Annotated in this window: 45 protein-coding genes (2 of these 45 cut by a window edge); 25 read left to right on the forward strand and 20 right to left on the reverse strand. The window is 70.1% G+C overall.

The annotated features are described in order from the left end of the window. A protein-coding gene (locus G7043_RS44115) for an FAD-binding dehydrogenase (protein WP_166055075.1) crosses the window boundary here: on the forward strand, positions 1 to 1,614 show its 3' portion. The gene continues 51 nt to the left of window position 1, outside the view; only the last 1,614 of its 1,665 coding nucleotides appear in the window; the start codon falls outside the window, past its left edge; its stop codon occupies positions 1,612 to 1,614. An 18-nt stretch (positions 1,615 to 1,632) separates the two neighbouring features. Here the strand turns inward: G7043_RS44115 and G7043_RS44120 are convergent, their stop codons facing one another. The 4 genes from G7043_RS44120 to G7043_RS44135 form a co-directional block, all read right to left on the reverse strand. After that, a complete protein-coding gene (locus G7043_RS44120) occupies positions 1,633 to 3,873 on the reverse strand; it encodes a molybdopterin-dependent oxidoreductase (protein WP_166055077.1) in 2,241 nt (746 codons plus the stop codon). Positions 3,874 to 3,884: 11 nt separating this feature from the next. Further along, entirely contained in the window at positions 3,885 to 4,463 is a 579-nt protein-coding gene (locus G7043_RS44125) for a TetR/AcrR family transcriptional regulator (protein ID WP_207312548.1), read from the reverse strand. A 77-nt stretch (positions 4,464 to 4,540) separates the two neighbouring features. After that, positions 4,541 to 5,185 carry a DedA family protein gene (locus tag G7043_RS44130; RefSeq protein ID WP_166055081.1) on the reverse strand — a complete coding sequence of 215 codons (645 nt, stop codon included), beginning with the start codon at positions 5,183 to 5,185 and terminating at the stop codon, positions 4,541 to 4,543. A gap of 205 nt (positions 5,186 to 5,390) precedes the next feature. Continuing rightward, on the reverse strand, positions 5,391 to 6,971 hold the full coding sequence (locus G7043_RS44135) for an elongation factor G (RefSeq protein ID WP_166055083.1): 1,581 nt from the start codon (positions 6,969 to 6,971) through the stop codon (positions 5,391 to 5,393). 404 nt (positions 6,972 to 7,375) lie between these two features. Between G7043_RS44135 and G7043_RS49695 the strand changes: the two genes are divergently transcribed. From G7043_RS49695 to G7043_RS44165, 5 genes are all read left to right on the forward strand, one after another. Continuing rightward, a complete protein-coding gene (locus tag G7043_RS49695; RefSeq protein ID WP_278186043.1) occupies positions 7,376 to 7,510 on the forward strand; it encodes a hypothetical protein in 135 nt (44 codons plus the stop codon). 156 nt (positions 7,511 to 7,666) lie between these two features. Beyond that, a complete protein-coding gene (locus tag G7043_RS44150) occupies positions 7,667 to 10,441 on the forward strand; it encodes an AfsR/SARP family transcriptional regulator (protein ID WP_166055085.1) in 2,775 nt (924 codons plus the stop codon). Positions 10,442 to 10,505: 64 nt separating this feature from the next. Further along, entirely contained in the window at positions 10,506 to 11,852 is a 1,347-nt protein-coding gene (locus tag G7043_RS44155; protein ID WP_313888395.1) for an alpha/beta fold hydrolase, read from the forward strand. A gap of 21 nt (positions 11,853 to 11,873) precedes the next feature. Next, positions 11,874 to 12,950: a sensor histidine kinase gene (locus tag G7043_RS44160; protein ID WP_166055087.1), complete on the forward strand. Its 1,077-nt coding sequence runs from the start codon at positions 11,874 to 11,876 to the stop codon at positions 12,948 to 12,950. Further along, positions 12,947 to 13,600: a response regulator gene (locus G7043_RS44165; RefSeq protein WP_166055089.1), complete on the forward strand. Its 654-nt coding sequence runs from the start codon at positions 12,947 to 12,949 to the stop codon at positions 13,598 to 13,600. Before G7043_RS44160 ends, G7043_RS44165 begins: the two co-directional genes overlap by 4 nt. On the opposite strand, the gene chvE is transcribed toward G7043_RS44165, so the two are convergent. Continuing rightward, positions 13,597 to 14,691, reverse strand: a complete 1,095-nt coding sequence (chvE, locus tag G7043_RS44170; protein WP_166055091.1) for a multiple monosaccharide ABC transporter substrate-binding protein — start codon at positions 14,689 to 14,691, stop codon at positions 13,597 to 13,599. The two genes, G7043_RS44165 and chvE, sit on opposite strands and share 4 nt — an antisense overlap. Positions 14,692 to 15,005: 314 nt before the next feature. Between chvE and G7043_RS44175 the strand changes: the two genes are divergently transcribed. The 4 genes from G7043_RS44175 (at position 15,006) to G7043_RS44190 (ending at position 20,619) form a co-directional block, all read left to right on the forward strand. Further along, positions 15,006 to 18,059, forward strand: a complete 3,054-nt coding sequence (locus G7043_RS44175) for an AfsR/SARP family transcriptional regulator (RefSeq protein ID WP_166055093.1) — start codon at positions 15,006 to 15,008, stop codon at positions 18,057 to 18,059. Positions 18,060 to 18,176: 117 nt separating this feature from the next. After that, a complete protein-coding gene (locus G7043_RS44180) occupies positions 18,177 to 19,055 on the forward strand; it encodes a hypothetical protein (RefSeq protein ID WP_166055095.1) in 879 nt (292 codons plus the stop codon). 103 nt (positions 19,056 to 19,158) lie between these two features. After that, the gene (locus tag G7043_RS44185; RefSeq protein ID WP_166055098.1) at positions 19,159 to 19,938 is read left to right on the forward strand and encodes a CHAP domain-containing protein; all 780 of its coding nucleotides are present in this window, start codon (positions 19,159 to 19,161) and stop codon (positions 19,936 to 19,938) included. Between the two features lie 27 nt (positions 19,939 to 19,965). Then, on the forward strand, positions 19,966 to 20,619 hold the full coding sequence (locus G7043_RS44190) for a CHAP domain-containing protein (protein WP_166055100.1): 654 nt from the start codon (positions 19,966 to 19,968) through the stop codon (positions 20,617 to 20,619). A 58-nt stretch (positions 20,620 to 20,677) separates the two neighbouring features. Here G7043_RS44190 and G7043_RS44195 read toward each other — a convergent pair whose 3' ends face one another. After that, positions 20,678 to 23,854: a S8 family peptidase gene (locus G7043_RS44195; protein ID WP_166055102.1), complete on the reverse strand. Its 3,177-nt coding sequence runs from the start codon at positions 23,852 to 23,854 to the stop codon at positions 20,678 to 20,680. Positions 23,855 to 23,965: 111 nt separating this feature from the next. On the opposite strand from G7043_RS44195, the gene G7043_RS44200 reads away from it, so the two are divergent. Beyond that, positions 23,966 to 24,484: a SigE family RNA polymerase sigma factor gene (locus G7043_RS44200; protein WP_166055104.1), complete on the forward strand. Its 519-nt coding sequence runs from the start codon at positions 23,966 to 23,968 to the stop codon at positions 24,482 to 24,484. 41 nt (positions 24,485 to 24,525) lie between these two features. Continuing rightward, positions 24,526 to 25,341, forward strand: coding sequence for a hypothetical protein (locus tag G7043_RS44205; protein ID WP_166055106.1), 816 nt, complete (start codon positions 24,526 to 24,528; stop codon positions 25,339 to 25,341). A gap of 55 nt (positions 25,342 to 25,396) precedes the next feature. On the opposite strand, the gene G7043_RS44210 is transcribed toward G7043_RS44205, so the two are convergent. The 6 genes from G7043_RS44210 to G7043_RS44235 all read right to left on the reverse strand — a co-directional run bounded on the left by G7043_RS44210 (position 25,397) and on the right by G7043_RS44235 (position 34,243). Continuing rightward, a complete protein-coding gene (locus tag G7043_RS44210; protein WP_166055108.1) occupies positions 25,397 to 27,919 on the reverse strand; it encodes a CBM35 domain-containing protein in 2,523 nt (840 codons plus the stop codon). Positions 27,920 to 27,936: 17 nt separating this feature from the next. Then, positions 27,937 to 28,758, reverse strand: coding sequence for a carbohydrate ABC transporter permease (locus G7043_RS44215; RefSeq protein ID WP_166055110.1), 822 nt, complete (start codon positions 28,756 to 28,758; stop codon positions 27,937 to 27,939). Beyond that, a complete protein-coding gene (locus G7043_RS44220; protein ID WP_166055112.1) occupies positions 28,755 to 29,684 on the reverse strand; it encodes a carbohydrate ABC transporter permease in 930 nt (309 codons plus the stop codon). The genes G7043_RS44215 and G7043_RS44220 overlap by 4 nt, the downstream gene beginning before the upstream one ends. Further along, complete coding sequence (locus G7043_RS44225) at positions 29,684 to 30,985, reverse strand: ABC transporter substrate-binding protein (protein ID WP_166055114.1); 1,302 nt, start codon at positions 30,983 to 30,985, stop codon at positions 29,684 to 29,686. Before G7043_RS44225 ends, G7043_RS44220 begins: the two co-directional genes overlap by 1 nt. Next, positions 30,982 to 33,126 (reverse strand): glycoside hydrolase family 36 protein, encoded by a 2,145-nt coding sequence (locus G7043_RS44230; RefSeq protein WP_207312549.1) that lies wholly within the window; start codon positions 33,124 to 33,126, stop codon positions 30,982 to 30,984. The genes G7043_RS44225 and G7043_RS44230 overlap by 4 nt, the downstream gene beginning before the upstream one ends. 100 nt (positions 33,127 to 33,226) lie before the next feature. Next, positions 33,227 to 34,243 (reverse strand): LacI family DNA-binding transcriptional regulator, encoded by a 1,017-nt coding sequence (locus G7043_RS44235; protein ID WP_166055116.1) that lies wholly within the window; start codon positions 34,241 to 34,243, stop codon positions 33,227 to 33,229. 256 nt (positions 34,244 to 34,499) lie between these two features. Between G7043_RS44235 and G7043_RS44240 the strand changes: the two genes are divergently transcribed. From G7043_RS44240 to G7043_RS44260, 5 genes are all read left to right on the forward strand, one after another. Then, positions 34,500 to 36,782: an ATP-binding protein gene (locus G7043_RS44240; protein WP_166055118.1), complete on the forward strand. Its 2,283-nt coding sequence runs from the start codon at positions 34,500 to 34,502 to the stop codon at positions 36,780 to 36,782. Between the two features lie 80 nt (positions 36,783 to 36,862). Beyond that, on the forward strand, positions 36,863 to 38,761 hold the full coding sequence (locus G7043_RS44245; protein WP_166055120.1) for a P-loop ATPase, Sll1717 family: 1,899 nt from the start codon (positions 36,863 to 36,865) through the stop codon (positions 38,759 to 38,761). Between the two features lie 50 nt (positions 38,762 to 38,811). Then, the gene (locus G7043_RS44250) at positions 38,812 to 39,864 is read left to right on the forward strand and encodes a helix-turn-helix domain-containing protein (protein WP_166055122.1); all 1,053 of its coding nucleotides are present in this window, start codon (positions 38,812 to 38,814) and stop codon (positions 39,862 to 39,864) included. Continuing rightward, positions 39,861 to 40,451 (forward strand): transcriptional regulator, encoded by a 591-nt coding sequence (locus G7043_RS44255; protein ID WP_166055124.1) that lies wholly within the window; start codon positions 39,861 to 39,863, stop codon positions 40,449 to 40,451. Before G7043_RS44250 ends, G7043_RS44255 begins: the two co-directional genes overlap by 4 nt. Then, a complete protein-coding gene (locus G7043_RS44260) occupies positions 40,448 to 41,770 on the forward strand; it encodes a PEP/pyruvate-binding domain-containing protein (protein ID WP_166055126.1) in 1,323 nt (440 codons plus the stop codon). Before G7043_RS44255 ends, G7043_RS44260 begins: the two co-directional genes overlap by 4 nt. 182 nt (positions 41,771 to 41,952) lie before the next feature. Here G7043_RS44260 and G7043_RS44265 read toward each other — a convergent pair whose 3' ends face one another. From G7043_RS44265 to G7043_RS44275, 3 genes are read right to left on the reverse strand one after another with little or no spacing between them, the layout of a single operon-like run. Continuing rightward, positions 41,953 to 42,540 (reverse strand): histidine phosphatase family protein, encoded by a 588-nt coding sequence (locus G7043_RS44265; RefSeq protein ID WP_166055129.1) that lies wholly within the window; start codon positions 42,538 to 42,540, stop codon positions 41,953 to 41,955. 30 nt (positions 42,541 to 42,570) lie between these two features. Further along, entirely contained in the window at positions 42,571 to 43,677 is a 1,107-nt protein-coding gene (locus G7043_RS44270; protein WP_313888396.1) for a glycosyltransferase family 4 protein, read from the reverse strand. Continuing rightward, a complete protein-coding gene (locus tag G7043_RS44275; protein ID WP_166055131.1) occupies positions 43,650 to 44,810 on the reverse strand; it encodes a lipopolysaccharide biosynthesis protein in 1,161 nt (386 codons plus the stop codon). The genes G7043_RS44270 and G7043_RS44275 overlap by 28 nt, the downstream gene beginning before the upstream one ends. A gap of 225 nt (positions 44,811 to 45,035) precedes the next feature. On the opposite strand from G7043_RS44275, the gene G7043_RS44280 reads away from it, so the two are divergent. Genes G7043_RS44280 through G7043_RS44290 form a run of 3 tightly spaced genes read left to right on the forward strand, consistent with a single transcriptional unit; the run spans position 45,036 to position 49,131 of the window. Beyond that, positions 45,036 to 47,744: an arabinosyltransferase domain-containing protein gene (locus tag G7043_RS44280; RefSeq protein WP_166055134.1), complete on the forward strand. Its 2,709-nt coding sequence runs from the start codon at positions 45,036 to 45,038 to the stop codon at positions 47,742 to 47,744. Next, a complete protein-coding gene (locus tag G7043_RS44285; RefSeq protein ID WP_166055136.1) occupies positions 47,741 to 48,244 on the forward strand; it encodes a phosphatase PAP2 family protein in 504 nt (167 codons plus the stop codon). Before G7043_RS44280 ends, G7043_RS44285 begins: the two co-directional genes overlap by 4 nt. Further along, positions 48,241 to 49,131, forward strand: coding sequence for a decaprenyl-phosphate phosphoribosyltransferase (locus G7043_RS44290; protein WP_166055138.1), 891 nt, complete (start codon positions 48,241 to 48,243; stop codon positions 49,129 to 49,131). The genes G7043_RS44285 and G7043_RS44290 overlap by 4 nt, the downstream gene beginning before the upstream one ends. 17 nt (positions 49,132 to 49,148) lie before the next feature. Here the strand turns inward: G7043_RS44290 and G7043_RS44295 are convergent, their stop codons facing one another. Continuing rightward, positions 49,149 to 49,613 (reverse strand): MarR family winged helix-turn-helix transcriptional regulator, encoded by a 465-nt coding sequence (locus G7043_RS44295; RefSeq protein ID WP_166055140.1) that lies wholly within the window; start codon positions 49,611 to 49,613, stop codon positions 49,149 to 49,151. 110 nt (positions 49,614 to 49,723) lie between these two features. Between G7043_RS44295 and G7043_RS44300 the strand changes: the two genes are divergently transcribed. The 4 genes from G7043_RS44300 to G7043_RS44315 all read left to right on the forward strand — a co-directional run bounded on the left by G7043_RS44300 (position 49,724) and on the right by G7043_RS44315 (position 54,262). Continuing rightward, complete coding sequence (locus G7043_RS44300; protein WP_166055142.1) at positions 49,724 to 50,872, forward strand: FAD-dependent monooxygenase; 1,149 nt, start codon at positions 49,724 to 49,726, stop codon at positions 50,870 to 50,872. A gap of 10 nt (positions 50,873 to 50,882) precedes the next feature. After that, a complete protein-coding gene (locus G7043_RS44305) occupies positions 50,883 to 51,713 on the forward strand; it encodes a PhzF family phenazine biosynthesis protein (protein WP_166055144.1) in 831 nt (276 codons plus the stop codon). A gap of 66 nt (positions 51,714 to 51,779) precedes the next feature. Then, on the forward strand, positions 51,780 to 53,234 hold the full coding sequence (locus G7043_RS44310) for a PP2C family protein-serine/threonine phosphatase (RefSeq protein ID WP_313888397.1): 1,455 nt from the start codon (positions 51,780 to 51,782) through the stop codon (positions 53,232 to 53,234). A gap of 2 nt (positions 53,235 to 53,236) precedes the next feature. Next, positions 53,237 to 54,262 (forward strand): cobalamin B12-binding domain-containing protein, encoded by a 1,026-nt coding sequence (locus G7043_RS44315; RefSeq protein WP_313888398.1) that lies wholly within the window; start codon positions 53,237 to 53,239, stop codon positions 54,260 to 54,262. Here the strand turns inward: G7043_RS44315 and G7043_RS44320 are convergent. The 4 genes from G7043_RS44320 to G7043_RS44335 all read right to left on the reverse strand — a co-directional run bounded on the left by G7043_RS44320 (position 54,240) and on the right by G7043_RS44335 (position 57,123). Next, positions 54,240 to 55,370 (reverse strand): BMP family lipoprotein, encoded by a 1,131-nt coding sequence (locus tag G7043_RS44320; RefSeq protein ID WP_166055245.1) that lies wholly within the window; start codon positions 55,368 to 55,370, stop codon positions 54,240 to 54,242. The two genes, G7043_RS44315 and G7043_RS44320, sit on opposite strands and share 23 nt — an antisense overlap. 86 nt (positions 55,371 to 55,456) lie before the next feature. Next, the gene (locus tag G7043_RS44325) at positions 55,457 to 56,128 is read right to left on the reverse strand and encodes a DUF1345 domain-containing protein (RefSeq protein ID WP_166055148.1); all 672 of its coding nucleotides are present in this window, start codon (positions 56,126 to 56,128) and stop codon (positions 55,457 to 55,459) included. A gap of 31 nt (positions 56,129 to 56,159) precedes the next feature. Further along, a complete protein-coding gene (locus G7043_RS44330) occupies positions 56,160 to 56,504 on the reverse strand; it encodes an STAS domain-containing protein (RefSeq protein WP_166055150.1) in 345 nt (114 codons plus the stop codon). 1 nt (position 56,505) lies between these two features. Beyond that, a complete protein-coding gene (locus G7043_RS44335) occupies positions 56,506 to 57,123 on the reverse strand; it encodes a DsbA family oxidoreductase (protein ID WP_166055152.1) in 618 nt (205 codons plus the stop codon). Positions 57,124 to 57,189: 66 nt separating this feature from the next. Here G7043_RS44335 and mrf point away from each other — a divergent pair, with 66 nt between their 5' ends. After that, on the forward strand, positions 57,190 to 57,671 hold the start of the coding sequence (gene mrf, locus G7043_RS44340; protein ID WP_166055154.1) for a ribosome hibernation factor-recruiting GTPase MRF. Its footprint extends 616 nt past the window's final position; 482 of the gene's 1,098 nt are visible here — the first part of the coding sequence; the start codon lies at positions 57,190 to 57,192; the stop codon falls past the right edge of the window.

The raw sequence follows: 57,671 nt of genomic DNA on the forward strand, positions 1-57,671 counted from the left end.
GTGGCGACCTACGAACTCACCAGGGCCGGGCGCCGGGTGGTGGTGGTCGACCAGGAGAACCGCGCCAACCTGGGCGGGCAGGCGTTCTGGTCACTCGGCGGGCTCTTCCTCGTCGACAGTCCCGAACAGCGCCGCAACGGCATCAAGGACTCCTACGCGCTGGCGCTGCAGGACTGGATGGGCTCGGCCGGGTTCGACCGCGACGACGAGGACCACTGGGCGCGGCAGTGGGCAGAGGCCTATGTCCGGTTCGCCGCCACGCGCAAGCGGCAGTACCTGCACGATCTCGGGCTGCGCTTCACCCCTCTGGTCGGCTGGGCCGAGCGCGGCGGCGGTGTCGCGGACGGCCACGGCAACTCGGTGCCCCGCTTTCACCTCACCTGGGGCACGGGTCCGGAGGTGGTGCGGGTGTTCGCCGAGCCGGTGCTCGACGCCGAACGCCGCGGGCTGGTGCGGTTCGCCTTCCGCCACCAGGTCGACGAGCTGATCGTCGAGAACGACGCCGCGGTGGGCGTGCGGGGCACCGTGCTGGAACCGTCCGATCTGGACCGCGGCAAGGCGTCGTCGCGAGTCGCCGTGGACAGCTTCGAGCTGCGCGCCAAGGCCGTGATCGTGACCTCGGGCGGAATCGGCCACAACCACGACCTCATCCGCGCCAACTGGCCGGTCGGCCGCCTCGGACCGTGCCCGGAGACGATGATCGCCGGGGTGCCGGCGCACGTGGACGGGCGCATGCTCGCGATCAGCGAGCAGGCGGGCGCCACGCTGGTCAACCGCGACCGCATGTGGCACTACACCGAGGGCCTGCACAACTGGGACCCGATCTGGCCCGACCACGCGATCAGGATCATCCCCGGCCCCTCCTCGATGTGGTTCGACGCCACCGGCAAGCGCCTGCCCGCGCCGAACTTCCCCGGCTTCGACACCAACACCTCGATGAAGGCCATCCTCTCGACCGGCCACGACTACTCCTGGTTCGTCCTCAACCAGACGATCCTCAACCGCGAGTTCGTGCTGTCGGGCTCCGAGCAGAACCCCGACGTCACCGGCAAGGACATCCGCAAGGTGCTGGCGAGCCGCGGCGGCAAGGGTGCTCCCGCCCCGATCGAGGCGTTCAAGAACCACGGTGTCGACTTCGTCGTCGCCCGCACCGTCGACGAGCTCGTCGCCGGCATGAACAAGATCGCCCGCGGCCCGGAGCTCGACGCCTCGCTGATCGAACGGCAGATCGTCGCCCGCGACCGCGAGGTGGCCAACGGGTTCTCCAAGGACCTCCAGCTCATGGCCATCGCCAACGCCCGCCGCAGCTTGGGCGACCGCCTGGTGCGCACCACGAAACCCCACCGGCTGCTGGACCCCGAGCACGGTCCGCTGATCGCCGTGCGGCTGAACATCCTCACCCGCAAGACGTTGGGCGGCATCCAGACCAACCTCGACTCCCAGGCACTGCACGCCGACGGCACCCCGTTCGCCGGCCTGTACGCCGCGGGCGAGGTCGCCGGATTCGGCGGGGGCGGTGTGCACGGCTACAACGCGCTCGAGGGCACGTTCCTGGGCGGCTGCATCTTCTCCGGGCTCACCGCGGGCCGTGCTCTCGCTCGCACGCTGAGCTGACCTCCCGCTGCCCCGTTCTCAGGCCGGCTGGGGTCCGAGCGGTTCGAGCCGGGCCGGCACGTTCTTGTGCCAGGGCGTGCCGGCCCACTCGTCGCGGTCCTCGGCGGCGGTGAGCTCGTTGGGAGCGACACCCGTGCGCTCCTGCACCGTGAGCCCGAGGCCGTTGGGCAGCGAGATGTGGCCGGAGCGCATGGTGTCCGTGGCGTCCACGGACACCTCCGCGGTGCCGCGCCGGGTGGTGAGCCTGACCCGGTCGCCTGTCGTGACGCCCAGCCGCGTCGCGTCGGTGACGCTGATGCGCAGGCGGCCGTCCGGATCGCGCCGCCGCCAGTTCGGGTCGCGCATGATCGTGTTCGCCGTGAACGCGCGACGCTCCCCCGCGGACAGCACGAACGGCCAGTCCGGGTCCTGCCGCGGGACCGGCCTGTCCCCCAGCGCGGCCACCGCGGCGAGCAGTTCCGGCACGGCGAGGTTGATCCGGGCGCCGGGCAGGCGCTGCCAGGACGCGTCGTACTCGTCCTCGGTGATGTGCACGCCGTGCGCGCCGTTGACGATCGCCTCGAAGAGCCGCTCCCCCGCGGCCAGTCCGGTGCCGTAACCGGCCTTCTCCACGCCGGCCGGGTTCTTGCGGGCGCACTCGTGCGCGGCCATCCACAGCACCGCGGCCGCTGAAGCGTCGTGCGGCAGTGTCGGGCCGAGCGTGCGGTACAGCAGGACGGACGCGAGCCGCCGTTTCGCCGGATCCGCGAGCACGGTGAGGAACGCCTGCGCGAACTCGGCGCGTCCGGTGGCGGCCGCCGCGCGCAGCGGTGCGTAGTCCTCTTCGGACAGTGCGCCGGTCGCCTCGACGAGCCGGGCGTGGATCTCGGGTTCGGGCAGCACGCCCTCCGGTGCGGGCACGACGGGATGGCGCAGGTGGAAGAGGTTGCGCGGGAAGTCGAAGTTGAAGAACGTGGCCTCGAACTTCTCGAACTGCGTCGGCGCGGGCAGCACGTAGTCGGCCAGGCGCGCGGTCTCGGTCATCGCGACGTCGATGACGACCACGACCTCCAGCGCGCCCAGGGCCTCCCGCATCCGCGCCGAGTCGGCCAGGGAGTGCGCGGGATTCGCGCTCTCGACCACCATCGCCCGGTAGCGGGCCGGGTGGTCGGTGAGGATCTCCTCGGCGATCACGTTGCACGGCACCAGACCGCTGATGATCCGGGCGCCCGCGACCGGGCTGCGCGGACCCTCGCCGTCGGCGTATCCGCGATCACGGCCGATCGGCACCAGGCTGGACGGCACGTACTGGGCGCCTCGTTTGCCGAAGTTGCCGGTGAGCAACCAGACCAGCTTCTCGACGTAGCTCACCAGCGTGGAGTCGCGGTTCATCTGGACGCCGAGGTCCTCGAACACGGCCACGGAGTCCGCGGCGGCGATCCGGGCGGCGACCGCCCGCACCAGCGTTTCCTCGACGTCGGCGATGGCGCAGTAGTCGCCGACGGGCACCTGCCGCAGAACGGCGGCGACGGCGTCGAGGCCGTCCGCGTGCCCGGCGAGCCAGTCCGCGGCGATCAGGTTCTCCTGCACGAGCACGGCGGCCAGCGCGGTCAGCAGGTAGAGGTCGGTACCGGGCCGCACCTGGAGGTGGAAGTCGGCCAGTTCCGCCGTCTCGGTCCGCACGGGGTCGATCACGATCATCGACCGGGCCGGGTCCTTGGCGATGTCCTTGAGCACCGACCGGGCGCGCGGGAAACCGTGCGACTGATAGGGGTTCTTGCCGACGAACAACGCGACCTCGCAGTGCTCGAAGTCGCCGCGGGTGATGTTGCCGAGCATGCGGGCGCTCACCCAGAACTCGCCGGTCTTCTCCTGCGCGAGCGCGGACGAGCGGTAGCGGGCGCCGAAGGCCGCCATGGTGGCGGGCGAGTACGCGCCACCGAGGTGGTTGCCCTGGCCGCCGCCACCGTAGTAGAAGATCGTCTCCCCGCCGAAGGTGTCGCGGACCTCGCCCAGGCGCGCCGCGATCTCGCTGATCGCGGTGTCCCAGTCGATCTCCTCGAAGGTGCCGTCAGCGCGCCGCCGCAACGGATGGGTGATCCGGCCGGTATCACCGTTCTGGTGCAGGTCCAGCCGCAGTGCCTTGTTGCAGGTGTACCCGGCCGACGCGGGGTGGAGCTTGTCCCCGCGGATCTTGTCGAACGACCTCCCGTCCTCGCCGACGAGGATCTCGATCCCGCAGTTGCACTCGCAGAGGATGCAGGCGCTGGGTTTCCACATCGGCAAGGCTCCTAGTCCGGTCGTTCGAGGAGGGGCGCGAGCTCGACGAGCACGTCGTCGAGCGGGCCCAGGTCGCGGTGCGCGCGGCAGAGGATGATCGCTCCCTCGATCGCGGACACGACCAGCGTCGCCAGCCGCTGCGCGCGTGGCGGCTCGAAACCGCTGCCGGACAACGCTTCGGCGAGACCGGCGTGCCACTGGGCGAAGATCTCCCGCACCATGTCGCCGGCGCCGGGAACGAGGTGGCGGCTGTCCATGGCCATCGCGGCGACGGGGCAGCCCGCCGCGTAGTCGGTCTTGGTCAGGGCCCGCTTCCAGAAGGCGACCAGACGGTGCACCATCTGCTGAACGTCACCTTCGGCCGCCGACTCGCTGACCACGGTGGCGATGTAGTCCCCTGCCTGGCGGACAGCGCCCAGGACCATCTCGTTCCGGCCGCCGGGAAAGTGGTGGTAGACGGAACCTCGCGGGGCACCGCTGTGCGCCAGCACCGCGTCGACCGTGACACCCGCGGCACCGCGTTCGCGCAGCAACAACACGGCACTGTCCAGCATCCGCTGCTTGGTGCCCCGCCTGCCCTGGTCGCCCATCGCACCTTTCCCCGACTCGGGAGTATGGCAGAGACCATAGTCGGCGTCGGTGGCCGCGGAGTCAACAGACAGCCGGCTCAGGCGACTTCTTCCAGCTCCTTGACCTCGGCCGCGGTGTCCCGCTTGCGGCGGCGCAGCACGACGACCACGCCGATCACCACCGCGACGGCCATCAGCACCCACATCGCTCCGTTGAAGACGGACTCGATGTACTTCGCGGAAGCGCCCGCGGCCGAGCCGATGCCGATGTGCAGCGCCGACCAGCACACCGCGCCCGCGATCGAGGCGAGAAGGAACCGGCGGTACTCCAGTTTCGACGCACCCGCCGACGCCGGGACCAGGGTCCGCACCACGGGCATGAACCGGGCGGCGAACACCGCCCACGCCCCGCGCCGCCGCAGCAACTCGCTCGCCTTGTCCCAGTGCTGCCGGCCCATCCTGCGCACCAGCTTGCTGTCGCGCAGCCGGTCGCCGAACCGGCGGCCGAGGTAGTAGCCGATGCTGTCGCCCGCCACCGCGCACACCGAGACCACGAGCCACATGACCAGGAACCTCGGCACGCTCGTCACCGTCGTCGAAGCCAGCAGCAGAGCGCTCTCACCAGGCGCGAGGAAGCCCACGCCGAGCGTGCACTCCGCCAGCGTCAACGCACCCGTCACCGCCAGCACGGCGGGCTGCGGCAGGCCGGCCAGCCCTTCGAGGGCATCGGTCAAGAAAGCCATGGACTCTTCTCCCCAGTGGAACATCAGGTCGGGGGCTCGACGGAGGACGGCGTCGGGGTGCCGTCACGATCACGTCTGCCTGCCGCACAGCTCACCGGAAAGGACACAGCTCGCACATCGGCCCGTGGTCTGACCCGGTGGTAGACCTTGGGACTACGGGCGATCCCTGACTGGCGGGGGCGCTCCAGCCAGGTGGCCGGATGCCTCAGGCGTAGTGGTCGAACTCGCTTTCCAGCACACCTTCCCCACGGGTCAGCGAGGGCAGTCTTCGTCGCAGCTCGTGCACCCGCGCCGCCGGAACGAATCCTTCGAGAACGGTAGCGGTCGTCGTCAGCGGAACGCCTCCGACCTTGCTCAAGGCGGCGAGCACCGCGGTGAGCACGTCGGCCGGAATCTCCAGCCGGAAGCGGTGCATCGGTTCGCACGTCGCAGTTCCCGCTCGCCGCAACGCTTCCCGCAGCACGATCGGCGCCAGGCCCCGGAAGTCGCCCGCCACGCTCACCGGTGACGAGTAACCGGAGTGCGTCATCGTGACCGTGCAGTCGTGAACCCGGTCCGCGCGCAACGTGCCACGCACCGCCTCCTCGGTGGCCGTGAAGAAGGCGCGGGGCAACGAGCCCAGCTCCACCTCCAGCCGGAACACCGCCGGCCCCGGTTCCACCCTGAGCCCGATGGTGGCCGCGTACGGGTTCTCACCGATGAACCGCACCGCCTCGCCCACACCCTGGGGACGTTCGACGCGGACCGTTCTCGTTTCGCGGAACGTGACGGCGACGCCGTACTCCAGGGCGAGGGTCGTCTCGAGGACCTCCTTCTGCACCTCGCCGTACAACGAGACCACGATGTCGTCGCCGTCGAGCCGCAGGTTGATCAACGGATCCTGCTCGGCGAGCTGCTCCAGTGCGGCGTGCAGAGCCACCCGATCATGCGATTCCACCACGGTTTCCAGCGTCGGTGGCGCGAAGTGGCGGACGCGGTCGCGATGAGCGACGCCGATCGTGTCGCCGATGCGGACGTCGAGGCCCCAGAGCTTGGCGATCTGCCCGGCCCTGGCGGTGGCACGGCGTGGCGCGGCGCCGCCCTCGAACACCGCGATCGCGGTGACTTTCCCTGCGCTGTCACCGATCTTCACCCGATCACGCACCCGCACGGTCCCGGAGAACAGCCGCACCAACGCGACCTTCTCCCCCGCCCTGCCGCGTTCGACCTTGAACACCGTGCCGGCCAACGGACCGTCGACCGGGTCGATCGACGGCAACGACGACGTGACACCGGCAACCAGGTCGTCCACGCCGACACCGGTGATCGCGGATCCGAAGTAGATCGGCGCGTCGGTTTCCAGCTTCTCGACCACGTCACGTGCCACGCGTTGCCCATCAGCGCCACGACGGTCCATCTTGTTCACGAACACGACAGTCGGGATCTCCAGGCGCCGCAACGTGCGCATGAGCACGCGGGTCTGCGCCTGCACGCCCTCCACCGCGGACACCACCAGCACGGCGCCGTCGAGCACGTCGAGCACCCGCTCCACCTCGGCGATGAAGTCCGGGTGGCCAGGCGTGTCGATCAGGTTGACCACGACGTCGTCGACGACGAACGACGCGACGGCCGACTTGATCGTGATGCCGCGCTGCCGTTCGAGCGCGAGCGAGTCGGTCTGCGTGTTCCCCGCGTCCACGCTGCCGAGTTCGTCGATGACACCGGCGGTGTGCAGCAACCGCTCGGTGAGGCTGGTCTTACCAGCGTCGACGTGAGCCAGAATTCCCAAGTTCAAGGTGCGCGACAAGCGTCATGTCCTCTAGATAGGCAACGAAAACCTTCTGGGTGAACATGAACGCCACGCGCATGTGCCTCTCCTTGTTCGGACGACTGGTCATGAGCAGTGCAGCAGGCCGCCGCCCCGCGGTGCAACCGAGATTGTTCGCCGCGAGGGCTACGCGTCCGCCTTGTGCTCTTCGCGATGCCGGACGTAGTCGCCGGTGTGCTGCTCGGCCCAGTTCTGCAGGTGCCGCAACGCGTCGGTGACACCGAGCGCGAAGTCGGTCAGGGCCGAACAGCTGCCGGCCGGGGCAGGCGTGGTCGCGCTGCTGCACCTGGGCGCGGCCAGCTTCGACGCGTTCGGCGACGTGCGGCTGTCGCTCGGCCGGTGCCCAGGCCGTCGAGGCCCGCCGCCGGCTCGGCGATCCGCTCGTGGTGGTCGTGCACGCCGAGGGCTGGACGCACTACACCGAGGACCGCGACCAGGCGCAGCAGGCGTTCGGTGCCGCCGGCGTCCCCATCACGTGGCCGACGCCCGGCCGGCCGGTCGCCCTCCCGTGTTCGTGAGGTTGCACGGCGTTCCCGGGTGCCGCCGCGGCCGGAGCCGAGGTGAACTTCGCGGGCATCGACCTGTTCACCGATTCGCCGAGAGGAAGAACTCGGAATTTCGAATCGGAATTCCTTGAATTGCCTGATGAAAAGCGCTAGTACGGTGGTATGGCCGTGGAGTTCCGAGTGCTCGGCGACATCGAGATGCGAGTCGACGGGGAAAGTGTCGCGATGGGGCACGCGCGCCAACTCTGCGTTCTAGTGGCGCTGGTCCACGACATCGGCACAGCCGTTTCCGTCGATCAGTTGCTCAGTCGTGTGTGGGATGAAAACCAGCCGAAGGGCGGCCGCAAGGTGCTCTACGGCTATCTCACCCGCTTGCGCCGAAACCTCCGGGCGGTGGAAGGAATCACGATCGTCCGCGAGGGCTCGGGTTACGTGCTCACCGGTGACGGCGGGATGGTCGACCTCCACCGCGTTCGCCGGTTGATCGCCCAAGCGCGGGCGGCGGAGGACGAGCTGGCGGCGGAGCTGTTCGGGCGTGCTTTCGCGCTGTGGCGCGGAAAACCGTTCGGTGCTCTGGAAACCGCGTGGATCGACGGCCTGCGCGCGACGCTCGAAGCCGAGCGGTTCGCCGCGACGCTGGACCGCAACGACGTCGAACTGAGGCTTGGTCACCACCGTGAGCTGGTGCCGGAGTTGCTGGCTGAGTCGGCCGTTCATCCGCTGGACGAGCGGCTGACCGGCCAGGTGGTCGTCGCGTTGCGCCGAAGTGGACGGTCAGCGGAGGCCGATCGGCACTACGAGCGGATCCAGCGTCGGCTCGCGGACGAACTCGGTGTCGATCCGAGTCCGCGGTTGCGGGAGCTTTACGAGCGCGGGCCGGACGAGCGAATCGCGGTATCCGGCGCTGTCGCGTCCGATGCGGCGCCGGTGCCGAGGCAACTGCCCGCGCACACGCCCCATTTCGTGGGACGCGAAAACGAGCTGGTCGTGCTGGACGAGGCACTGCGTTTTCAGCGTTCGCGACCGGGACAAGCCGTTGTCGTGGCCATCAGCGGTCCGGCCGGGGTCGGGAAGACGACGCTCGCGGTGCACTGGGCCCAACGCGTTCAGGACTTGTTCCCCGACGGCCAGTTGTACGTGAACCTGCGTGGATTCGACCGCACCGGAACCGCGGTGGCGCCGTCCGGGGCATTGCGGGGTTTCCTTTTCGCACTGGGGGTGTCGCCCCATCGAATGCCCACCGATCTCGACACGCAGACCGCGATGTACCGCGGTCTCCTCGGTGACCGGCGCATGCTCATCGTGCTGGACAACGCGCGCGACGTCGGACAGGTCCAGCCCCTGCTGCCGGGAGCGGGCAACTCCGCGGTGCTCGTCACCAGCAGGACTCGGTTGTTCGACCTGGTGGCGAGGGAAGGCGCGCACGCGGTGACGGTGCGGCCGCTGCCCGGACAGGACGCGCGCGAGCTCCTCGGTCGTCATCTCGGCCGCGACCGCGTCGACGCGGAACCCGACGTGGTCGACGAGCTCATCGCACGGTCTGGCGCGTTGCCGCTCGCGCTGGCCGTGCTCGCCGCGCGGGCAGCGCTCAACCCCGCTTTTCCCTTGCGCGCCTTGGCGGAGGAGCTGACCGCCGAGCGCGCGGGGCTCGACGCGTTCGACGGCACCGATCAGGAAACCAACGTCCGCGCGGCGATCTCGTGGTCGTACCAGCACCTGCGGCCGGCGGCGGCCCGGATGTTCCGGCTGCTGAGCATCCATCCCGGTCCGGACTTCACCACACCCGCGACCGCGAGCCTGGCCGGGGTGGATCTCGCCACCGCGGGCGACGCGCTCGACGAGTTGATGGGAGTGCATCTCGTCGAGGAACGGCTACCCGGCCGCTTCGCCCTGCACGACCTCGTCCGGGCCTACGCCGCCGAGCAGTCGCAGGCCGAGGACGACGAAACCGTCCGCACCGACGCGTTGCGCCGCGTGGTTGACCACTACCTGCACACCGCCTGGCGCGCCGCGTTGCTCCTGCGGCCGATGCGGACCCCGATCACGCTGAAGGGCCCCTCGCCCGGAACCACTCCCGAGGTGCTCGGCGGTTACTCCGAGGCGTGGCGCTGGTTCGAGGCCGAAACCGCGGTGCTGATCGCGGCGATGCACCTCGCCGTCGACACGGGGTTCGACGAGCAGGTGTGGCAGCTCGCGTGGACCATGGCCGACCACCTCGATCGCAAGGGGCGGTGGCACGACTGGACGGAGGTCGGGCACGTCGCGCTCGCGGCGGGGCGCCGGCTCCGCGATCAGCGGGCGTTGGCGAGTGCGCACCGCGGTCTCGGGCACGCGCTGATCCTGTTGCGGTCCTTCGAGGAGTCGCAGGCGCACCTGAACGCGGCGCTCCAACTCGACTCGGATCCCGAAGCGCAGGCCGGCGTGTTCCGCGGGCTCGCGCTGCTGGCCGACACACGAGGGCGGTTCGAGGAAGCACTCGAGTGCGGCGAACGGGCGTTGGCGCTCTCCCGTTCGTGCGATGACCGAGCCGGGGAAGCCGCCGCGCTGAACCAGGTCGGCTGGTACCACTGCCGGCTCGGTCATCACCAGCAGGCCCTGCACTTCTGCGAAGAGGCGCTCGACGGGCACCGCGAACTCGGTGACTGGACGGCGGAAGCCGTCACCTGGGACAGCCTGGGCTACGTGCACCACCACATGGGCCACCGGTCGCAGGCCGTCGAGTGCTACGCCCACGCTCTCGACCTGTACCGCAAGCTCGGGGACCGGTTCGAGGAAGCGGCCACGTTCGGGCGGCTGGCCGACGTCTACGAGGCGGAACAGGATCCCGCGGCCGCGAGTGACGCACTGCGGCGGGCAGCCGGCATCCTCGAAGCGCTGCACCACCCCGACGCCGCCGACGTGCGGGCGAGGCTGCACGTCCTCGCCGGTGCGGGACGAGGGTGAGCTCAGCCGAAATGTCTGTCGAAAGGCAGACGTGCCGGCCCGATCCGGGTGATCGAATCGGGGCGTGAAAGCGCTGATGACACTCCTGGTCGCGGTCACCCTGCTCGTGGGAGGCGCCGGGGTCGCCCCCGCTGCCGAGGGCCTGGCGTGGCGGGAGTGCCACGACGGGTTGCGGTGCGCCGAAGTCGTGGTTCCCGCCGACTGGACCCGTCCGGGCGGCGGCGCCCAGGTCGTCGTCCCGCTGCTGAAGATCCCGGCCGGGGAACAGAAGCTCGGTGTCCTCCTGGTCAACCCTGGCGGCCCGGGGTCGAGCATCCCCAACTTCGCGTTTCCGGGCTACCGCGACCAGTTCGCGGACCTCGCGGCGCGGTTCGACGTCGTGGTGTTCGACCCGCGTGGCATGGACGTCACCTGTCCGAGTCCGAATCCCGCCCCGCTGGCCTCGCCGGTGATCGAGTCCGCTCACCGGGAGTACGCCGCCGCCAACGACCGGTTCGCGGCGGACTGCGCGGAGGCGATGGGCGCGTACCGGGGACACCTCAACGCTCGCCAGGTCGCGCACGACATGGACGCGATCCGGCGTGCGCTGGGTGAACGCCGGCTCAACTACTTCGGCAACTCGTACGGAACGGTGTACGGGCAGTCGTACGCGGAGCTGTTCGGCCACCGGGTCGGGCGGATGTACCTGGACAGCGTGCTGGACCACACTCAGCGCGACCCGGCTGCGTGGGCGCGGGCAGGTGCCGTGACGGCGGAGCACAACCTCCATCGGATGGCGCGGTGGTGTGCGACGGACACCGGCTGCGCGTTGCACGGCAAGGACGTGATCGCCGTGTGGGACCGCGTGCTGTCGATGCCCGGCGTGGAGGCGTCCGCGGTCATCAGGTGGGCCGCGGCGCGGATCGGCAACGACAAGGGCTGGCCAGCGTTGGCCACCGGGCTCGCGCAGGCGGAAGCCGGCGACACGACGGCGATGACACCGCGGCCAGCTCCGCCTGATTTCCGGCTCGCGAGGACGGCGCTCTGCGCGGACTTCCCCTTCCCGGACGATTTTCCGGCTGTGCAGCGGGTGGAGAACCAGTTGCGGGCGATCGCGCCCCGGCTGGGGTGGGCGGTGACCCCGTGGCGGGTTTCCGGGCACTGCTCGGGCGTGCCGAGGACGGGTCTCAACCCGCCGGCCGCGTTGTCCGCGATGCCGAGGGTGTTGGTGGCGAACGGCGAGCACGACGCGTTGACCCCCGCTGAGCACGGCCGCCGGGTCGCCGCGCAACTCAGGGGCGCGTACCTGCCCGCGGAGGGCAACCACGGGCTCTACCTCAACGGCAACGCGTGCGTCCGCGACCGCGTGCACCGCTACCTGTGGACCGGGGACTTGCCGGCGCCGGGCGCGCGGTGCGGCACACCGGTCTGATCAGCCGTGTACAACTGGGAAATGGACTCGCGGCTTCGCGACACCCTCGGGCGCGACGCGGTGTTCGCCGGTGCGGCCGCGGTCGTCGTGTCCGTGCTCGGGTTGCTCGAACGCGGCTCCACGAGCCCGGTCGTCGTGGTCACCGCCTCGGTCGCGGTGGCGGCTCCTTTGTTGCTGCGCCGTCGTTTTCCACTGATCACGGCGTTCGCGTGCGCCACGATCGTGCTCGTCGCCGCCGTGCCGGACTGGCCCGGGCGCCTGGTCGGCATGGCCGCGTTCGGTTCCGCCGCGTACCACCGTCCCCGATCGGCGGTGCTCGTGCCGGCCGTCGGATGGTTCCTCGTCCTGGCCGCAGCGGGAGTCCACTCGCCGACGGCCGCGACCTGGACGGACCTCCTTCTCCTCGGCCTCGCGCCGGCCGCCATCGGCTACGCCCTGCGGATGCACCGCGACCGCGCCGACCAGGCCGCACGCCTCTACCGGGAAGAGACCCGCCGCGTGGTCGCCGAGGAACACGCCCGCATCGCCCGCGAGGTGCACGACGCCGTCGGCCATCACCTCACCGTGATCCGCATGCAGGCCAACGCCGTCCGGCACGTCGCCCGCTCTCTTCCGCCGGTCGCCGACCGGGCGCTGGTCACGATCGCCGAAGCCTCGGCCACCGCGCTCACCGAGGTCCGCGACGTCCTGGCCGCACTGCCCACGCACGGCACCACACTGACCGACCTGGACACTCTCGTGCACCACGTGACCGGCCCGGACCGCACGGTCACCCTCACCAGGAACGGCCCGGCGCCGAGCACCCTGCCGCCGCTGGTCGATCACGCCGGCTACCGGCTGGCCCAGGAAGCGCTCACCAACGCGCTGCGCCACTCCGACGCGACCCAGGTCGACCTGCGCCTGCAGCACACCCCGGACGAAGTCGTGATCACCGTGGCGGACAACGGTTCCACCACCCCAGGCCCACCGGCCGAGGGCACCGGGCTGCGCGGCCTGCGGGAACGGACCCGGCTGCTCGGCGGCACCCTGCGGATCGAGGCGAACCAGCCCAGCGGCTGGCTCGTCGAGGCCAGGCTCCCGCTGCGGGAACAACGATGATCCGCACGCTGATCGCCGACGACCAGGAGCCCGTCCGGTGGGCACTGCGCCTGGTCCTCGACGCCGAACCGGACATCGAGGTGGTCGACGAGGCCGCCGACGGCGCCGAAGCCGTCGACAAGGCCCGGTGGCAACGCGTGGACGTGGTGGTGCTCGACCTGCGCATGCCGCGGATGGACGGGCTGGCGGCCATCCGCCGGATCGCCGAGTCGATCAACCCCGCGCCCGCCGTCGTCGCGCTGACCACGTTCGACGTCGACGAGTACCTGTTCGGCGCACTCCAGGCGGGCGCGGCGGGCTTCGTGCTCAAGGACAGCGAACCGGCGCTGCTCGTCGAGGCGGTTCGTGCGGCGTCGAAAGGACAGGGACTGATCGACCCGCAGGTCACCCGCCGCACCATCCGCCGCTTCGCGCAGCTCACGCCCCGGCCCGTGCCGGCCGAACTGAACCTGCTCACCCCACGCGAACAGGAGGTGCTGCGGCACGTGGCGCGCGGGCTGAGCAACGCCGAGATCGCCCGTGCCCTCACCGTCGGCGAGGGCACGGTCAAGACCCACGTGGCGCGGGTGCTCGCCAAACTCGGCCTGCGCACCCGCGTACACCTGGTGATCTACGCCTACGAGCACGCCCTGGTGAGTGCTTCCTCTTAACGGAGCTGGTCGTCGGTGTAGTAGCCGGACTCCACGAGAACCTTGTGGTAGTTGGTCTTGTCGACGCTCACGGGGTTCAGCAGGAACGCGGGGACGACCTTGACGCCGTTGTCGTAGTCGTTGAGGTTGTTCAGCTGCGGCGGCGTCCGGCCCTTCAGCACGGAGTCGGCCATCATCGCCGTGGCGGTGGCCAGTTCGCGGGTGTCCTTGTAGATCGTCGAGTACTGCTGGTCCGCGATGATGGACTTCACGGAGGCGAGCTCGGCGTCCTGTCCGGTCACGATCGGGAAGACGGGGCCGTAGCCGTTGTTCTTCAGCGCGGTGAGGATGCCGAGAGAGATGCCGTCGTACGGCGAGAGCACGCCGTTCACCTTGTTGCGTTTGTACGACGAGGCCAGGACGTCCTCCATGCGCTTGCGGGCGGTCTCGCCGTCCCACCGCAGGGTCGTCACGGTCTGGAAGTCCGTCTGACCGCTGCGCACCACCAGTGTGCCGTTGTCGAGGTACGGCTTGAGCACGGACATGGCGCCGTTGAAGAAGAACGACGCGTTGTTGTCGTCCGGCGAGCCGGCGAACAGCTCGATGTTGAACGGCCCCTTCGCGGAGCTGGGTTGCCCCTCGGGGGTGCGCAGTCCCAACCCGGTCAGCAACGACTCGGCCTGGTACACACCGACTCGGAAGTTCTCGAACGTCGCGTAGAAGTCGACGTAGGGGCTGCCTCGCAGGAGCCGGTCGTAGGCGATCACCGGGATCTTGGCGTCCGCGGCCTGTTGCAGCGGCTGGGTCAGCGCGGAGCCGTCCACCGAAGCGATGATCAGCAGCTGTGCGCCTGCGGCGATCTGGCCCTGGATCTGTTTCACCTGGTTGGCGACGTCGTTCTCGGCGTAGCGCAGGTCGACCCGGTGTCCCTTCTTCTCCAGGTCCCGCTTGATGTTCTCGCCGTCGTGGATCCAGCGCTCCGACGAGGTCGTGGGCATGGTGACGCCGACGAGCGCCGCCTCGGGGGCCTTGACCTGCTCGCCGGTCGCGGGTGCGCCGCACGCCGCCACCAGCAGCAGGACCGCCGGCACCACTGATCTCGATAACCTCATGCCGGCTCCTCGCACGGATCAACATCGATGTTGACGATCGCCACGGCTCCTGGAGCGGGCCGAGAAACACCGTTCAAGTGTGATCCGCGCCACGAGCGGGTGTGAACGTTAACAAGTGATGTTGGTCTGTTCAAGGCTCAGATGTCGCGCCACTCAGACACCGGCTCCGACGGTGACGTGCCGAGATCACCCCGAGGAAGTGCGCCGTGCCGAAGGGCCGATCCCGGTCCGTCCTAACAGGACGCAGGTCGGCACGGAAGTCGGGACATCCCCGGGCATCCGGGCGAAGATCGCCCAATCTCGTGGTGACGCCCGTGCGCACCCGGTATGCAGTGATCGTGCACAACGAGGGGGGAGCACACGCACCGGACTTGTCGCTCGGCTTGCTGGGTGACGTGGAGGTGCGTCTGGCAAGCGTGCCCGTACCGGTCGGCCATGCACGGCAACGTGCCGTACTGGCCGCGCTCGCGGTCGACGCCGGACGGCCGGTGCCGCCCGATCGCCTGGTCGACCGCGTGTGGGGCGAGCGCGTGCCCAGCCGCGCGCAATCCGCGTTGCGGACCTACCTGTCGCATCTGCGGCGGGCGCTGGCGCCGGCCGGTGTGACGATCGAACGGGACGGGATCGGCTACGTCCTCGGCGTCGCGTCCGACGTGGTGGACGTGACCCGGTTCGGCGAACTGGCCGCGCGGGCCCGGCAGGCGGACGATCCCCGGCGCGCGGTGGTGCTGGCCGAGGAAGCGCTGGGACTGTGGCGCGGCGAACCGTTGGCGGAGCTGGACACGCCGTGGGCGTCGTCCGTTCGGGAGCGGCTGCACCGGGAGCGCGCCTCGCTCGACGCGGATCGCGTCGACTGGGCGCTTGCCTTGGGGCGGCACGACGAACTGCTGCCGGAGCTGTTCGCGCGGGTCGCCGAGGACGGACTCGACGAACGGGCCGCCGGACAGCTGGTGCTCGCGCTGTACCGCTGCGGACGGCAGGCCGACGCCCTCGACCAGTACGAGCTGGTCCGGCAGCGGCTGGCCGAAGAGCTGGGTGTCGACCCCGGACCGGCGCTGCGGGCGCTGCACCAGCGCGTGCTCACCTCGGACCCCACCCTGGCCGCCGCCACGGTGGAACCGGTCGCCGCAACAACGCCGGTGCCGCGCCAGTTGCCCGTGCCGCCACGCCTGTTCACCGGTCGCGACGACCACCTCGCCGCGCTGCTCGCCGCCCTCGACGACCCCGAGGACGGAACGGTGATCGTCACGATCAGCGGTGCGGGCGGCATCGGCAAGACCTGGCTGGCGTTGCACTGCGCCCACCGGTACGCCGACCGGTTTCCCGACGGGCAGCTGTTCGCGGATCTTCGGGGGTTCGGTCCGGAGGGCGTACCGCTGTCACCGGCGGTGGTGGTGCGCGGGTTCCTCGCCGCGCTGGGCGTGGACAGGTTGCCCGCCGACCCCGACGCCCAGGCGGCGCTGTTCCGCAGCACGATCGCGGACAAGCGGATGTTGCTCGTGCTGGACAACGTCGCGGACACCTCCCAGGTCACTCCGCTGCTGCCCGGCGGGCGGACCTGCGCCGTGCTGGTCACCAGCCGCAACCACCTGCCCGGCCTGGTCACCGCGCACGGTGCGCACCACCTGGCGCTCGACGTGCTCACCGACGACGAGTCACGCGCCCTGCTCACCCGGCGGCTCGGCGCCGCCCGCGTGGCCGCGGACCCGGAGGCGGTGGCCGATCTGATCGGACTGTGCGGCGGTTTTCCGCTGGCCCTGGGCATCATCGCCGCGCGTGCCCACACCCAGCCGCACGTTCCGCTCGCCGAGTTCACCGGCGAGCTGCGCGATCTCGGCCTGGACGCGCTGGCCGGCCAGGAACCGGCCGCCAGCCTGCCCACCGTGCTGTCCTGGTCCCGCCGCGCCCTGACCGACGGGCAGGCCGCGTTGTTCTCGCTGCTCGGCCTCGCGCCGGGCGCGGACATCGGGTTGTTCGCGGCGGCGAACCTCGCCGGGCTGCCGATCGCCCGCGCGCGGGCGGAACTGCGGGCGTTGGAACAGGCATCGCTGATCGGCCACGGCGCCCGCGGCCGGTACCGGATGCACGACCTCGTCCGTGCCTACGCCGTGGAACAGGCCCCGGCCGCGGCGCCGGACAGCCGTGCCGCGCTCACCCGTCTGACTGACCACTACCGGCACGCCGCCGCGATCGCCGTGGACGTGGTGTACCCAGCCGAAAAGCACCGGCGGCCCGACGCCACCGCGATCGACGGCCCGATGCCCTCCCTGGCCACGGCCGAGGAGGCCAGGGCGTGGCTGGACACCGAACGCGACAACCTGGTCGACGTCACCGCCCACGCCGCCGACCACGGCCTGCACGAGCACGCCGCGCACCTGGCGGGCGCGGTGTGGCGGCACCTCGACGTGACCGGCCAGATTCCGGCGGCGCTGGCGTTGTGCGAGCACGGGTTGCGCGCGGCACGCGCGTCGGGCTCTCGCGTCTGGGAGGCCCGGCTCATGCTCAACACCGGCACCACGCGCGTCCGCGCGGGCGGGGGCATCGTCATCGACCAGCTGCGCCCCTGCGTGGAGATCGCCCACGAGACCGGTGACGAGGTGACCGAGTCGCAGGCCCGCAGCCTGCTCGGGTGGGCGCTGGCCCAGGACGGCAGGTACGAGGACGCGCTGGACGAACTGCGGCGGGCGCTGGCACTGGCGCGCGACCTCGGCGACGACGGCGCGATCGGGCGGGTGCTCAACAACATGGGCGTCGTCTACCACCGGCAGGGTCGCTACGAGGAACTGCTCGATCTGCTGGCAGAAGCGCTGGAGCAGGCGCGGTCGGCGGGCAGCCGGATCACCGAGGCCAAGGTGCTGGGCAACATCGGGGTGGTGCACGTCGAGCGGCGTGACCACGCGCAGGCGTTGGCGAGCCTCGAACAGGCCATCGTGATCCACCGCGAGACCGGCAACCGCACCGGCGAGGGCATCGCGCTGATCAACACCGCGTCCGCCCGGCAGCACGGCGGCGACCACGAACACGCCTACCGCGACGTCATCGCCGCGCTGACCATCCTGCGCGAGACCGGCGACCGCTCGGCGGTGGAGTCCGCGCTCAACTGCGCCGGCGAGGTGGCGTTGAAGCTCGGCCGGCCCGACGAGGCGGCCGGTTTCCTGCACGAGGCGCTGACCCGGACGGAGCACAGCGGCAACCGCTACGCCCACGCGTGGGCCCAAGCCGCGCTCGGCGACGTGCACCTCGCCTGGGACGACGTGCGCGAGGCCGAACGCCTGTGGCGGCTGTCGCTGGCGACGCTGACCGAACTGGGAGCGGCGGACGCCGACCACGTCGCCAAGCGGCTGGCCGACCTCGGCGACCCGGAGTGAACGAAGACTCCTGAGCGACCCCGCTCACCAGGCGATACAACGCTTCCTTTGCGCTTGTTTGGCACGTGATCTCCAACCTCGGTGACGCCTCGAACACCGGAAGACGGAGGGAATCACATGCCACGACAACGAAAAGCGGTCCGGGTCCGGTCCGGGCCGCCGGAGCAGGCGCCGGAGAACCCCCGGCTGTGGCTCACCAGAGCCGCACTGGGACTGACGGGCCTCGCGCTGGTGGGGATCGCGGCGTTCCTGCTCGGTCACCAGCAGGGAGCGGACTCGGTGATCGGCGCCCTGCAGAGCCAGGGCGGGCAGACCCTGCCGGACACCACCCCGCCCCCCGAGCAGGAGCAGCCGGACGAGGTCCCCGCCGACGAGGCGCCGGTCGAGAACGGCACCGACGAGCAGGCCCCGGTGGAGCAGGACAAGCCGGCCGACTCGGGCGTCGAGGCGGTCGACGTCGAGGACAGCGGCACCGAGGAGGACTCGGGCGCGGTCGAGTTGAGCGGCGACGTGTCGGCCGACGTGTTGGCCGACGTCTCCTCCGGTGTCGCGCTGGACGCCGCTGTGCACGTGCCGGTGCCCGCGCCCGCGCCCGCGCCGGTCATCGACAGCGGTGTGGCGGAAATTCCCGCCGAGCCGGTCGGTGTGCCGGAGCCCGACGTGCGGGTCGTGTCCCTGGAACAGCCCGAAACGACTCTGCCGGAATCCACGCAACCGGACTTCACGCAACCGGAACCCACACAACCGGAACTCACGCAACCGGGCTTCACACAACCGGTCGTGCAACGGCAGATCACGCCTGTCGAAGTCGCACCTCAGGTCCGATCCCAGCCGTCCGCGCCGGCGGAGCCCGTCGAGATACACCCGCCCGCACCGGTGGTGGTGACGTCGCAGCCCTACACCGTCCTGCCGAGCCGAGCCGAACCGCAGGACATCGGCACGAACACCATCAGCACGATCGGCGCGAACGAGGTCGTCCTGGTCTCCCGCGGTTGAGCCGGGGAGGAGCCCGCACGGCCACGTTCGCATCGGCCGTGCCGGCTCTGCTCCGCCTCGTCCACAGGAGCACCAAGGGACACAACGACCTACTGGAGTGGAGATGCGCACCTCGGTCAAAACCACCACCGCCGGAATCGGACTCGTCGCCGCCGCGGCGATCGGCGTCGCCCTGCTGGGCGCGACGGCCGGCCAGCAGACCGTCACCGCCGTGCCGGAACTGGTCGCTGCCACCGATTCGGTGGACGCCAAGACCCGCGCGGAGATCGTCCGCGTCGCCGAGCGGGAACTGAACAGCAAGCACAAGGTCGAAGGCGCCAAGAACTGCAACTACTACAGCAGCAAGATGGGCCAGGGCTGCCAGGCGTGGTGCGCCGACTTCACCCGCTACGTGTGGGACCAGGCGGGCGTGAAGATCACGGGCACCAACTCGGGGGCCAAGAGCTTCCGCTCCTACGGCATGGCCAACAAGACGTGGAAGAAGGGCTCGAGCACCAAGAAGGTCAAGCCCGGTGACGCGGTCACGTACCGCTTGGACAACAAGGACTTCGAGGACGACCACGTCGGCATCGTCACGAAGGTCGACAAGAAGGGCAGGCTCACGGTCGTCTCCGGCAACAGCGGCACGAAGAGCGACCGGGTCTCCCAGCGCGTGATCCTCGACCCGAAAACGGCCCAGATCACCGGTTACGCCTCGCCCGTCGGCATGAACGCCAAGGCCAGGGGCGACAACGGGAAGGCGGACGAGAAGTCGAACAAGTCCGGCAAGGGCAAGAAACAGCTGGTCAAGAAGGAACCGGCCAAGAAGACCAAGACCGCCCCGAAGCCCGGCCAGGTCGAGCCGATCGTGATCGAGAACTACCACCTGTCGCCCGGCAACTGATCCGTCCCGACCGTGAAGGAGAACCGCATGTTCACCGTCAAACGCGCGGCCACCGCGGCCCTCGCCCTCGCCGCCCTCATCGGCCTGGGCGCACTCGTCCCCAACTCCTCCCCCACCGCCGACCCGGTCCTGGTCTCCGCCGAGGCCGATCCCGTGACCTGGAAGATCCGCGAACGCATCGCGAAGATCGCGATCGAGGAGCGGAACAAGCCCGAGGATCCGCCGGGCAGCAACAACTACCCCAAGCACTACCAGCTGAACAACAACATCGTGCGCCCCGCCGAGTGGTGCGGGGTGTTCGTCAACTGGGCCTGGTCACAGGGCGGCGCCTCCAAGATCCCCCAGATGAAGGCGCCCAAGGACAAGAAGGGCAAGGTCAAGCACAAAGAGCAGGGGCACTACGCCACCTACTGGCAGAAGTGGGCCAAGGACACCAAACGGTGGAAGAGCACGCCCTCCCTGGGCGACGCGGTCGTCTTCGGCAACTACCCGGACGGCAAGGGCCACGTGGCCCTGGTCGTCGACGTGAAGTTCGACAAGAAGGGCAAGGCCACCCACGTCAAGACCGTCGAAGGCAACGTGGGCCAGAAGGTCACGTACTTCGACAAGTGGCGCAAGATCAGCGACATCCGGGGTGGCGAGGGCAAGCGCAAGGTTTCCGGTTTCGTCTCGCCCGTCTGACGCGCGAAGAGCACGGCAAGTCGGCCCCGCCGAGCACTCGACGGGGCCGACTTGCCTGCTATTTCAGGGCGTAGGCGCGGATGATGGTCTGACTTTGCCTGTTCCCGTCAGCGTCCTTGACGGCCGAGCGCAGCGAGACGAACTTCGCGCCGGCCGGGTGGTGCACCAGCACTGTCCACTGTGCACGGTCACGCAGGACCGGCGCCGGGCTCCAGGTTCCGCCGTCGTCGTAGGAGACCTCGACGGCCGGCTTGGAAACGCTGCCCGGAGTGGTGCTGCCGTTGCGCTGCACCGACATCGGGATCCTGAAGGGCTTGCCGGCGGGCGCGGCGTTGCGGTCGTCGAGCTCCGGGGTGAACCGCGCGGCGAGCAGCGGCAGCTCGACCTGCTGGTGCGGCTGCTGGGATCGTTGCGAGGTGAACGTCCACTCGGCTTCGTAGCGCGTGGTCAAGCCCGCGAAGGCGGAGCGGTCCCCGGTGGTGCGGGCGGTGTACTCGGCCCGGTCCGGGCCCACCTCGAACGTGCCGTAGGTCGCATCCCCGGTTTCACCGATGATCTTGCCGTCGCGCAGCAGCTGAGTGCTGCCGGTCAGCCCGAGCTCGCCGAAGCGGCCGGGTTGCCGATCGGACAGCGGGGAGATCTGGAAGATCATGCGGTCGTCGGACCGGAACGCCGTGGAGCCGGGGCCGCCGTCGGACAGGGAGGGGCCGAACACGCCCTGGTTCCAGTGGACGGTCGTGGTCTTCCCACGGGGGAACACCATCGGCACGTACTGGATGAGGTAGGAGACCGCCTGATCGCCGACCACCTCGGCGAAGGTGTTGACGGCCCACGGCACGTCCGGTGTGTAGTACTCGGTCAGGGTGCCGGGCAACGGGATCGCGACCCGGTCCCGGACGCCGGTCGAACCGGGTGTGGTGCTCGCGTGCACCGACCGGACCTTCGCGAGGTCGCCGGTCCGGTCGTGCCACCGCGGTGTCGCCGGGATGGCGCGGTCGGTGTGCTTCAGGTGGTACAGGTACGGGCTGCCGTCGAACGACTGGCCGTTCCACTTCGCCTTGGTGGTGCGCGTGGTGAAGGTGAAGTCGTCGTGCCGGGTGGTCGACGGCCGCACGGTCAGCCGCGGCAGGTCGCCGCTGTACGCCCACACCGACTCCGCGGTGAAACCGAACTCGGTGCCGGTCTTCCGTTCGAAGTCGAGCTGGGTGTAGACGTCGCGGGCGGACGGGTCGTCCACGGTGATGTCGACGGGCACCGCCTCGCGGGCGTCGAAGACCAGCGAGGTCTTCTTGCCGACGGTGAAGGTCGGTTCGACCACGTACGCCCGGCGCCCGGTCGCGCTGTCCCGGACGAAGCCGGTGTAGGTGTACTCGCCCGCGGGCAGCCGGACCGTGGTGGGTCCGGTGGCGAAGGCCTTGTAGACGTTCTCCTCGTTGATCGGGACGAACCGGTAGCGGTAGTCGACGCTGGGCGCACCGTCGTGGGCGATCGCGCTCAGGTCGACGTCGTAGCTCTCGACCTCGCGGTGCACCGCGATCGGTGTGCGCACCACCGTGGTGCCCGCCGTCGCGGTGATGGTTCCGGCGAGCGCGCCGGCGGGACCGTGCACCGTGACGTCCGCGGTGACGGTGACGGCGGCCTGACCACCGGCGGGCACGGTCACCGCGGCCGGGGTGATGGTGAACATTCCTGGTGGCGCGGAAGATCCGTCCTCGTACTTGAGGTCGGCCGCGAGCGTGAAGGTGGCCGGCGCGTTGCCCTGGTTGGTGTAGGTGAGGGTCTTCGTGATCGCGCCGGTGTCCTGGTACGGCCACTTCACCCGGCCGAGGTTCAGGCTCGCGGGTGCGGCGGAGGTGGTCGCCACCACCGCTTTGCCGAGGTCGACCCGGCCCGCGCCCTGGGCGAAGACCGGCTGTCCGTCCTTCGGGGCGGCACTGCCCATGAGCGTGGCCTTGAGCTGGTCCGGGGTCCAGTCCGGGTGCTGCCCGGCGAGGATCGCCGCCGCGCCCGCGACGTGCGGAGCCGCCATCGACGTGCCTGACAACGGGTGGTGGCTCTGGCCGGGCTGACCGTGGACGCTGTGCGCGGCGCGCGCGGCGGTGATGTCGACGCCGGGCGCGGTGATGTCCGGTTTGATCGCACCGTCGCGGTACCGCGGACCTCGGCCGGAGGACTCGGCCACGGTGTCGTCGCGGTCGACCGAGCCGACGGTCAGCGCCGCGTCCGCGGTGCCCGGCATCCCGACGTACCCGTCGTTGCCCGCGGCGACGACGAACAGCGTGCCGGTGTCGGCGGTCAGCCTGTTCACCGCCCGCGACAACGGGTCCGTGCCGTCGCTGCGGTTGCCGCTCAGGCTCAGGTTGACCACGTCGGCGCCCTGGTCCGCCGCCCACTGCATGCCTTCGATGATCGCCGACTCGGAGCCGCGGCCGTCGTCGCCCAGGACCTTCCCGTTGAGAACGAGGGTGTCCGGGGCGACTCCCCGATACCGGGCGTGCTCGCCGGTGATGATCGACGCGACGTGCGTGCCGTGGCCGTTGCGGTCGTCCGGGTCGTTCCCACCGGTGAAGTCACGCGCCTCCACCACCGCACCGGCGAGGTCCGGGTGCGTGGCGTCGATCCCGGTGTCCAGCACCGCGACCTTGGTGCCCGCGCCGGTGTGGCCGGCCTGCCACGCGGCCGGGGCGCCGATCCGCGGCACCGAGTGCTCCAGCGCCGCCCGGACCCTTCCGTCGAGCCACACGTGGTCGGCGGTGCGCGCCACCGGCCAGAACGCGCCGGAACGGGCCACGGAGACGGCGGTCGCGCCCACGGCGGGCAGTTCCCGGGTGACCTGGGCGGCGGCACTGCGCTGCGCCGGCCCGGCGTGGTCGACGATCAGCGGCAGCCGGTCGGCCGAGGCGTCGTCCAGCCCGGCGGCGATCAGGTCGGTGACGTTGAACAGCCGCGGGTCGAGAACACCCGTCTGCACCAGGGCCTGCGCGTCCTCCGGGACGACGTTGAGGTCGCCGCCCGCGTCGGTGAAGGACTCGACCAGGAAGTGTTCCCGGCCCGGCGCGGGCCGGACGTCCACGACACGCCTGCCGCTGACGGTGACGGTGTCGCCGGTCAGCAGCGTCACCGTCGCGGCTTCCGCACCGAGTCGCGCGGGAGCCACTTGCCCGGCAGCCGTACTCGGCACCGCCGCCACCATCACGAACGCCAGCAGCGCCGGTAAGGCTCGTCTGCTTCGCATCAAAGATCTCCACAGGGTTGTTCGGTTCGACGTGTCGTCGTGGAGCAAGTCACGCCATGTCCCCCTCGCCGGGTTGCAACCTTTCAGGGGGCACATGGCGTGACTTAGGGCGTGAATGCCGGTGGGGAAAAGCCCAAGACCGAACGCGAGGACCGGTTCGCGGCGTACTTCGCCGAGAGATCGGGCGCGCTGCGCGCGACCGCGTTCCTGCTGTGCGGTGACTGGCACCGCGCGGAGGACCTCGTCCAGAACGCGTTCGTGAAGCTGTACCTGGTGTGGCACCGGGTCGGTCAGGACGAGAAGCTCGACTCCTACACGCGCCAGATCCTCGTGCGGACCTTCCTGGACGAGAAACGGCGTGGGTTCTTCCGCCGGGAGCAGCCGATCTCCGATGTCGGGGACCGCCCGCTGCCCGAACCGGACGACCACGTCGAGAACCGCATGGTGCTGGCGCACGCGCTCGCCGCCGTCGCTCCCCGGCAGCGGGCCGTGCTGGTGCTGCGGATCTGGGAGGACCTGTCCGTCGAGGACACCGCGAAGGCGATGGGGTGCACCACGGGGACGGTCAAGAGCCAGCTGGCCCGCGGCCTCGCGGCGATGCGGTCGCTGGTGCCGGCCACCAGCGCATGACCACGGGGAACAGCTGGGTTTCGCAGAGCAAGGAGTCCGGGATGGATCAGCGCGAGCTGCGGGCGGCGATGGACCACGCCGTGGCGGTGACACTGCCGCCGATGAGGGAAGAACCCGTCCTGGCGGCCGGACGGCAAGCGCTCAAACGGCGCCGGGCGACGCGGGCGAGCATCGGCAGCGCGGCGGTGGTCGCGGTCATCGCGGCCGGGGTGGCCGTGCTCGCCCCGTCCCCGAGCCACGACAGCGGCACACTCGTCGCCGACCAACCCTCTGTCGGGCAGAACCCGCCGCCCAAAGGACGCACGGCCACCTCCGGCGTGCACTACGACCGGGGTGTGGCCCTGGCGGCCGCACTGGACGCCGTGGCACCGGCCGGGTACGCGAAACCGGACGACCTCAGAGGTGTCGGCGACTACGCCGGCCGGACGTTGAAGAACCACGAGGCCTTTTCGCTCGGAGTGGTCGACGGCTCAGAGGTGTGGAGCTACTCCGCGGGCACTCCTCTGACCAAGGACGGCGGTGTCGGCGAAATGATCGCCACGGTCTTCACGCCGGGACGGAGGACGACCGGGGACGGCTGCGGACTGACCCCGGTGCCGTGGGACGCCGCCCAGGCTCAGTGCACCGAGGTGAACGTCGGCGGCAAGAAGGTCGCGGTCGCGGACGTCACCTACCCGCCCGTCGACGGCCTGGCTCCTGCTCAGTGGGCCGGCTACCGCGACGCGGACGGCACTTTGGTGTTCGTCATGCAGACCGCCCGAGTCGCCAGGGCAGGCCACCCCGGCTTGAGCGCGATGCCGATGACCGGTCAGCAGTTGGCCGCGGTGGCCGCTGACCCACGCCTCAGGCCGTGGTGAGAAAGGGGCCGTCGCAGGGAAAGACTCCCGGAGACGGCCCCATCAGCTCGCTCGGTCAGGACCTCCGCGTCACCTTGTTCGCCACGACGAGCGGGGCGAACTGGACCCAGTCGACGTTCGGTCCCCACGCGGCCGGGTTGCCGAAGGTGACCGCACCGGCCGGGGTGGCCAGGTCGAGCGGTGACGTCTCCAGCCAGAACCCGTCCCACGTGTAGTTGTGGCGGTACCGGGTGGCCGTCGCCTTGCCGCCCGCCTCGGTGGCGACGAGCATCCGGTTGATGATGTCGGTGTTGTACGGGTGGCCGGTGTTCTTGTCGGCCTGGGCGTAGGCGACGGTCAGGTTGTACTGGCCGGCGCCCACCCCGGCGCGGGGAACCGTGAGCGTGCCGTTGTTGCCGAGGTAGCCGACGTAGGAGCCGCCGGACGCCCACGGGCCCGTCGCGATCGTCGCGCCGCCTGCCAGCTGACCGGCCTCGGCCTCGACGCGGACCGCGTTGCGGTCGGCCGCGGCGTCACGGGTCAGCGTGAGCGTGCCGGTGACGAGCGGGGTGCTGCCGTCGTTGGACAGCTTGACCTCGGTGATGCCCGCCTTGAGGTGCACCGTGGTGCTGCCGTTCCACGCACCGGCGCAGGTGGTGGTCAAGGTCGCACCGGTGACCTTGCGGCCGGAGAGCGTGAGGCCGAGCGCGCTCTTGCCGGTCGAGGTCAGGGTGGTGTCGAGCCGGTAGTAACCGTCCTCCGCCGCGGACACGTAGGTGGTGAGGGACTGGCCCGCCCGCAGGACCGTGCTGGAGCCACGGGCGTCGGACAGCGGGTACACCGTCCTTTCCGGCCCCTTGACCTCGGTCAGGTCGACGCGGTCGAGCGTGATGTCCGACGAACCGCCGAGGTACCCGGCGGGACCGCTGGTGCGCAACGAGATCCGGTGCGTGCCCGCGGTGAGCTGGACGGGCGTGTCGTACCGGCCGCGGTAGGTCCAGCTCAGCGTCGCGGGCAGCGTCAGGTTCCGCACGTGGGCGTCGTCCACGTAGAGAGCCTGCTGACCGACGAACGCGTTGGTGCCGTAGAAGACGCCGAGGTTGTACGTGCCGGTGCGCGGCACGGTCACGTTGACGGTCACGCGGGAGTCCGGCTTGTTCATGGAGCCGACGTCCTTGCGGCCGGACGTGGTGTAGCGCATGGCCATGTCCCAGGAACCCGATCCGTCGTCCTGGACGTACACCTGGGCGTTCTCCACCGTGCCGTTCTCGGCCTCGTAGCTCGCCTGCCACGGCGCGTTCGCCACCGGCGGTGCACCGGAGCCGGCCGGCGTGACGATCACCTGGTACGCGGCCAGCTGGTCGCCACCGGGCACCTTGACCGTCGCTTTGCCGTTCGCCACGCGGATTCGCGACGCCGCCACCACCGGCGGCTGTCCCGCGTCACCTTCGTAGCCGCTCCAGCTGACCTTGGAGACCCGCACGTCGACCTGGTCGCCGAACACCTTGCGGTCGATGCCCGCGAGAGCGACGTCCACCTCGTTCGCCGTGCCGCCGAGCAGAACCGTTGCCTTCGCACCACCGCGGTTCAGCGTGGCCATGCCCTGCAGGGTGTCCCGGACGTTCGGCTGCGGCGGCGTCACCTTGACCGTGTTGCCGGACAAGTCCCCGTACCACTTCGTGAGCCACCAGCCGCCGTTGGCGCGGCCCGCCCGCACCGCGTGGTCGCTGAGGTTGCCGGCCATGGACCAGAACGCCATGTGACCGTCCACTTTGGTGTCTTCCAGCATGGTGATCCACTGCACCATCTGGCCGGGCACCGAGGTGTCGCGCTTGTTGGTGTACTCGTTGATGACGATCTCGCGCGGCGAGATGCCGAGCTGCTTTTCCATCTCGCGGTACTCCGCGTAGTTCTTGCGGTAGTACTGGAGCGAGTCCGGACCGAGCTCGTGCCAGCTGGTCATCTCCGGCAGCACGTTGTTGGCCTTGGCGTAGGTGAGGAACTCGCGCAGGTGGTCCGCGCGGTAGCGGGTCTCACCGATGCCGGCGATGCGGGCGTTCGGCAGCACGGACTTCACCAGGCGGTAGATCCTGGTCCAGTCGGCGAAGAACTTCTGCTTCTTGTTCGCCCAGTCCGAGTACCAGATGCCGTCCGGCTCGTTGAAGATCGTCCACACGAACTTGTCGCGGTCGGGACGCTGGGCGACCTTCTCCAGCTGGGGACGCAACTTCGCGGCGTAGTCGTCGATGCCCAGGTCCTCGTACGGCCACTTGCTGTACGCGTCCTGCGCGTAGATGTGCATCTCACTGCCACCCGTGGCGAAGAACTCGTCCGCGAGCTTCAGCGCGTCGCCGTTGGGGTGCTGGTCCCCGTCGGGCGCCTTCTGCGAGATGCTGCGCAGCCGCATGCCGGCGACGAGGTCCTGGGACGGGACACCGGAGTCGCCCAGGCCGTAGAGCATGCCCGTCGCACCGCCGCGGAACGCGCCGGTCGAGGAACCGAGGTCCACGCGCAGGGTCTCGGTCGCGGCGACGGCGACCGACGGGGACAGGGAGGTGAGCGCTAACGCGGCAACGACCGCGCAGGCAGGGAAACGCATCGGAGCTCCATTTCGGATCACTTGACGGCACCACCGGTGATGCCCGAGATGATCTTTCGCTGGGCGACGGCGAGCACGACCACGAGTGGCAGGCTCATCAACAGGACGTAGGCGAAGATCAGGTGCCAGTTGTTCAGGTACAGCCCGGCACTCGCCACGCGGAACAGGTTCAGCGGCAGGGTGTCGAGCCGGCCGCCGACGACGAAGAACGCGTAGAACACGTCGTTCCACACGTACAGGCAGATCAGGATCGTGGCGGTGGCGAGCACCGGTCGCAGCAGCGGCAGCACGATCCGCCAGAACACCATGAACGGGCCGGCGCCGTCGATCTGCGCGGCCTCCTCCAGCGCCGGCGGGATGGTCCGCACGAAGCCGGTGACGAAGAAGATCACGGTGGACAGGTAGATGCCCGTGTAGACACCGATCATGCCGATCGCGCTGCCCGCGAGCCCGAGCTGGCGCAACAACAACACCACCGTGACGACGGCCGGTGGCAGCACGATCCCGCTGATGCCCAACGCGTACAGCACGGCGTTCAACCGGGTCGCGCGACGGGCCAGCACCCACGCCGCCATCGACCCGAAGGTCAGCAGCAACGCGACCGTGGGCACGACGACCAGCAGGCTGCCGAAGAACGCGGCGGGCACCTCGCCGTCGACCCACACCTGCCGGAGGTTCTCGAGCAGCTGCCAGTGTTGCGGCAACGAGAGATCCGGGTTGAGAGCCTCGCCCTGCGACTTGGCCGCGGTCACCACCACGAGCCACAGCGGGATCCCGATCACGCTCAGCACGAGCGCGATCGCCGCGACGGGCTGCGCCCTGGTCCAGAACCGGCTCACAGCACCGCCTCCCGCCTGCGCAGCGTCCGGATCACCGGGAACGCCAGCAGCGCGACGAGCAGGAACAGCACCAGGCTCATCGCGGTGGCCTGGGCGAACAGGCCCTGCCCGAACGTGCGGTAGATGAAGATGTTGAGGATCTCGGTGGTGCGCGCGGGTCCGCCGCCGGTGGTGGCCTGGACGATGTCGAACCCGTTCATCGACCCCAGCAACGCGGTGGCCACGTTGAACGTGACCGCGGGCGCCAGCAGCGGGAACCTGATCGACCAGAACGCCCTGGCGCGGGACGCGCCGTCGATGCGCGCCGCCTCGATCAGGTCCTCGGGAATCGTTTTGAGGCCCGCCAGGTAGATGAGCATCGACAGCCCCATCCACTTCCACGCGTGGATCACCGCGACCACGACGATCGTCCAGGTCGTGTCACCGAGCCACGCGTAGTCGATGCCGAGCAGGTGGTTCAGACTGCCCTGCGGTTTCAGCAACGCCTGGAAGATGTAGCCGACCGCGAGCGCGGACATCAGCACGGGCACCAGGAAGAAGATCCGCGCCACTCGGTTGAGCGTGTTGTCGCGTTCGAGCAGGACCGCCAGCCCGAAACCGAAGAGGTTCTGGAACAACGCCACCAGCACCGCGTAGACGAGCGTGATCCGCACCGCGCGCAGCAGCGTGCCGTCCGACGCGAGCTGGGTGAAGTTGTCGAAACCCGTCGGGTTGATCGAGCTCTTGAAGCCGGACCAGTCGGTGAACGCGTAGACGAAGTTGAACAGCGTCGGCAGGAAGAAGAAGACGAGCAGGATGGCGAAGGCCGGCGCCAGGAACCACATCGGGTGCGTCTGCCGTTTGACGGTGTTGCGACGCGGCGTGTCCGGCGCGGGGAGCGGCCGCACCGGCGACCGCTCCCGCACTGCTGCGGAGGTGACGGGCATCAGAACCCCGGCGCCCCGGCCGCCTTGGCCAGCTGGGCGAACTGGTCCTGGGTCGCCTTCGCGACCTGCTCCGGCGTCATCGTCCCGACGATCATGTCGGCGAGGTTGATGTACAGGTCCGGGTTCGCGACCGCGAGCGCCTGCATGGAGCCGACCGCGGTGCCCAGCGACGCGTGCACGTCGAGCAGGGCCTTGGGCACGCCCGCCGGGTTGGCGACCGCGGGCTGCAACGATACGGTCTTGCGGGCGTTGACGAACTCCTGGTAGCCGGGGCCCATCCAGTACGCCAGCAGCTGCCTCGCGGCGGCCTCGCGCTTGGCGTCACCGGTGCGGAACGCGACCAGCGCGTTGGACTGGTCCGGGATGAACGTACCGATGTTGCCCGACGGCGAGATCGGGAAGAACCCGATCTTCTTGTCCAGCGTCGCGGTGTCGGACTTCGCCTGCAGCTGCCCGAAGAACGAGTTGACCTGCACGGCCATCGCGGCCTTGCCGTCGAGCAGCGCGGCGCCCTGGTCCTCGAACTTGGCGGTCTTGATGTCGGAGTTGAACAGTCCCTCGTCGATCAGGCCCTTGTACTTCTTGATCGTGTCGAGCACGACCGGGCTGGTGAAGGTCTCCTTGCCGGTGTTGATCTTCTCCCAGAGCCCGTTCTTGGCGGCGTCGGCGAGCTGGACCTGCACCCACCACTGGGTCGCCCAGCGGTCACCCGCCATCTCGAAGAACGGCGTGACGCCCTTGGCCTTGAGCGACCTGGCCGCCGTGACCATCTCGTCGAAGTTCTTCGGCAGCGCGGTGATCCCGTTGGCCGCGAAGACCTCCTTGTTGTAGTAGACCCCCTCGACGGCCGGGCTGGTGACCAGTGCCGCGTACCGGGTGCCGTCGAGGATGCCGGTGATGTCCTTCAGTTCCGGCGCGAGCTTCGACAGCCACGGAGCATCGGTGAGCGGCTGGAGGTTCGACTTGGCGTTGATCGCCGTGAGCATCGACGCGGTGGGCTGCCAGAACGCGAGGTCCGGCTTGTCACCGGTGGCCACCTTGGTCTGCACGCCCTGTTCGTACGGGTCCGGGATGGTCACGACGTCGACGTCGGCACCGGTCGCCTTCTCGAACGACGCCACCACCTGTTCCGGCACGGTGTTGCTGTTCTGCGCCGCCCAGATCGTCAGCTTGACACCGCTGAGGGACGCGGTGGGGTCGGCCCAGGAGACCGCGTCACCGGTGCTGGTGTTCGCACCGGGGTCACTGCACGCCGTGAGTCCTAGCAGGAGAGCGGCGGCGAGGCTGATCCAACTCTTCATCGGGCGGATCCTTCGGTGGGTGAGGGAATCGGGGACGTGCGAGGGGTGATCCGGAACAGGCGCGCCGAGGCCGGGAGCCGTTCGGCAGTCAGGGTCAGCTCTCCCGCTGGTCCGTTCCAGCCGGACGTCCATTCGGGAAGATGACACGGGTAGAGCACTTCCAGGTCGACGTCGCCGCCACGCAGGTGCGGCAACGACAACGTCACGCCCGGCTGGTCGGCGTCGCGCTGCCACACCGCCAGGTAGGTGATGTCACCGGAGGTCAGGGCGAGACTCAGCCACCGGTCGCTCCACGAGGGAAAACCCAGTGGCCACACCGGAACCGCGGTGGCGAGGTCGGTCCGGATCTCCTGGTGCACGCGCACCGCGGCCCGCACGGACTCGAACTGGGCGGCCGTCATGAGGTTGAGGTGGCCGGACAGGTACAGGCGTCCGAGCATCCCGGTGCACATCGTGAAGGCGATGTCCTCGTCGGACATGTCCGGCTGCGGGTAGGCCCAGCTCGCCGACTGTTCCGGCAGCAACGACATCGGCGCGGCCACCGCGATCGGCGGGTAGAGCAGGTGGTCCTGCTGGTCGCTGGTGGACTGCAGCTGCGTGCGGGCCAGCATCGCGTAGTCCATCCGCATGGCACCCGACGCGCAGTTCTCCAGGATCAGGCCGGGATGCCGGTCCAGCACACCGTCGAGCCACGCGAGGTGCGCGCGGTTGCAGGCGAGCAGGCCCGCGCCCGCGCTGTCGGCAGCCACGTCCGTGCCGGCGCCGGCGTCGATGTTGTAGTCCAGCTTGAAGTACCCCACGCCCAGCTCGCCCACCAGCCGGTCGACCACCTCGTCCAGGTGCGCGACGGCCCGCGGGTGGCGCAGGTCCAGGTGGTAGCGGCCGTGCTCGACGACCCGGACGCCACCGCGTTGCAGGAACGCCGCCGGTGGCAGCCGGTCGGCCAGCGGGCTGCGCACGCCGATCACCTCCGGCTCCAGCCAGAGGCCGGGCACCATGCCGCGATCGCGGATGTGCGCGATGACTTCCTGGATCCCGCCGGGGAACCGGGTCCGCGACGGCTGCCACTCACCGACGCTGTCCCACCAGCTGGAGCCGTTGTCGTACCAGCCCGCGTCGATGCAGAAGATCTCCGCACCGGCGGCCGCGGCCGCGTCGATCAACGGCAGCAGCTTCGCCGTGGTGGGATCACCCATGAGCGTGTTCATGTAGTCGTTGAACACCACCGGCAACGCGGTCCGGTCGTGGTGCGGGCGCACGATCTCGCGACGGTGCCGGGTGAGCGCGGCGACCGCACCGTCCACACCGGACTGCGACACCGCCACCGACACCGGCACGGAGGTGAACGACTCGCCGGGCAGCAGGCGGTGCTGCCACTGGTGGTCGATGTCGGTCGGCCCGAGCAACGCGACGTAGGCGCCGTCCATCCGTTCGGCCACCTCCCACCGCCAGGCGCCGTTGTGCTCGACCTGCCACAACCACGTCTGCCCGGTCCGCCGGTCGGCCAGGCCACCGGTCGGCAGGACCGTGCCCGTCGACCACGTGCCGGTGCTGATCACGGCGAGACTGCCACGGCCGTCCTGGCCGTGCAGCCCGAGGTTGAGGTCGGGCACCGCGTCCGCGCGCAGCGGCCGGCGGGACCACCGGCCCTCGCCGAGCCATTCGCTGTCCCCGCGCAGCACGTCGAGGTCCTCGACCCGCGCCCCGCCGAAGCTCGCGGCGAACGAGGTCACACCCTGCAGGGTCAACGACTCCTGGCCGTGGTTGGTCACCGTGGTGGTGATCTGGCAGGCGGCGACCCCGTCGACCGACCGGAACGTGGTCCGCGCGGCCAGGCCGGTCCGCTCGTCCCGCTGGTCGACGTGCAGCTCACTCCACTTGCCGTCGGTGCGGCGGACGGAGCCCGCGTAGACCAGGCGCCGGCCGACGGCGGTCTCGGAGAAGCGGTGCGACACCCGCGCCCTGCCCTCCCCCACCACCAGCACCTCGACCAGCGGCTGCGCGACCCGAGGGTGTTCGACTGGACCACCACCGGCCGTGAGGGAACGGACGACGACCGAGCCGTCCGCCGCCACGTCCACCACGAGTTCCAGCGCCGAATGCCCCCAGACCACTCCGGTCGCGGACTCGATGGAGATCAATGTTGCCTCATTCCTGCTGGTCCATGCGGTGTGACCGGTCACATCGTCGCCACAGTGTGAGCGCTAACACAGCGCAGGAAAAGAGTGCGTTACGCAGTTGTTACCGCGGCGGCGCGGTGGACTCGCGGACCACGAGCGACGGCGGCGCGAGTGCCACCACCTGCCGGGGTTCGCCTGCCACCTCGGCGGCGATCGCGGCCAGGCAAGCCCGCCCGAGCGCCACGAAGTCCATCCGCACGGTCGTGAGCGCCGGCGTCCAGTAGGCCGCACCGGGCACGTCGTCGAAGCCGACGATGCTGACGTCGCCCGGCACGTCCCGGCCCGCCTCGTAGAGCGCCCGGCGCACCGCCAGCGCCGTGTCGTCGTTGCCGCACAACACCGCCGTCACGTCCGGATCGGCCGCCAGCCGTACACCGGCAAGATAGGCCGAGCGCACGTCCCACCCGGCCGTCAGCACCTCGGGCACACGCACGTCCGCCGCCTCGAGCGCGGCTCGCCACCCCGACTGCCGGGCGCTCGTGCCGCTCTCCGACGGGATCGCCACGTGGTGCACCGTGCGATGCCCCAACTCCAGCAGGTGCCTGGTCGCGTCGACGGCGGCCTGCCGTTCGTCCAGGAAGACCATCGACCGCTCGACCCCCGCGAGCCCACCGGCCTCCGTGGCGGCCACCGCGGGAACCTTCGCGGGCAACGCCCGCAGCACCTCGGCACCGGCGGTGTCGAACGCGATCACCACCACACCACCCGCGTTGGGATCGCTGACGTGCTCGACCGCGTGCTGGACGTCGACCGCCCCGTCCGACTCCACCACCCGGACCCCGACGGCGAACCCCGCCGACCGCGCGGCCTCCTCGATGCCCTGCAACGTCGCGGCATAGCCGTACAACGTGGTGTTGGCGACCACCACCGTCACCGTGTTCGACAGCCCGGAGCCGAGCGCGCGCGCCGCGCGGTTCGGGCGGTACCCCAGCTGTTCGATGACCTCGAGCACGTGCCGGCGGGTGTCGGCGTTCACCCGCGGCGAGTCGTTCAGCACCCGTGACACGGTCTGGTACGAGACGCCGGCGGCGGCCGCGACATCCCGGATGCTCGGCGTGGCGAAAGATCGTCGTGTCACGCCGACATCGTTATCGCTGCCGGTCGCGGCGTCAAAGCCGGGTGCCTTTGGGGCGTGTCCCGGGAGGTGTCAGCAGAGTGTCCATCTTGGACAGACGCGCGTCACGGAGCACCGAGTGGTCCGGGACGCGCGCGGGCGATGACGAGTACAGCTGCTGCCGAGGGCGGTGCTCTCTGCGGATCTTCGACTCGCCGGGGCGTGATCGGCGGACAACGCCGCTACCCTGAGTGCGAGCTGCTTCGCCAGGGGGTGACGGGTGTCCGACCGGCCTGAGGTGAGCAACCAGGTGTCCGGAACCTCCGACCTCGTCATCCAGGCGCACACGATCACCGGCGGCGTCAGCATCCAGCGCGCCGCCGTGCTGCCCGCGCCGCGTGAGCTCCCGGCCGAGGTGTTCGGGTTCGCCGGTCGCACCGAGCAGCTGGCGCGGCTCGACGCGTTGCTCGACTCGCCGGCGATGGCGCTGACGGTGGTGGCGGGTACCGCGGGCGTCGGCAAGACCGCGCTGGTGGTGCAGTGGGCGCATCGGGCCCGCCACCGGTTCCCCGACGGTCAGCTGTACGTGGACCTGCGCGGCTACGGTCCGGACGCCCCGGTCGAGCCCGCGGAGGCGCTCGAGGCGTTTCTGCGGGCGCTCGGGGTGAGCGGCGCGGACATTCCGTTCGACGTGTCCGAACGTGCGGCGCGGTTTCGCAGTCTGGTGGACGGCCGCCGCGTCCTGGTGGTGCTCGACAACGCGCGGGCTCCGGAACAGGTGCGGCCGCTGTTGCCCGGCAGCTCGTCCTGCGCGGTCGTCGTGACCAGCCGCGCCACGTTGTCCGGTCTGGTGGCGCGCGACGGCGCTCGCGTGCTGGACCTCGACGTGCTCACCGTTGCCGAGGCCACCGATCTCCTGCGGTCGCTGATCGGGGCGCAGGTCGACGACGAGGAACTGACAGCGCTGGCGGATCGGTGTGCCCGGCTGCCGTTGGCGTTGCGCATCGCGGCGGAGCTCGTGGTCTCCCGGCCGCGGACGCCGGTGGCCGAGCTGCGGGCCGAGCTGGCCGACGACAGCCTCGACGTGCTGGACGCGGGCGGCGATCCCAAGACCGCCGTGCGGGCCGTCTTCTCGTGGTCCTACCAGCATCTCGACCCGCACGTGGCCAAGGCGTTCCGCCGGCTCGGCCGCCATCCGGGCCGCGATCTCGACCTCCACGCCGCGGTCGCGCTGACGGGTGACGACCTGCGCACGACGCGACGGACCATGGACCGGTTGCTGCAGGCCCACCTGGTGCACGAGACCGAACGCGGCAGGTTCGGCATGCACGACCTGTTGCGGGTGTACGCGGCCGAACTGGCGCGGCAGAACGGCGACGACCCGCTCACCGCGTTGTTCGACTTCTACCTGCAGTCGGCCGCCCGCGCGATGGACCTGATCGTGCCGGAGGAACGCGCCCGCCGGCCGCGCATCGAGGCCACCGGCGTCGTCGCACCGCTCACCGACCGGGCGGCGGCCGAGGCGTGGCTCGAGGTCGAACGCCCGACGCTGATGGCCGTCGCCAAGCAGGCGGCGCGGGGACGGCTCCCCGGCCACGCCGTCCTCATGTCGCAGGTCCTGTGGCGTTTTCTCGACAACCGGGCGTACCACGACGACACGCTCGCCCTGAACGTCCACGCGCTCAAGGCCGTCCGGCAGCTCGACGACCCCGCCCTGGAAGCGAGCGCCGAGAACAACCTCGGCACCGTCTACTGGCAGCTGCGCCGCTACGACGACGCCCTGCACCACCTGCACCGGTCGCTGGAACTCGCCCGTGCCGCCGGTCGCCGCGGTGTCGAGGCGAGCGCGCTGTGCAACCTCGGTGTCGTGTACCGCCTCGTCGGCGACTACGACAGCGCACTGGAGAGCCTGAACCTCGCTCTGTCGATCGCCGCGGACCGCGCCGACCACACGATGCTGGCGCGCAACGGTTATCACCTCGGCAACGTCTACGAACGCCTGCGCCGGTACGAGGAAGCGGCCGACCACCTCGAAGCGGCGTTGCGCAGCGCCGAAACCAGTGGCAACCGCACGATCGAGGCACGCGTCCAGTGCCACCTCGGCGCCGTCTGCACCGAACTCGGCCGCGTCACCGACGCCCAGCACCACCTCGACCGCGCGCTGGACCTCGCCCACGACAACAGCGACCGCACCATCGAAGCCCGCACCCTGCGCAATCTCGGTGTCCTGCAACAGAAAACCGGCAGACTCCACGACGCGCTCGCCACTCTCGGCCGAGCCCTGGGCCTGGCCGAGGCCATTCGCGACACGCTCCTGCACGTCGAGATCCTGAACAGCTTCGCGGCCGCCGCACTGGCCGCCGGTGACACCGAGAACGCCTTCGCCCATCACGACCTCGCGCTCCTGCTGGCGACGCGGATCGGTGACGCCTACGAGCAGGCCCGCGCACACCTCGGGTTGAGCGAGGTCCTGGTGGAGCTCGACGACTCCGAGCACGCACGCCGGCATCACCGGCGCGCGCTCGTCCTCTTCGAAGGCCTCGGCCTGCCGCCAGTCAGGTGAACTTGCGCTCGACCGTGCGCGAACAGCCGGGTGATCCAGGTTGAGTGGTCACATCCGACTCGTTGATCGAGGTGACTGACATGCGTGACGCCGTGCACCTGCTGGAGACGTGGGCGGCGGGGCGATCACGTGGCCAGGAGGAACCTGCCACCAAGATCGCCGAACTCGTCGCGACGGCGTTGGCCGACGACACCGCGATGCGGCAGCTGCTCGCCGAGGCGGAGGACAACGCGGTGACCGAGCGAACGCGCCTGCGTGCTCAGCTCGCGTTGGAGGACGAAGCCGAGAGGAATCCGGCCTTCGGTCGTGCGTTGCGGGCCGCGCTCGGGGACGACGCGTTTGTCGCGCCTGTGTACATCGGCGCTCACGACGTTGCCGTGGTCGATGATGACGTCGACGTCGTGCAGCGGTTGTTCTTCGGTCGCGACGACGCCGAGCACGACATGGCGGACGGGTTGCTGCGGCAGGGTTTTCTGCGCACCACGGCCTACTCCGAGGTGGTGTCCGGACGCAAGACGCTGATCATCGGACGCAAGGGCTCCGGCAAGAGCGCGATCTGCATGCACCTGGCGGAGAACGACGGCGGCACCGCGGTGGTCATCACGCCGGACGACGCCGCCGGCGACGAGCTGCGCCGTTTCGTGCTGGACGGGCTCACCACGGCGTCGGCGAAGGCGTTGTTGTGGCGCTACGTCTTCGCGGTGCAGACCGCCAGGTACCTGGTGCGGCACGCCTCCGGCGACGCGCACCGGCGGACTCCGTCGTCGGTGGGGACGCTGGAGCGGTTCCTGCGGGACAACGGCGAGCTCAGCGAGGAAAGCCTCTACCACCGCGTCGTCCGGGCCGGGCGCGGGTTGATGTCGTCGTTCTCGCTGGAGGCCTTCGGGGTCGCGGTGGCGGTCGAGAGGAACGGCGCCCCTGACGGTGTCAGCGCGTCCCGGCAGCTCGACGTCGTGGAAGCCGGGGTGCGGAAGGCCTTCCACGACCTCGGTTGCGCGGGCGACCACGGGCCGTTGCTGGTCATGGTCGACCAGCTCGAACAGGTGTGGTCGGACGAGCCGGACACCGAAGCGCTCGTCATCGGGTTGCTGCTGGCGGGAAAGCACGCGGCGCTCACCTACGGTGGTGCGTTGCGGTGTGTCTTCTTCTTGCGCTCGGACATCTACGACACGCTGGACTTCAGCGACGCGGACAAGTTCCACAGCGACGAGATCCGCCTCAGCTGGACCGTGGGTTTGTTGCACGACTTGGCATTGGTGCGCGCCGGGGTGTCGCTCGGGCGCCGGCTGCTGCCGCACGAGTTGTGGGGTGAGGTCTTTCCCGAAACGGTGGCGGGTCAGCCCACCGCCGACTACCTGTTCGCGCGCACTCTCCCGCGTCCGCGCGACGCGATCCAGTTCCTCAACCAGTGTCGCGACACCGCGGTGAGCAACGGCCACCGGCGGATCTCCGAGCGCGACGTCTTGGACGCCACGCTGGTGTTCTCCCGGTGGAAACTGCTCGATCTCGCGAAGGAGTACAGCGTCCGGTACCCGTTCCTCGGCGCGCTGCTCACCGTGTTCCGGGACGCGGGGCACGAACAGACGCGGACCTCCATCGCCGAGTTGTTCCAGCCGTTCCAAGAAGCTCTGCAGAGCCGGTACGAGGACTACGCGCCGTTCTTCGACCCGGACGTGATCATCGAACTGCTGTTCTCGGTCGGGTTTCTCGGTGTCAGCCGCGAGGACAGGTACGTGTACTGGGGGACGACTGAAACGCCGGTGCTGCCCTACGAGTCGGAGTTCTGCGTGCACCCGTGCTTCCGGCCCGCGCTCGGTGCCACGCGACCGGTCAATCCCACGGTGACCAACAACTTCACCGGCAGCGTGGTCGGCCGGGTGGTACAGGCCAACACCATCCGCGGCGACATCGTCTACGGCAGTTTCAGCAACACCGACCCGGTGTTCCGGCGCTGGTGGCAACGCAAGAAGAAACCCTAGTCCGAATCAAATGTTGAGAACATCTGAATGATGTGAGTATCCTTGCGGCCATGGTGAGGCTAACCAGGGTGCAGCAGCAGGAGCGCACGCGTGCGTCCGTGCTGGCAGCGGCGAAGGAAGAGTTCACTGAGCACGGCTACGCCCTGGCGAAGATCGACCGGATCGCCGAGCGCGCCGAGCTGACCCGCGGGGCGGTGTACTCGAACTTTCCCAGCAAACGGGCGCTGTACCTGGCGGTGCTGATCGACCTGGTCGAGAGCACGCCGGCAAGCGCGGCGGCACCGCCCGTGTCGTTGGAAGAAGCACTGGGGGCGTTCGCCAGGACGTGGCTGGAGCGGTTGCCACTGGTCGGCGAGACGGCGTCGGGCGGACGGCTGCAACTCCGCTCGCTCGCCGGTGTTTTCGACGACGACCACGGGCGCACGATGCTGGCACAGGTCGCGGCACTGGAGGCGTTGCTGCTCGGAGCCGCGCTGGAAGGCGGGACGCCGACGCGGAGGGTGCGGCTGGCGTCGCTGGTGCTCACCCTGCTGGGCGGCGCCGGTCAACTGGCCGAGACCGCGCCGGGTTCCGGTGATCCTTTCGACGTGGCGCTCGCGTGTCAGCACCTGGCCGGTCTCGATCTCGCGGACACCTGGGCGCCGCCGCACCTGGCGTTCGTCAAGCCGGCGCGCCCCTGCCGGGAGACCTGGGATCCGCCCGCGGATCTCGTCGATCGGGTGGGCGGGGGTCGGGTCGACCTCGCCGCCGACGGTCTGATCGCGGTGCTGGGAGCCGGTCGTCTCGGTGCGGCCGAGGAAGCCTTCCGGTCCGCCCGGACCGGTGAGCAGGTGACGGTGGTCGTCGTCGTGGGTGATGCCGCCGAGACCGGCCGGCTCCTGCGGCTCCGGATCGCCGACCTGACGGGGTGTCTGCGGCGCGTGCTTTCGTTGCCGTCACTGCGAATCGTGCTCGACGACAACGGCGTGGTGGCTGCCGCGCTCGGGCTCGCCGATGTCGGAGACGACACCGAAGCCGCGGTGCGCGTTCAGGGTGGGGTGATCGTCGCTCGGGCTCACGGGCGAGGTGCCGCGCACGCCGCGAATGCCGGGGTCAGCGCATGACCGTGCTGCACACCTTGCGCTGCATCGGATTCGCGGGTTGCCCGCGGATCGCCGGTGCGGTCGGCATGCCCGAGTCCGATGTGGAGTCGGAGCTGATCGACCTGGCGGTGGCCGGTCTCGTCACGCACCTGCCCGGCGAGTTCGGCGGGTGGGGCCTCACGGACGCCGGCCGGGTCGCGGACGCCGAGCGAAGCACCGGCGAACTGGAGTCGGCTGGCGCCCGTCCCGCTCTCACCGCGGCGTTCGACGGTTTCCTGGTGCTCAACCCGGAACTGCTCGACCTCTGCACGGCCTGGCAGCTGCGTTCGGCAGACGGTGTCATGATCGCCAACGACCACCGCGACCGGTCCTACGACGCCCGCGTGCTCGCCCGGTTCGCCGAGTTCCACGAGCGCGCCGTCGTCGTCTGCCACGAGCTGTCCGCCGCCCTGCCTCGCTTCGACCGCTACCGGATCCGTCTCGCCGAAGCCCTGAAACGCGCCGACGCGGGCGAACTGGGTTACGTGGCCGACGACATCGGGTCGTACCACTCCGTGTGGGCCGAACTGCACGAAGACCTGCTCGCCACGCTCGGAATCCCGCGATGAAGTGGATCCGGCCGCTCTCCGCCCAGATCGACGAACCCGCGGAGGTGGTGGGCGGCAAGGCACACGGCCTGCTGGTGTTGCACCGGCTGGGTTTGCCGGTGCCGCCGGCGTTCGTGATCACCACCGAGGCGTGCCGCGCGTTCCTGCGTGACGGCCGCTTCCCCGACGGGCTCAGCGACGAGCTCGCCCTCGCCCGGCGTGACATCGCCGGCGCCGCGGTGTCCGTTCGGTCCGGCGCCGGCGTCTCGATGCCCGGCATGATGAACACGATGCTGAACGTCGACCGGGACCTGGAACAGGCCGTCGCGAGCGTCTTCTCGTCGTGGCACACCCCACGCGCCCGCACCTATCGCGAGCTGCACGACATCCCGCACGACCTGGGCACCGCCGTCATCGTCCAGGCGATGGTCCTCGGCGACCGCGACGAGCACAGCGGCACCGGTGTCGCCTTCAGCCGCGACCCCAACACCGGCGCTCCTGCCCCATTTGGCGAAGTCCTTTTCGGACACCAGGGCGACGCCGTCGTCTCCGGCGCGGCACTGACCGAACCCCTGCAGCACCTCGCCGACCGAGAACCGTTGGTGTGGAACGGTTTGCTCGACGCCTTGCACCGAATCGAAGCCCATTACCGCGACGCTTGCTACGTCGAGTTCACCTACGAGTCAGGCGAACTCTGGCTGCTGCAGGTCCGCCCAGGCAGATTCGCCGGCGCCGCCGCCGTCCGCCTCGCCACCGACCTGGCCGACGAAGGCGTGATCGACCGCCACACGGCACTGCTCAGGGTTTCACCGCAGCACCTCCGGCACGTCCACACCCCGCGCATGGCCGCGGAGCACGTCCTGGCCAGAGGACTGGGCGCCTGCCCGGGCGTCACGACGGGCCGGGTGGCCACCACGACCGACAGCGCGGTACGCCTGGCCGCCGCCGGCCCGGTAGTCCTGGTGCGCCCGGAAACCTCGCCGCACGACATGCGCGGTCTGGCCGCCGCCACCGGCATCGTCACCGCCCGCGGTGGCCCCGCCAGCCACGCCGCGGTGGTGGCCCGTGCGATGGGAAAGCCCGCTGTGGTGGGAATCGCCGACCTCGTCGTGGACAAGGGCTCGCTGCACATCGGCGGACACACCGTCGCCGAAGGCACCGTCATCACCATCGACGGCACCAGCGGCGAGGTGGCCCTGGGCAGCCAACCCACCGTCACCACGACCGCACACACTCACCTGACCCGGCTACTCACGTGGGCCGACGACGTGTCCGGCAACCACACCGACCGAGACGAAGCCGAACGCCTAACCGCCGCCCACGCGGCCCTCCGCACCTAAACCCGAATCTCGAAGCGCACCCGTTCACTCACACCAACCCCACCAGCCCCATTTTTCGACACGCGGGGACCTTTCGTTCGCTCTGACAGTACGAAGGCGCCCCGCGTGCCCGTTGGCAAGCGGGGTGGGGTTGCGGAGCGTGGTGGTCGTGGCGCCGCTTCACCCGAAGGTGTGGGCACGGGTTAAGGCCGCACGGTGGCGCCGAAACCTGTCCATCGCAGGTCGGGTGGAAGGTGGCCCATGTCGTTGTAGAGCACCAAAGTCGGCGCCAGGCCGGAGCGGTGCTCGATCACCGTCAACGCCGCGTTCCCGCAGTTCAGCTCCAGCCACCGCACCGGCGGCGCGTCGAGCGCGTGCCGCACCAGCCAGGCCACCGGATAGGCGTGTGTCACCAGGACCTCGTGCGTCTCGACGTCGGCCGGACGAGCAAACCTGCTGATCAACGCCTCGGCACTGCGCGCGCCGGCCGCGGCTTCCGCAGCGTCGTACCCGTCGAAGAACCCCGCCCACGCGGCAGGCGGGTGCTCGGGCACGTACGGCACGTGGTCGACGAGCTCGACCGCCTCGCGCACCGGCACACCCGGCAGTTGGTCGCCCATCACCTGTGCCGACCGCACCGCCCGTGGCAGGGGCGAGTGCCAGATGACGTCGATCGGCAGGCACGCAAGGCGTTCGCCGAGGAGGTGCGATTGACGCCGCCCGGCCTCGGTCAGCTCGCCGAACGGGTCCGCCGCGCCGTGCCGCACCACGTACAGGTGCCGAGTCGCCATGATATCAGGATACTGCCGTCATCCAGATGTTCACAACATCCGATCGTGTTTCTCGAAGAGCGCTTCGAAGGCGTCGAGCACGGCGGGGACGCTGAACTTCACCGCGGCCGTGCCGTCGGAGACCGGGGGCTCGTCGCGCAGTGATCGCAGCCCTGAGGTGATGGCGGCCGCGTCGCCTGGGGGCACGATGAGCCCGAAACCCGTCTCCCGCACGGGAATGCGCACGCCGGGCAGGTCGCTCGCCAGCACCGGCACCCCTGCCAGCATGGCGACGACCTGCACGATGCCGAACGCCTCGAAGGCGTTCACGGAGGGCAGCGCGAACACGTCGAGGGAGGCGTAGAAGTCGCCGAGGTCCTCGTCGGGCACGAACCCCAGCAGCTTGATCCGCGGGTCTCCGTCGACGTGCGCGCGCACGCGGGCGATGACGCTGCCCCCCGCGACGTTGCCGAAGTCGCCGCCGATCAGCAGGCGCGCGGACGGGTCGTCGAGTGCTCGAAAGCCGTCGACCAGGTGCTCGACACCCTTCTCCTCCACGATCCGGCCGAGGAAGCCCACGTGCAGGCCATCTCCGTCGCGGAACCGCGGCACGCCCGCGGGCACCGGGCGGCAAGGCGGCGGCACGGTGGCCAGGTGCGGCTGGATCGACGGCCACAGCCTGCTCTCCCGCGCGTAGTCCTCGCTCGTCGCCACGACGGCGGCCGCGCGGCGCATCGCCAGCCGGCTGGACGCGTCGATCACCTTGCCCTGCACCGAGTTCACCAGGCCGGGTGGCAGGCTGACGTCGCAGTGGTAGGTCACGACGACCGGGCACTTCGCCAGCGCCGCCACCGGGCCCGCCTCCAGCATCGGCAGGTGGAGGTTGAGCACGCGAGCGTTCGCCGAGGCCTCACGCACCATCGTGGCGAACGCCGGGCTGATCACTCCCTTGCCGAACCGGGCGAGCACCGGTGCGCGGCTCACCCGCACACCGTTGATCGTCTCCTCGTGCGGCAGCGACGGGTCGTGCCGGGTCGTGATCACGCGGACGCGTTTTCCGCGCTCGGCGAGCCCCTCCGCGACGTCCCGCGCGAAGTTGGTCAGGCCCGACACGTACGGCGTGTAGTAGGTCAGGGCGATGACGAGGTCGTCGAGCACAGTTCGCTCTCCTGTCGTGGGGTGATGAGCAGCAGCCGGACTCCGGCGAGCCAGCCGGCCAGGGAACCGGCGAGGAACGCGATCTCCGCGCGCAGCAACAGATCTGGGATCACGGCGAACGTCACCGCCGCCGTCGCGACGCCGGCCAGCCAGCTCCACGCGACCCGGCTGTGCAGCGCGCCCGCGACCAGTGCCTGCGTGGTGACGATCAGCCCGAGGTGGGCGACGACGCCGAGCGCGATCAGCGCGAGGTCCACAGAGGACACGCGGTAGAGGTGCCCGAACACGAGCCGCACCAGCCAGGGGCCGAACGTGAACGCCACCGCGACGCCGGCGGCAGCGGTCAGCGCGAGCACGGAAGCCAACCGCGTCAGGACGGTGCGTGCCGGCTTCCCGCCGATCACCGGCAGCAGCGCCGTCTGCAACGGAACCGCGACGAACAACGGGATCCGTGCGAGCAGGAAGGCCGCGAGGAACGCACCGGCCTGGGCCCGTTCGTCCGGAGCGGCGATCGCGGTCACCAGGACCGGGACACCGTTGAGCAGCAGCTGCGCGCAGATGGATCCGACCAGCAACGGCGACACCGCCCGTGCGATGTCGCGCACGGGCACCTCACTGTCTCCCTGCCACCAGATGCCGGCCAGCACGGGCAGGTGTGCCACCGCGACCGCCGCCACGAGGGTCCACTCGAACTGCGCGCTCGTCGTGGCTCCGAGCCACCCTGCCAGAAGCGCGAACGCCACGCGCAAAGCGGTGTCGATCACGAGCAGCCCGCCGTGCCACGCCAGCTTCCCGCTGCCGATCAGCCAGCCGCGCACCAGGAACTGCCCCGCGGACAGGAAGCACAGCACCACCACGGCAGGCGACACGAACACCGCCAGCGCGCCCACGGCGACGGCCATGGCGAGCGCGACCACGGCGGCCGGACGTAGCGCGTGAGGGCCGAGGCGCGCCAGTTCCTGTTCCACCGGGAGGAAAGCACCGAACCCGACGAGCAGCGCGATCGACCAGAACGCGCCGAAGTCGCTGTACTCCGCGGGTGAGACGTTGCGTGCGACAACCGCGAGGTAGGTGTTGACCAGAAGGCCGGACAGGACGACGCACACCCCGACGAAACCGAGTGCACGGACCATGTGCGGCACAGTATCGGCCGCCATTTGGCGGTTTTCCCGTCCGTAACGGGAATCCGGGGTATGGCAACGCAGATGTAGCAAAGCGCGGCGCGCTCGGGCCCTTCGCGTAACGGGCGGTGGCTAGCTTCTGACGCCTCGCCCATCCGAACCCCCCTAGGACATCGGCGCGTGACAACAGAAACGATCCCGCTCGCTCCCGAAGCACCCACAAGGACCGCTCCGCCCGTGCCGAAGAAGAGACGGCTGCTGGCTGTCGCGGTCGTGTCCGGCGCGCTCACCGTGCTGTTGTCGGCGCTGATGCCACTCGCACCCGTGACGATCAACGATCCGACCGTCACCTGGCCGGTGAACGCCTCCGCGCCGCGGTCCACGATGCTCGCGCTCAGCGCCTACCGTCCATTCGAGATGGACGCGCGCTTCGGCTGCGCGACCGCGCGTGCCGCCCATGCCGGCGGTGGCTTGGTGTTCGCGACGGTCTCCCCGTCTGATCCGACGCGCGGTCTCGTCGTGCGGGCGGAGAACGGCCGTCTGCTGGTGAGCGGTGTTGCCACGCTGAGCGACCCGGTGCCACCAGGCGACTGCGCGTACCAGATCCGCGGCGACCGCGACGGGTTGGCCGTCCTGCGCGACGGCACGGAGATCGGCCGATCCGCGACCATGCCGGACGTGCACCTGCTGGCGACCTCGATCACCAGCCTGGCCGGTGCCGACCTGTCCGTGCGGATCCGGGTGGACGACCAGTTCAGCACCAGTCCGGCACCGCTCAAGATCGTGCTGATGGTGGTGCTCGCACTGTCCGCGGCGACCGCGTTCGCCTGTCTCGTGCTGCTGGATCGCCGGGTGCGGCGCGAGCCGGGGCGGTTCCGGTTGCGGCTGGGCCCGGTCGACCTGATCGTGCCCGCGATCATGCTGGTCTGGTTGTTCCTGGCCCCGATGTCAGACGACGACGGCTATTACAGCGCGATGGCCAGGAACGTGCCGTTCGAGGGTTACGTCGGCAACTACTACCAGATCCTCAACCAGGGCTTCACGCCGTTCTCCTGGTTCTACTACTTCCTCGCGAAGTGGCAGGCTTTCGGCTTCGCTCCGGTGGTTCTGCGCATCCCGGCGTTGCTGTTCGGCCTCGTGACCTGGTTCGCCGCCCGCCGGTACGTGTCGGGCAGGTTCAGCGGAGTCGTGCTGGGAGCGGCGTTCCTGGCCTGGTGGCTACCGCTGGACATGGGTGTGCGGCCCGAGGGTGTCGTGACCATGTGCGGCATGCTCACCCTGCTGGCGGTGACCGCCGCGATCGAACGACGGCGACTCGCGTTGCTGGGAGCAGCCGTGGGCGTCGCCGGTGTCGGGTTCTTCGCGCACCCCACCGGTTTCACCACGCTCGCGCCGCTGCTGGCGGGTCTGCCGTTCGCGTGGAAGCTGCTGAGCGAGGACGCTGGCTGGCGCACGATCGTGGCGAGGACGCTCGCCGTGCTCTCCCCCGGTGCGGTCGCGGTGATCATGGCGTTCAGCGACGGCAGCCTGCGCGATTTCGGGTACGCACAGGAGATCTTCAAGAAGATGGCCGGCTCCGAGACCTGGTACACGGAGTTCGCCCGGTGGACGTTCCTGCTGAACCAGGGCGACGCCATGGCGAACTACGCCAAGCGGGCCCCGGTGCTCGTGTGCGTCGTGGCGCTGGTCTGGTTCGTCGTGCTGATCACGGCCGCGCGGGCGCGCCGGATCGACGTGCCACCGCGGCTCGCGCTGGCGGGCTGGTCGACGCTGTTCGCGTTCTTCCTGCTGTGGTTCACCCCCAGCAAGTGGACGCACCACTTCGGCAGTCTCGCCGGGATCGGGTCGGTGTTCCTCGCGTTGATGTTGCTGGGCTCGGTGCCGTTGGTCCGCGAACTGACCAGCGACCGGCGCGTGCCGGTTCCGGTGCTGCTCGGCGGTGTGGTCAGCGTCGTAGCGATGCTCGGACTGGCCGGGCACGGCGCCAACATGTGGCCGTACTCGTGGCATCTCGGTCTGCCGTCCGCGGGCGTTCCGCCGCACCTGTCGGTGCTCAAGTTCGACAAGCCGTACTGGTGGCTCCTGCTCATCGCGATCGTGGCGTTCGTTCTGCATCGGCGGGGCAAGGGTTCCTACGCCTCGGTCATCGCGATCCCGGTCGTGGTCGTGATGTTCTTCGCGGCCAACATCACCTACCTGGTGGGCGGTTTCGCGGTCGCGACGGTGCGGACGCTGGACACCTGGTCGCCGTGGGCGGCGAGCGTCCAGGACCCGCTCGCCGAACGCTGCGTCGCGGCGGACGCGATCGAGGTGGCGACACCGCGGGCGCTGGTCCCGTTGCCGGACAGGTGGTTCGCGATCCAGAGCGACCAGCTCGCGACCGTCGTGACCGGGGAACCCACGCCGGTCACCTACGAGTACGCGACGTCGAACGCGGAGGTGCTCAGCACCGGCGAGCTCACCGACAACGTGACCAGCACGCTGCGGCGAACCCTCGTGCTGCCGCCGGCTCCGAAGGGCGCGACGCAGGTGCGGCTCACCGGCCAGGGCGAGTTCACCGCGCCCGCCGCGCAGAAGTACGTGCCGCTGCGGGAGTTCCTGCCCCGTGAGGCGGCCGTGGGGGTGGCGTGGCAGTTCGCGTTCCTGTTCCCCTGCCAGCGCCAGCCGCGCATCCAGGACGGTGTGATCGAACCGATCTCCTACGCGGTGCAGTGGGGCGACACGCAGTGGCTCGGCCTGAGCGACGCGACGTGGCAACCCGTGCGCGGCGCGTTGTTCGGCGACGTCCTCTCCTCGCAGGAGGTCACCGCGCTCCCGGCGCGGCTGAAGGACTTCCCCGGCGCGTATCCGATCCAGGTGTACCAGACCAAGCCCCTGCACGAGACCGGCCAGTACACCATCACCCACGACCGGCAGACCCGCATGGGCTGGGAGGGCGTCCGATGAGCGACCGTGAAGCGGAGGTGCTGGTCGCCGTGCAGTCGGCGCTCGCGAAACCACCGGTGGTGCGAGCGGCCCGGCTGCTGTCGTTCTTCGGCGAGCACAGCGCGGGCTGGGTGGCGCTGGGCGTGGCGGGCTGGTTCGTGGACCGCCGCCGCCGTCCGGAATGGACGGTCGCGGCCACCTCCGTGGTGGCCGCGCACGCCGCGTCCATCGTGGTGAAGCGCGTGGTCCGGCGCAGGCGCCCGCACCACGCGGGCGTCCAGGTGCTGGCGGGCACCCCGAGCAGGCTGAGTTTCCCGTCGTCACACGCGACCTCGACCACCACGGCCGCGGTCGCCTACGGCGCGCTGACCAACCAGCCGCTGGTGCCGATCCTGGTGCCACCGATGGTGATCAGCAGGCTGGTGCTGGGCGTGCACTACCCGACCGACGTGCTGGCCGGCGCCGTGCTGGGTGCCGTGGTGGCGCGCGGTGTGCGCCGCGCCGTGTGGGGGCGTCGATGACCGTGGCGACGCAGACCCGGCCGTCGGTGGTTCGTGGCCTGATCAAGACTGCCCGGCCGCACCAGTGGACGAAGAACGCCCTCGTGCTGGCCGCACCCTTCGCGTCGAGCAGGATCACGGAAGCCGCCGTACTGCGTTCGGCGGCGCTGGCGTTCGTGGCGTTCTGCTGCGCGGCCTCGGCGGTGTACCTGATCAACGACGCCAAGGACGTGGAAGCCGACCGCGCCCATCCGAAGAAGCGCGAACGGCCGATCGCGGCGGGCATCGTGCCCGTGCCGCTCGCCGTCGGCACGGCAGGTGTGCTGATGGCCGCGTCCCTGGCGGTCGGCGCGGTGGCGGGCTGGAAGCTGCTCGTGCTCATGGTCGTCTACCTGGCGGTGCAGCTGGGCTACTGCTTCGGCCTGAAGCACCAGCCCGTGCTGGAACTGTGCGTGGTCGCGTCGGGGTTCCTGCTGCGCGCCATCGCGGGCGGCCTGGGCGCCCACATCGCACCCAGCCAGTGGTTCCTGCTCGTGACGGCGTTCGGATCGCTGTTCATCGTGGCGGGCAAGCGGTATGCGGAGATCAAGCTCTTCCACGCCACCGGTGCGGCGATCCGCCACTCGTTGACCAAGTACTCCGAGACCTACCTGCGGTTCGTCTGGGCCACCTCGGCCGCTGTCATGAACATGACGTACGGCCTGTGGGCGTTCGAGCTGGGTCAGCGCACCAGCAGTCCGTGGGCCGCCCTGTCCATGGTCCCGTTCGTCATCGCCGTGCTCCGCTACGCCGTCGACGTCGACAGCGGCAAGGCGGGCGCGCCGGACGACCTGGCCCGCTCGGACCGCGTCCTGCAGTCGCTGGGCCTCGCCTGGGTGGTGACCGTCGCGCTGGCCATCTACCTCTGACCGGGCTCTGACCGGGATCAGTCGAGTTCCGCGACCCGCGCCTGCAGGTCGTTCACGAACCGGCTGAGCAGGCGCCCGAACGTGACCTGGTCCTCCTCCGACCAGTCGGCCACCGCACCGGTGAACCAGCCGAGGATCGCCTCCAGATAACGGCCCGCCGCCGCGGCACCGGAGTCCGTCAGCTCGATCAGCCGGGCGCGCTGATCGGTCGGATCGGTGACGCGGCGGACCAGGCCGGCGCCCTCCAGGTCGTGCAGGTGCCGCGTGACGTGCGGGCCCACGACCTGCATGCGCGCGGCGATCTCCCCCACTCGCAACGGCTGGCCGGCCATGCGCAGCGTCATGAGCACGGTCAGGCCCGGGCGGTCGATCGGGAGGCCCACGTGGTCCATCGCCCGTTCCACCAGCTGGCTGCGGTTGAGCACGGTGCCCAGTTGCATCAGGTGCGGCAGCACTGCCGCGGGGTCGAGACGCTCGCTCATCTCACACCTTACTTACCTAACTTAGGTATATGCTTGCCGTGGTCTCGCTCACACCGCGGCGATCACCGCGGCCCGAAAAAGGATACCTAAGTCAGTTAACTGGAGGAGCCATGAGCACCGTCCTGATCTCCGGCGCCGGCATCGCCGGGCCCGCGCTCGCGTTCTGGCTGCGCAGGCGCGGTTTCGACGTCACCGTGGTGGAGAAGTCTCACACCCCGCGCGGCGGCGGCTACCCCATCGACATCCGCGGTACCGCGTTGGGGGTGGTCGAGCGGATGGGGCTCCTCCCCCGGCTGCGGGAGGCCCACGTGAACACGCGGCGGATCACGTTCCTCAACGCCGACGGCAGCCAGGTCGCGTCGATCCGGCCGGAGGTGATCACCGGTGGCGACGGTCGTGACCTGGAAGTGCGGCGCGGCGACCTCACCGAGATCCTGTACGACACCGTGCGCGACGACGTCGAGTTCTTGTTCGACAACAGCATCGTCGCCCTGAACGATCATGCCCGAGGCGTGGACGTGACGTTCAGCAGCGATCTTCAGCGCACCTACGACCACGTGGTCGGCGCTGATGGGTTGCACTCGGCGGTGCGGGAGTTGACGTTCGGGCCGGAGGAGCGGTTCCACCGTTATCTCGGCTACTGCTTCGCGGGCTTCACGATGCCCAACGACCTCGGCCTGAGCCACGAGGGCGTGCTGTGGAACGAACCCGGCCGCGCCGCCGCGCTCTACGCCGTGGGTGAGGGCGAGAACGTGCACGGGTTCTTGAGCTTCACCCGGTCTGAGGCGCCGTTCGGTGCGTTCCGCGCTCCGGAGGCCCAGCGCGCACTGGTCACGGAGGTGTTCGCCGATGACGGCTGGGAGGTGCCGCGGCTGCTCAAGGCCATGCACGCGGCGGACGACCTGTTCTTCGACACGGTCAGTCAGATCCGCATGCCGCGCTGGTCGTCCGGCCGCGTCGCCCTGGTCGGCGATGCCGCGCACGCCCCGTCGTTCCTGACCGGGCAGGGGTCGAGCCTCGCGCTCGTCGGGGCTTACGTGCTGGCCCGCCACCTGGGCGACGCGCCGGCGTACGAACGGGAGGTCCGGCCGTTCGTCGAGGCGAACCAGGACCTGGTGGACGTGGGCGACGCGGAGCTGTTCCCCGGCACCGCCGAGGCGTTGGCCGCGCGCAACGCCGCCCTGCGCGAACGCACGACCATGCCCGCCGAGGCCGGCCGCCCCGAGCACTCCGCGTTCATGCTCCCCGACTTCGAATAGTGTCGCTCCAATGCGGACGTTCAGCCAGGTCGACGTGTTCACCGACGAGTTCACGAAGGGCAACGCGCTCGCGGTCGTGCACGACGCGGAAGGCCTGACCGCCGAGGAGATGGCGGCCTTCGCGAACTGGACGAACCTGGCCGAGACCACGTTCCTCCTGCCACCGGAAGACCCCGCCGCCGACTACCGGGTGCGGATCTTCACGGTGAGCCGCGAGCTGCCGTTCGCCGGCCACCCCACGCTCGGGTCGGCCCGCGCGTGGCTCGCCGCCGGGCACACCCCGCGCGATCCCGACCGGGTGGTGCAGGAGTGCGGGGCCGGGCTGGTCGAGGTGCGCCGCGACGGCTCGCGGCTGGCGTTCGCCGCGCCACCGCTGGTGCGCGGTGGTCCGGTCGAGGACCATGCCGCACTGGCCGCGGCGCTGGCGATCACGCCGGAGGAGATCGCCGGCGCGCAGTGGGCCGACAACGGGCCCGGCTGGGTCGCGGTGCTGTTGCACTCCGCCGAGGCGGTGCTGGCGGTGCGGCCCGACTACTCGCGGTTCGGTGAGTTCACCGGGCTCGGTGTGGTCGGGCCGCACAGCGACGGTGGTGACGCCGCGTTCGAGGTGCGGGCGTTCATCAACGAGGGCAGCCGGTACGAGGAGGACCCGGTGACGGGCAGCCTCAACGCCGCGATCGCCCAGTGGCTCATCCCCGCGGGCATCGCCCGGCCGCGGTACGTCGCGGCCCAGGGCACCAAGCTCGGGCGCCGTGGGCGAATTCACCTCGAACAGGACGGCGACCGGATCTGGGTGGGCGGCAACACGATTGTCGGCATCACCGGCCGGGTGGCGCTGTGAGCCCTACCCCGCCGCACGGGGTTTCAAACGTTGTTCTTGATCGCCTTCGGGTGACAGACTCGGTGCGTGGTCGCGGTTTCCAGCTGGTTGCGGTCGCCGTGCCCCGCACTCGTCGTCGACGCTGCCGGTGTTGTGCACGGCATGAACGACGCAGCCAAGTCCCTTTTCCCGCAGCAGGTCTCGCTGCCGCGGTGGCAGCACGGCGAGTCCGTGTCCATCGCGGAACGCTGCTATGCCGCGCACCGGGTCGACCACGAGGACGGCTCGTCCACCTGGTGGTTGCTCGACGAGACGGACCTGTGGCTCGAACGGGAGCGGGCCTCGCTGCTGATGCGGATGTCCAGCGCCCTGATGACGTCGCTCAACCCCGAGCGGTGCATGAACCTCGTGGCCGAGCTCGCGGCCACGCACCTCGCGGACGAGGCGCTCGTGATCGCGCCGCGGTCGAACCACGGCCACCCCATCACGCGCTGCCTGCGGGGTGAACCGCCGACCTACGAACTGCAGCACGTCGACGTCGAGGACGTCGTGGGTCTGGGCGAGGCGCTGCGCGGATTCCCGCCCGTGCCGTCGCGGTGGATCGACCCGGCCGCGGCGCCCGAGTGGCTCGCCAAGGGCGTGGCGTCGATCGTCGTGACGCCGTTGCCCGGTCACGGCGTGCCGGCCGGCGCGTTGATCCTCGTGCGGCGGGACAAGCAGTTCAGCGAGAGCGAAGAGGCCTTCGCGCGGATGTTCGCCTCCCGTGCGGGCGTGGCGATGTCGGCGGCGAACCTGTTCACCCAGCAGGCGGTGATCACGGAACGGCTGACCAGGGACCTGCTGCCGCCCGCGCTGCGCCGCTACGAGCACGTCGAGCTGGCCGGTCGCTACCGCGCGTCCGCCGACACCGAACACGTCGGCGGCGACTTCTACGACGTGCACGAACTTCCCGACGACGAACTGTTCGTCGTGCTCGGCGACGTGTGCGGCAAGGGGCTCGACGCGGCGGTGCAGACCGGCAAGGTCCGCACCGCGCTGCACGCGCTCCTGCAGGTGGTGACCGACCACGACCGCATGCTGCGGGCCCTCAACCAGGCGCTGCTCACCGCGGACCACTCCCGCTTCGTCACCGTGGCCGTCGGCACCGTTCGCCCGGTCGACGACGGCCTGCGCGTGACGCTGACCTCAGGTGGACACCTGCCGCCGCTGATCGTGCGGGCCGGCGGCGCCGTCGAGGTGGCCAAGACCCGCGGCACGCTCGTCGGAATCCTCCCGGACATCACGACGACGACCGACGAGGTGGTGCTCGCGCCGGGCGACTCGTGCCTGCTCTACACCGACGGCATCACCGAGGCCTGCGGCGGTCCGCTGGGCGACGAGGAGTTCGGCGAGGACCGCCTGCACCGCGCTCTGGCCGCGTGCGGTGGCATGCCGGCCGAGGCGCTGGTGGAACACGTGCACATGCTTGCGGCGCAATGGATCGGTGCCGGTGGCCACGACGACATGGCGGTGCTCGCGATCGCCGCGCCGCGCCGGAGGTGAACGTGAAGGCCGTCGACTCGTTGTGGGAGGCCGTGCTCGACGGTGACGAACACCGCGCGACCGGCGTGGTGCTCGACGCCGCCGAAGAGCTCGGCCACGAGGTCGTGCTGCTCGACGTGGTCGGCGCGGTGCAGCGGCGCGTCGGACTGGAGTGGGCGGCGAACCGGATCAGCGTCGCACAGGAGCACTCGATCACCGCGATCAACGAGCGTGCGGTCACCGCGTTGTCGATCACCAAGCCCTGGCGGGAGCCGGTGCACGGCCGGGTGACGGTGGCGTGCGTGGACGGCGAGTGGCACGCGTTGCCCGCGCGGTTGCTGGCGGAAGTGCTGTCGTTGCGCGGTTTCGCCGTCGACTACCTGGGCGCGCAGGTGCCGGCGCCGCACCTGATCACGTACCTGCACCGCACCAACCCGGACGTGGTGGCGTTGTCCAGTTCCATCGCCACCCGGCTGCCCTCGGCGCACGCCACGATGACGGCGTGCCAGGCCACGGGCGTGCCGGTGATGGTGGGCGGCGCGGCGTTCGGCACTGACGGCACGCACGCGCGGAGGTTCGGCGCGAACGCGTGGGCCGCTGACGCGCGGTCAGCCGCGGACATGCTGTTGTCGCAGACGTTGCCGGTGCCGACCGCGCCGCACCAGCCGATCGACGACCTGCCGCACCTCGCCGACCAGGAGTACACGCTGGTGAAGCGCAGCGCGGGCGAGCTGGTGCGGTCGGTGTACCGCGGACTGGAGGAACGCTTGCCCGCCATGCGTTCCTACAACGACGAACAACGGCAGCACACGGCCGAAGACCTCGCACACATCGTGGAGTTCCTCGCGACCGCGCTGTACCTGGACGACGACGGGTTGTTCCGCTCGTTCCTGTTGTGGACCGGCGAGGTGCTCAACGCGCGCGGAGTACCCGCACGGGTGTTGGAGCCCGCACTGGACCTGCTCGCCGCGCAGCTGCGGGATTTCCCGCGTGCGCAACGGATGCTGGCCCAGGCGGGCTACATCATTACGGCTTGTCCGCGACCTTGATCTTGCCCTCGATGATCTGGGCCTTGTAGCCCTCGAGGATGCCCTGCAGCTTCGCGTCGATCTTGCCGCCGGACGTGGCGTACCCGACGCCGTTGACCTTGAGGTCGAACACCTTCGGCAGCGACGCGAGGTCGTTCTTCGCGGCGGCGCGGAAGAAGTCGAACACCGCGACGTCGACGCGCTTGAGGCTGGACGCGACGATGACGTCCCGGTTGGCCGCGAGCGCGGGCTGGTTGTACTGGTCGGCGTCACACCCGATCGCCAGCACGCCCGCCTGCTTCACCGCGGCGAACACGCCGATGCCGGACGCGCCCGCGGCCGGGTAGACGACGTCCGCACCCTTGTCGATCAGGCCCTTCGCGGCCTCCTGGCCCTTCGGCGGGTCCTGGAAACCGGTGAAGTCACCGGCCGGGGTGATGTACTTCTTGTCCACCTGGATCTTCGGCGCGGCGGCCTTCGCACCCTGGACGTAGCCCGCCTCGAACTTCTGGATCAGCGGGATGTCCACGCCGCCGACGAACCCGACGTGGCACTTCTTGCTCTGGTACGCGGCGACGACACCGGCCAGGAACGAGCCCTCCTGCTCGGCGAAGACCAGCGGCGTGACGTTGGCCGCGCCCTCGACGGCGGAGTCGACCAGGCCGAACTTGACGTTCGGGAACTCCGGCGCGACGACCTTCAGCGACTCGGTGTAGGCGAAGCCGACGCCGACGATCGGGTTGAAGCCCTCGGACGCGAGCTGACGCAAGCGGGTCTGCTTGGCGGACTCGTCCTCGTTCGGCGCCGCGGAGAGCTCGCGGGTGTTCTCCTTCTTGACGCCCATCTCCTTGATCGCCTGGTCGAACCCGGCGGCGGCGAGGTCGTTGAACGACGCGTCACCACGACCACCGATGTCGTAGGCCAGACCGATCTTCAGCGCGCTGCCGTCGACCTTGTCCCCGTCGGCGGCGGCACTGGTGTTCGAGGTGGCGGGCGCGCTGGGCGGCGTCGCGAACTCGCACCCGGCACCGGCGGCGTTGGTCGGCGCGGTGTTGCCGGAGTCTTTCGCACAGGCGCTGACCACCATGAGGCTGGTCAGCGCGATCGCGGCAACAGCGGTGCCACGCATACGACGGCGCACGGCTCGTCTCCTCCCATAGGGCTCTTCAGCGCGGACGGTACCTCTCGCCGTCACCGATTTGGTCTAGCGTTCAACTACTGGGAACTGATGCTCGCGACCAGGTTGATCGTCGTGGCCAGCACACCGGTGCCGAACAGGTACGACAACAACGCGTGCTTCAGCGCCGTGCGTCGCATCTCCCGGCCGGACAGGCTGGTGTCGGACACCTGGAACGTCATGCCGATGCTGAACGCGACGTACGCGAAGTCGCCGTAGTCGGGCGGTTCCTCCTGGTTGAAGTCCACGCCTCCGTCCGCGCCGTAGTAGTAGAGACGGGCATAGCGCAGCGTGAAGATCGTGTGCACGACCGTCCACGACAGCACCACCGACAACACGCCGAGGCCCACGCGCAGGAGTTCGGCCGCGCCGGTGGTCTGCGCGGCGCGGGCCAGCACGAAACCCACCGACACGAGGCTCGCGATGGCGGCCACGAGCAGCAACACCTCGGCGACCCGGCGGGTGGGGTCGTTGCGGACGGCGTGCTGGGCGGTCTCCTCCGCGTCCATCGGCCAGATCACCAGCCACGCCCGGACCAGGTACACGAGCGTGGCGACGTCCCAGCCGACCAGCGGGCCGAACTCCGCGTGCCCGGTGATGAGCGCGACGACCAGCCCGCTGACCGCGCCCGCGGCGACCGCGACGGCGACCTTGGTCCGGGCGAGGACGAAGCCGTCGGGCAACGAACGGGACGGAAGATCATCCGGCATGATCGCCGAACCTACCCGAGCCCGGTCGCGCTCACTTGCCGGCGAGCGCCTCGGGCAGGGTGAGGTACAGCTCCAGCGTCTCGTTCAGCGTGGTGGCCCGCAGCGCCCGCAGGACGCTTCCCGCCGGGGACACCAGCCGCAGCGGTGTGCCGCGGTCCTCCCCGAGCAGGTGGTACTCCACGAGCACCGAGAGCCCGGACGACGCGAAGAACGCGACTTCGCTGAGGTCCAGCACCACCGGGAGGCCGGCCTCGAACGCCGCGGACAGCTTGTCGCGCAACAGACCCGCGGTGTAGGAGTCGACCTCGCCCTCGGCGCGGAGCACGACGGCGGCCTCGAGTTGCTCGGAGTCCACCCGCAACAGCTCGGCTTCCACGTCACGCCTCCCAGGCTTGGTTGAGCGCTTTCTCGAACAACTCGGCCGGCTGCGCACCGGCGACGGCGAGACGGTTGTCGAGGACCACGAACGGCACACCGGTGACACCGAGGTCACGAGCGCGCTTCTCGTCCGCGCGCACCTCGTCGGCGTACGCGGCGGGGTCGTCGAGCACGGCCTTGACGTCGGCCGGGTCGAGCCCGGCCTCGGCGGCGATCTCGCTCAGCGACTCGACGGTGAACAACGAGCGCGCCTCCGCGAAGTTGGCGTGCAGCACAGCGTTGAGCACCTCCTGCTGCAGGCCGCGCTCTCCGGCCAGATGCAGCAGCCGGTGGACGTCGAAGGTGTTGCCCACCTCGCGGTCCAGCCGGTACTCGAGACCCGCGTCCCGCGCGAGCTGGGCGACGGAGTCCTCCATCTCACCGGCACGCGGGCCGAACTTGGCGGCGAGCATCTCCTGCACCGGTTCGACGGTGGCTCTGCCCGGATCCAGCTCGAAGGCGCGGTGCACCACGGTGATCTCGGCGCGGTGCTCGAACCCGGCCAGCGCCTGCTCGAAACGCGCCTTGCCGATGTAGCACCACGGGCAGATGACGTCAGCCCAGAACTCGACCTGCATCGCTCGATCATCTCATGCCCCGAACCGGCCCAGAAACGATAATCGTTGTCATGTAGGCTGCCGTTCATGGCAGCGCGGGTCATCTTGGTAGCCGGGTTCACCCACCACGACGTGGCCGACGAGATCTGGCGGACGTCACCGGAGTCGATGCTGGTCAGGCACGACCTGAGCGATCTCGCCGACGGTGTGGTGCGGCGCTGGGTGGACGGTCGGCTCACCGTGCTGGAACTCGCGCACGGCTGTGTGTCGTGCACGCTGCGTCTGGATCTCGTTCCTCTGCTCGAACGGCAGGACGGGCCGGTGATCGTGCACCTCGACCCGGCGCTCGAACCGGAGGCCGTCTGCTTCGCGCTGAGCGAGACCGACGTGCGGGTCGAGGCCGTCGTCACGGTGATCGACAGCACGACGTGGCTGACCGACGCGACCGGTTCCGACACGCTCGCGGACCGGGGCATGCGGGCGGCCGAGGGCGACGAGCGGACGGTGGCGCAGGTCGTGGTCGGGCAGGCGGAGTTCGCGGACGCCCTGGTGCTCACCGGCCCCGCCGA

The organism is Lentzea alba, assembly GCF_011067745.1.
In the GTDB taxonomy this organism is placed as follows: Bacteria; Actinomycetota; Actinomycetes; order Mycobacteriales; family Pseudonocardiaceae; genus Lentzea; species Lentzea alba.

Bases quoted from the DNA above. Each gene is read 5' to 3' on its own strand.
- G7043_RS44305 (WP_166055144.1), top strand. From the start codon at position 50,883: ATGCGGACGTTCAGCCAGGTCGACGTGTTCACCGACGAGTTCACGAAG.
- G7043_RS44320 (WP_166055245.1), bottom strand. From the start codon at position 55,370: ATGCGTGGCACCGCTGTTGCCGCGATCGCGCTGACCAGCCTCATGGTG.
- G7043_RS44165 (WP_166055089.1), top strand. From the start codon at position 12,947: ATGATCCGCACGCTGATCGCCGACGACCAGGAGCCCGTCCGGTGGGCA.
- G7043_RS44300 (WP_166055142.1), top strand. From the start codon at position 49,724: ATGAGCACCGTCCTGATCTCCGGCGCCGGCATCGCCGGGCCCGCGCTC.
- G7043_RS44190 (WP_166055100.1), top strand. From the start codon at position 19,966: ATGTTCACCGTCAAACGCGCGGCCACCGCGGCCCTCGCCCTCGCCGCC.
- G7043_RS44160 (WP_166055087.1), top strand. From the start codon at position 11,874: ATGGACTCGCGGCTTCGCGACACCCTCGGGCGCGACGCGGTGTTCGCC.
- G7043_RS44120 (WP_166055077.1), bottom strand. From the start codon at position 3,873: ATGTGGAAACCCAGCGCCTGCATCCTCTGCGAGTGCAACTGCGGGATC.
- G7043_RS44255 (WP_166055124.1), top strand. From the start codon at position 39,861: ATGACCGTGCTGCACACCTTGCGCTGCATCGGATTCGCGGGTTGCCCG.
- G7043_RS44295 (WP_166055140.1), bottom strand. From the start codon at position 49,613: ATGAGCGAGCGTCTCGACCCCGCGGCAGTGCTGCCGCACCTGATGCAA.
- G7043_RS44185 (WP_166055098.1), top strand. From the start codon at position 19,159: ATGCGCACCTCGGTCAAAACCACCACCGCCGGAATCGGACTCGTCGCC.
- G7043_RS44125 (WP_207312548.1), bottom strand. From the start codon at position 4,463: ATGGGCGACCAGGGCAGGCGGGGCACCAAGCAGCGGATGCTGGACAGT.
- G7043_RS44265 (WP_166055129.1), bottom strand. From the start codon at position 42,540: ATGGCGACTCGGCACCTGTACGTGGTGCGGCACGGCGCGGCGGACCCG.
- G7043_RS44335 (WP_166055152.1), bottom strand. From the start codon at position 57,123: ATGCAGGTCGAGTTCTGGGCTGACGTCATCTGCCCGTGGTGCTACATC.
- G7043_RS44250 (WP_166055122.1), top strand. From the start codon at position 38,812: ATGGTGAGGCTAACCAGGGTGCAGCAGCAGGAGCGCACGCGTGCGTCC.
- G7043_RS44325 (WP_166055148.1), bottom strand. From the start codon at position 56,128: ATGCCGGATGATCTTCCGTCCCGTTCGTTGCCCGACGGCTTCGTCCTC.
- G7043_RS44290 (WP_166055138.1), top strand. From the start codon at position 48,241: ATGACCGTGGCGACGCAGACCCGGCCGTCGGTGGTTCGTGGCCTGATC.
- G7043_RS44205 (WP_166055106.1), top strand. From the start codon at position 24,526: ATGGATCAGCGCGAGCTGCGGGCGGCGATGGACCACGCCGTGGCGGTG.
- chvE (WP_166055091.1), bottom strand. From the start codon at position 14,691: ATGAGGTTATCGAGATCAGTGGTGCCGGCGGTCCTGCTGCTGGTGGCG.
- G7043_RS44225 (WP_166055114.1), bottom strand. From the start codon at position 30,985: ATGAAGAGTTGGATCAGCCTCGCCGCCGCTCTCCTGCTAGGACTCACG.
- G7043_RS44275 (WP_166055131.1), bottom strand. From the start codon at position 44,810: ATGGTCCGTGCACTCGGTTTCGTCGGGGTGTGCGTCGTCCTGTCCGGC.
- G7043_RS44260 (WP_166055126.1), top strand. From the start codon at position 40,448: ATGAAGTGGATCCGGCCGCTCTCCGCCCAGATCGACGAACCCGCGGAG.
- G7043_RS44285 (WP_166055136.1), top strand. From the start codon at position 47,741: ATGAGCGACCGTGAAGCGGAGGTGCTGGTCGCCGTGCAGTCGGCGCTC.
- G7043_RS44210 (WP_166055108.1), bottom strand. From the start codon at position 27,919: ATGCGTTTCCCTGCCTGCGCGGTCGTTGCCGCGTTAGCGCTCACCTCC.
- G7043_RS44220 (WP_166055112.1), bottom strand. From the start codon at position 29,684: ATGCCCGTCACCTCCGCAGCAGTGCGGGAGCGGTCGCCGGTGCGGCCG.
- G7043_RS44130 (WP_166055081.1), bottom strand. From the start codon at position 5,185: ATGGCTTTCTTGACCGATGCCCTCGAAGGGCTGGCCGGCCTGCCGCAG.
- G7043_RS44195 (WP_166055102.1), bottom strand. From the start codon at position 23,854: ATGCGAAGCAGACGAGCCTTACCGGCGCTGCTGGCGTTCGTGATGGTG.
- G7043_RS44180 (WP_166055095.1), top strand. From the start codon at position 18,177: ATGCCACGACAACGAAAAGCGGTCCGGGTCCGGTCCGGGCCGCCGGAG.
- G7043_RS44245 (WP_166055120.1), top strand. From the start codon at position 36,863: ATGCGTGACGCCGTGCACCTGCTGGAGACGTGGGCGGCGGGGCGATCA.